This is a genomic window from Arthrobacter sp. ok909 (genome assembly GCF_900104405.1).
GTDB lineage: Bacteria > Actinomycetota > Actinomycetes > Actinomycetales > Micrococcaceae > Arthrobacter > Arthrobacter humicola.
Window position 1 is genome coordinate 1 of the sequence record NZ_FNJS01000036.1, and the last position, 46899, is coordinate 46899.

The 46899-nt window shown below is 62.2% G+C and carries 34 protein-coding genes, 2 pseudogenes and 1 riboswitch; of the genes and pseudogenes, 18 read left to right on the forward strand and 18 right to left on the reverse strand.

Annotated features, from left to right (window positions below; translation table 11 throughout):
- From BLR03_RS20375 to BLR03_RS20420, 9 genes and pseudogenes are all read left to right on the forward strand, one after another.
- Positions 1–948 (forward strand): aminomethyl transferase family protein (locus tag BLR03_RS20375; RefSeq protein WP_217639818.1); only part of this gene is annotated, 948 nt, incomplete at its 5' end.
- A complete protein-coding gene (locus BLR03_RS20380; RefSeq protein WP_091256076.1) occupies positions 941–1576 on the forward strand; it encodes a sarcosine oxidase subunit gamma in 636 nt (211 codons plus the stop codon). The genes BLR03_RS20375 and BLR03_RS20380, both read left to right, overlap by 8 nt.
- Positions 1576–2949, forward strand: coding sequence for an L-serine ammonia-lyase (locus BLR03_RS20385; protein WP_091256078.1), 1374 nt, complete (start codon positions 1576–1578; stop codon positions 2947–2949). The genes BLR03_RS20380 and BLR03_RS20385 overlap by 1 nt, the downstream gene beginning before the upstream one ends.
- A gap of 102 nt (positions 2950–3051) precedes the next feature.
- A complete protein-coding gene (gene pdxS, locus BLR03_RS20390; protein ID WP_091256080.1) occupies positions 3052–3966 on the forward strand; it encodes a pyridoxal 5'-phosphate synthase lyase subunit PdxS in 915 nt (304 codons plus the stop codon).
- A gap of 344 nt (positions 3967–4310) precedes the next feature.
- The gene (locus BLR03_RS20400; RefSeq protein ID WP_091256084.1) at positions 4311–5510 is read left to right on the forward strand and encodes a pyridoxal phosphate-dependent aminotransferase; all 1200 of its coding nucleotides are present in this window, start codon (positions 4311–4313) and stop codon (positions 5508–5510) included.
- Complete coding sequence (locus BLR03_RS20405; protein WP_091256085.1) at positions 5507–6466, forward strand: 2-hydroxyacid dehydrogenase; 960 nt, start codon at positions 5507–5509, stop codon at positions 6464–6466. Before BLR03_RS20400 ends, BLR03_RS20405 begins: the two co-directional genes overlap by 4 nt.
- A gap of 270 nt (positions 6467–6736) precedes the next feature.
- Positions 6737–8296 (forward strand): Re/Si-specific NAD(P)(+) transhydrogenase subunit alpha, encoded by a 1560-nt coding sequence (locus BLR03_RS20410; protein ID WP_091256086.1) that lies wholly within the window; start codon positions 6737–6739, stop codon positions 8294–8296.
- Between the two features lie 71 nt (positions 8297–8367).
- On the forward strand, positions 8368–9768 hold the full coding sequence (pntB, locus tag BLR03_RS20415; protein ID WP_091256122.1) for a Re/Si-specific NAD(P)(+) transhydrogenase subunit beta: 1401 nt from the start codon (positions 8368–8370) through the stop codon (positions 9766–9768).
- Positions 9769–10646: 878 nt separating this feature from the next.
- A pseudogene (locus tag BLR03_RS20420) lies at positions 10647–10988 on the forward strand (transposase); the annotation flags it as partial.
- A 283-nt stretch (positions 10989–11271) separates the two neighbouring features.
- Here BLR03_RS20420 and BLR03_RS20425 read toward each other — a convergent pair.
- The 9 genes from BLR03_RS20425 to BLR03_RS20465 form a co-directional block, all read right to left on the reverse strand.
- Positions 11272–12795, reverse strand: a complete 1524-nt coding sequence (locus BLR03_RS20425; RefSeq protein ID WP_091256089.1) for a glycoside hydrolase family 32 protein — start codon at positions 12793–12795, stop codon at positions 11272–11274.
- Positions 12796–12901: 106 nt separating this feature from the next.
- Positions 12902–13828, reverse strand: coding sequence for a carbohydrate kinase family protein (locus BLR03_RS20430; RefSeq protein WP_091256091.1), 927 nt, complete (start codon positions 13826–13828; stop codon positions 12902–12904).
- A 157-nt stretch (positions 13829–13985) separates the two neighbouring features.
- Positions 13986–15065, reverse strand: coding sequence for a LacI family DNA-binding transcriptional regulator (locus tag BLR03_RS20435; protein WP_091256093.1), 1080 nt, complete (start codon positions 15063–15065; stop codon positions 13986–13988).
- A gap of 38 nt (positions 15066–15103) precedes the next feature.
- Positions 15104–16009: a carbohydrate ABC transporter permease gene (locus BLR03_RS20440; RefSeq protein ID WP_091256094.1), complete on the reverse strand. Its 906-nt coding sequence runs from the start codon at positions 16007–16009 to the stop codon at positions 15104–15106.
- The gene (locus BLR03_RS20445; protein WP_091256096.1) at positions 16006–16887 is read right to left on the reverse strand and encodes a carbohydrate ABC transporter permease; all 882 of its coding nucleotides are present in this window, start codon (positions 16885–16887) and stop codon (positions 16006–16008) included. The genes BLR03_RS20440 and BLR03_RS20445 overlap by 4 nt, the downstream gene beginning before the upstream one ends.
- Before the next feature lie 47 nt (positions 16888–16934).
- Positions 16935–18269 carry an ABC transporter substrate-binding protein gene (locus BLR03_RS20450; protein ID WP_091256097.1) on the reverse strand — a complete coding sequence of 445 codons (1335 nt, stop codon included), beginning with the start codon at positions 18267–18269 and terminating at the stop codon, positions 16935–16937.
- Between the two features lie 48 nt (positions 18270–18317).
- A complete protein-coding gene (locus BLR03_RS20455) occupies positions 18318–19757 on the reverse strand; it encodes a glycoside hydrolase family protein (RefSeq protein WP_091256098.1) in 1440 nt (479 codons plus the stop codon).
- Between the two features lie 527 nt (positions 19758–20284).
- Positions 20285–22225, reverse strand: coding sequence for a glycoside hydrolase family 32 protein (locus tag BLR03_RS20460; protein ID WP_254788617.1), 1941 nt, complete (start codon positions 22223–22225; stop codon positions 20285–20287).
- 342 nt (positions 22226–22567) lie between these two features.
- Positions 22568–24166 (reverse strand): glycoside hydrolase family 68 protein, encoded by a 1599-nt coding sequence (locus tag BLR03_RS20465; RefSeq protein WP_091256102.1) that lies wholly within the window; start codon positions 24164–24166, stop codon positions 22568–22570.
- Positions 24167–24860: 694 nt separating this feature from the next.
- Between BLR03_RS20465 and BLR03_RS20470 the strand changes: the two genes are divergently transcribed.
- Positions 24861–25169 (forward strand): hypothetical protein, encoded by a 309-nt coding sequence (locus BLR03_RS20470; RefSeq protein WP_139184617.1) that lies wholly within the window; start codon positions 24861–24863, stop codon positions 25167–25169.
- A 986-nt stretch (positions 25170–26155) separates the two neighbouring features.
- On the opposite strand, the gene BLR03_RS20475 is transcribed toward BLR03_RS20470, so the two are convergent.
- The gene (locus tag BLR03_RS20475) at positions 26156–27718 is read right to left on the reverse strand and encodes a glycoside hydrolase family 32 protein (RefSeq protein ID WP_091256104.1); all 1563 of its coding nucleotides are present in this window, start codon (positions 27716–27718) and stop codon (positions 26156–26158) included.
- A gap of 319 nt (positions 27719–28037) precedes the next feature.
- Here BLR03_RS20475 and BLR03_RS25365 point away from each other — a divergent pair, with 319 nt between their 5' ends.
- Positions 28038–28343, forward strand: a complete 306-nt coding sequence (locus BLR03_RS25365; RefSeq protein ID WP_368086989.1) for a hypothetical protein — start codon at positions 28038–28040, stop codon at positions 28341–28343.
- Between the two features lie 150 nt (positions 28344–28493).
- Here the strand turns inward: BLR03_RS25365 and BLR03_RS25225 are convergent, their stop codons facing one another.
- The 3 genes from BLR03_RS25225 to BLR03_RS20495 form a co-directional block, all read right to left on the reverse strand.
- Positions 28494–28787 carry a type II toxin-antitoxin system RelE family toxin gene (locus BLR03_RS25225; RefSeq protein WP_302846608.1) on the reverse strand — a complete coding sequence of 98 codons (294 nt, stop codon included), beginning with the start codon at positions 28785–28787 and terminating at the stop codon, positions 28494–28496.
- On the reverse strand, positions 28784–29059 hold the full coding sequence (locus tag BLR03_RS20490; RefSeq protein ID WP_091256105.1) for a type II toxin-antitoxin system Phd/YefM family antitoxin: 276 nt from the start codon (positions 29057–29059) through the stop codon (positions 28784–28786). The genes BLR03_RS25225 and BLR03_RS20490 overlap by 4 nt, the downstream gene beginning before the upstream one ends.
- A gap of 274 nt (positions 29060–29333) precedes the next feature.
- The gene (locus BLR03_RS20495) at positions 29334–31742 is read right to left on the reverse strand and encodes an AAA family ATPase (protein ID WP_175460637.1); all 2409 of its coding nucleotides are present in this window, start codon (positions 31740–31742) and stop codon (positions 29334–29336) included.
- 402 nt (positions 31743–32144) lie between these two features.
- Between BLR03_RS20495 and BLR03_RS20500 the strand changes: the two genes are divergently transcribed.
- Positions 32145–36197 (forward strand): helix-turn-helix domain-containing protein, encoded by a 4053-nt coding sequence (locus tag BLR03_RS20500; protein ID WP_175460638.1) that lies wholly within the window; start codon positions 32145–32147, stop codon positions 36195–36197.
- A 116-nt stretch (positions 36198–36313) separates the two neighbouring features.
- Positions 36314–36895 carry a hypothetical protein gene (locus BLR03_RS20505; RefSeq protein ID WP_091256110.1) on the forward strand — a complete coding sequence of 194 codons (582 nt, stop codon included), beginning with the start codon at positions 36314–36316 and terminating at the stop codon, positions 36893–36895.
- 310 nt (positions 36896–37205) lie between these two features.
- Here BLR03_RS20505 and BLR03_RS20510 read toward each other — a convergent pair whose 3' ends face one another.
- Together BLR03_RS20510 and BLR03_RS20515 are read right to left on the reverse strand one after the other, a co-directional pair.
- Positions 37206–37910 carry an amino acid permease gene (locus tag BLR03_RS20510; protein WP_254788618.1) on the reverse strand — a complete coding sequence of 235 codons (705 nt, stop codon included), beginning with the start codon at positions 37908–37910 and terminating at the stop codon, positions 37206–37208.
- Between the two features lie 96 nt (positions 37911–38006).
- Entirely contained in the window at positions 38007–38420 is a 414-nt protein-coding gene (locus BLR03_RS20515; RefSeq protein WP_254788619.1) for a cupin domain-containing protein, read from the reverse strand.
- Between the two features lie 430 nt (positions 38421–38850).
- Between BLR03_RS20515 and BLR03_RS20520 the strand changes: the two genes are divergently transcribed.
- The 3 genes from BLR03_RS20520 to BLR03_RS20530 all read left to right on the forward strand — a co-directional run bounded on the left by BLR03_RS20520 (position 38851) and on the right by BLR03_RS20530 (position 41955).
- On the forward strand, positions 38851–39231 hold the full coding sequence (locus BLR03_RS20520) for a cupin domain-containing protein (RefSeq protein WP_217639820.1): 381 nt from the start codon (positions 38851–38853) through the stop codon (positions 39229–39231).
- 403 nt (positions 39232–39634) lie between these two features.
- The gene (locus tag BLR03_RS20525; protein WP_091256115.1) at positions 39635–41035 is read left to right on the forward strand and encodes an NAD(P)-binding domain-containing protein; all 1401 of its coding nucleotides are present in this window, start codon (positions 39635–39637) and stop codon (positions 41033–41035) included.
- Positions 41036–41367: 332 nt separating this feature from the next.
- On the forward strand, positions 41368–41955 hold the full coding sequence (locus BLR03_RS20530; RefSeq protein ID WP_091256117.1) for a TetR/AcrR family transcriptional regulator: 588 nt from the start codon (positions 41368–41370) through the stop codon (positions 41953–41955).
- 157 nt (positions 41956–42112) lie between these two features.
- On the opposite strand, the gene BLR03_RS20535 is transcribed toward BLR03_RS20530, so the two are convergent.
- The 3 genes and pseudogenes from BLR03_RS20535 to BLR03_RS25370 form a co-directional block, all read right to left on the reverse strand.
- Positions 42113–42925: a thiazole synthase gene (locus tag BLR03_RS20535; RefSeq protein WP_175460639.1), complete on the reverse strand. Its 813-nt coding sequence runs from the start codon at positions 42923–42925 to the stop codon at positions 42113–42115.
- Positions 42926–42930: 5 nt separating this feature from the next.
- Positions 42931–43167 carry a sulfur carrier protein ThiS gene (gene thiS, locus BLR03_RS24550; RefSeq protein WP_091256120.1) on the reverse strand — a complete coding sequence of 79 codons (237 nt, stop codon included), beginning with the start codon at positions 43165–43167 and terminating at the stop codon, positions 42931–42933.
- 70 nt (positions 43168–43237) lie between these two features.
- A pseudogene (locus BLR03_RS25370) lies at positions 43238–43717 on the reverse strand (hydroxyethylthiazole kinase); the annotation flags it as partial.
- Positions 43700–43796: riboswitch (TPP riboswitch) on the reverse strand. (Overlaps the previous pseudogene by 18 nt.)
- A gap of 528 nt (positions 43797–44324) precedes the next feature.
- On the opposite strand from BLR03_RS25370, the gene BLR03_RS20550 reads away from it, so the two are divergent.
- Positions 44325–45314 (forward strand): HAD-IIA family hydrolase, encoded by a 990-nt coding sequence (locus tag BLR03_RS20550; RefSeq protein WP_175460640.1) that lies wholly within the window; start codon positions 44325–44327, stop codon positions 45312–45314.
- A gap of 13 nt (positions 45315–45327) precedes the next feature.
- The gene (locus BLR03_RS24560; protein WP_175460641.1) at positions 45328–45471 is read left to right on the forward strand and encodes a hypothetical protein; all 144 of its coding nucleotides are present in this window, start codon (positions 45328–45330) and stop codon (positions 45469–45471) included.
- Positions 45472–46899 lie beyond the last annotated feature (1428 nt).

The following is a 46899-nucleotide window of genomic DNA, read 5'->3' on the forward strand; positions in this document are numbered from 1 at the left end:
CTCGCCCCGGGCTCGGCCCGCTACGGCGTCATGTGCACCCCGGACGGGATGATCTTCGACGACGGCGTCACCTTGCGCCTGGACGAGGACCGCTTCTTCATGACCACCACCACCGGCGGCGCCGCCAAGGTCCTGGACTGGCTGGAGGAATGGCTGCAGACCGAATGGCCCGAACTGGACGTGCACTGCACCTCGGTCACGGAGCAGTGGTCCACGATCGCCGTCGTCGGTCCGAAATCCCGCGCCGTCGTGGCGAAGCTGGCACCGGAACTGGCAGCCGACGGCGGCCTGGAGGCCGAGGCCTTCCCGTTCATGACCTTCAAGGAAACCACCCTCGCCTCCGGCGTCCAGGCCCGGATCTGCCGGATCTCGTTCTCCGGCGAACTGGCCTATGAAATCAACGTTCCGTCCTGGTACGGGCTGAGCACCTGGGAAGCGGTGGAAGCGGCCGGTGCGGAGTTCAACATCACCCCGTACGGCACCGAAACCATGCACGTGCTGCGCGCCGAGAAGGGCTACCCGATCGTCGGCCAGGACACCGACGGGACCGTGACCCCGCAGGACGCCGGCATGGAATGGGTGGTCTCCAAGGTCAAGGACTTCATCGGCAAACGCTCCTACACCCGCCAGGACGCCGGCCGCGCCGACCGGAAACACCTGGTCAGCGTCCTCCCCGTGGACGGCACCATCCGGCTCCCCGAAGGCACCCAGCTCGTGGAGCAGGGCATCACCGTCAACCCCGCCGACGGGCCCGTGCCCATGCAGGGGTTCGTGACCTCGAGCTACCACAGCGCCGCGCTCGGCCGATCGTTTGCCCTGGCCCTGATCAAGAACGGCCGCAACCGCATCGGCGAAACCCTGGTCGCGGCCGCCGGCGACCAGCTCGTGAACGTCGTCGTCGCAGAAACCGTACTTTTTGACCCCGAAGGGACCCGCAAAGATGGCTAACACAGCAGCACTCAATGGCATCAATGGACTCCGGGGAATCCGCCGCAGCCCCGCCTCCCACCTGGCCGCCGCACTGGAATCCGGCTCCATCCAAGGAAAAGTGGTCCTGAGCGAGGGCCCGTTCCAGACCATGGCGGGCGTCCGCGTGGACCCCCGCACCGAGGAAGGCTCACGGATCGCCGCCGTGGCCGGCAGCCTGCCGGCCCGCTGCGGTGAGGTGGGCGGCGGCAACGGCGTCAGCGTCCTCTGGTTGGGACCATCCGAGTTCCTGGTGGTCGCACCGGAAAATGCCCACGACTCCCTAGGCGGAAACCTCATCGGCTCCCTCGTGGAGGCGCTGGACAACGCCCCGGGCCAGGTGGTGGACCTGTCCGCCAACCGCACCACGTTCGAACTCACCGGCCCACGCGCCCGCGCGGTCCTGGAGAAGGGGTGTGCCCTTGACCTGCACCCCCGCAGCTTCACCCCGGGAACGGCCCTGAACACCGAGGTGGGCAACATCCCGGTGGTCCTCCAGAAGACCGGGGACGAAAGCTTCCGGCTCTTCCCCCGTGCCTCGTTCGCCGAGTTCCTGGGCCGGTGGCTTCTGGACGCAATGAGGGAGTTCGCTTCCCCTGAGGTGCCCTGATGGCCCTTAGCGTCCTGGACCTGTTCTCCGTGGGCATCGGGCCGTCCTCCTCACACACGGTGGGCCCGATGCGGGCAGCCAAACGGTTCGCCGACGGACTCAAGGGCGACGGACACCTAAGCTCCACCACACGGGTCCAGGCCGAGCTGTTCGGCTCCCTCGGCGCCACCGGCCGGGGCCACGGGTCCGACAAGGCCGTGGTCCTGGGCTTCCAAGGGCTGGATCCGGAAACCGTGGACACCTCCACGGCCGATGACCAGGTGGCCGCTGCTGCCCTCGACGCCGAACTCATGATCGGCGGGAACCACCGGGTGGACTTCAACTGGGACGAGGATGTGGTGCTGCACAGGCGCAAATCGCTCCCGGCGCACCCCAACGGCATGACCTTCCGGGCCCTGGACCATGCCGGGGCCGTCCTGAGCGAGCGGAGCTACTACTCAATCGGAGGCGGCTTCGTGGTGGACGGCGACGCCGACGCCGACGACCGCGTGGTGGCCGACACCACCGTCCTTCCTTACCCGTTCACGACCGCCGACGAGCTCCTGGCGATCTGCAAGCGCGAAGGCATGTCCATCTCCGACGTCATGCTGGCCAACGAACTCACCTGGCGCAGCGAAGCCGACCTCCGCGACAAGCTGCTGGCGCTCTGGGCAGTAATGCGCGAATGCGTGGACAATGGCTGCAGCGCCGAAGGGATCCTTCCCGGCGGACTGAACGTCAAACGCCGCGCACCGTCGTTGTTCCAGACTCTGACCGCAGACACGGGCGTCACTGACCCCCTGCGGGCGATGGAGTGGGTGAACCTCTTCGCCCTCGCGGTCAACGAGGAAAACGCCGCCGGTGGGCGCATCGTCACCGCCCCCACCAACGGCGCAGCGGGAATCGTCCCCGCCGTCCTGCACTACTACGTCAAGTTTGTGCCCGGAGCCGACGACGACGGCGTCGTCCGCTTCCTCCTGACCGCGGCCGCCGTCGGAATCCTGTTCAAGATCAACGCCTCCATCTCCGGCGCCGAAGTTGGCTGCCAGGGCGAGGTGGGCTCGGCCTGCTCGATGGCAGCCGCGGGACTCTGCGAGGTACTCGGCGGAACACCGGAACAGGTGGAAAACGCCGCCGAAGTGGGGATCGAACACAACCTGGGCCTGACCTGCGACCCCGTCGGCGGGCTGGTGCAGATCCCGTGCATCGAACGCAACGCGATCGCCAGCGTCAAAGCCATCAACGCCGCGCGGCTATCCCTGCACGGGGACGGCTCGCACAAGGTATCCCTCGACAAAGCCATCAAGACGATGAAGGAAACCGGAGCGGACATGATGACCAAGTACAAGGAAACCTCCCGCGGAGGGCTCGCCGTCAACGTGATCGAGTGCTGAGCCCTGAAGTACCGGAAGTCCCAAGTGTGAACAAGCACCCGTGCATTCGTCCCACTAGTAAATGCCTGGCTTCACAGGCATCCCGCCCCATTGGAGCAAAAAGTGTCCCCTAGACCACTCCCATACGAACACGTCATTGTCGCCGGCAGCAGCCGCGTCAAGCGCGGCATGGCGGAGATGCTCAAGGGCGGCGTCATCATGGACGTCGTCAACGCCGAGCAGGCCCGCATCGCCGAAGACGCCGGAGCCGTGGCAGTCATGGCGCTGGAACGTGTTCCCGCCGACATCCGTGCCCAGGGCGGCGTGTCCCGGATGTCCGATCCCGACATGATCGAAGCGATCATCGCGGCCGTGTCCATCCCGGTCATGGCCAAGGCCCGGATCGGCCACTTCGTCGAGGCCCAGGTCCTGCAGTCCCTCGGCGTGGACTACATCGACGAGTCCGAGGTCCTGACCCCGGCCGACTACACCAACCACATCGACAAGTGGAACTTCACCGTTCCCTTTGTCTGCGGTGCGACCAACCTGGGTGAGGCCCTGCGCCGCATCAACGAGGGCGCGGCGATGATCCGCTCCAAGGGTGAGGCCGGCACCGGGGACGTCTCCAACGCCACGACCCACATGCGCCAGATCCGCGCCGAGATCAAGAAGCTCGCCTCCATGCCCGAGGACGAGCTCTACGTCGCGGCCAAGGAACTGCAGGCCCCGTACGAACTGGTCAAGGAAGTCGCCGCGACCGGCAAGCTCCCGGTGGTCCTGTTCACCGCCGGCGGCATCGCCACCCCCGCCGACGCCGCGATGATGATGCAGCTCGGCGCCGACGGCGTGTTCGTCGGCTCCGGCATCTTCAAGTCCGGCAACCCGGCCCAGCGTGCCGCCGCCGTCGTGAGAGCAACCGCGTACTACGACGACCCGGACGAGATCGCCAAGGCCTCCCGCGGCCTGGGCGAAGCCATGGTCGGCATCAACGTCGACGAGATCCCGCAGCCGCACCGCCTCGCCGAGCGCGGCTGGTAAAGCGGATCATGGTGGCTACGAGCCCAAGCCAGACCTCCGCCGGACGTGGGCCGCGTAGCGACTGGGCCCGGCTGACGGGTCACACGGTGGAGGTGTGGCTATCGGGGGAGCACATCATGACCGGCGTGGTGGAACAAGCAGCTGACGACGACTCCGTCCTCTGGATTGCGGCCGCCGGAAACAGCACGCGAAGGCTCTTCGATAAGCCGACGGGATACCGGATCCGGGCCTAGCCGTGGGCCTCGGAACGGCACAGGTCAACCTGCCAAACCGCCGCCACGCCGCAAAAGCAGCAATTAGTAACGCAGAAGATCGATCACAATCTCGATGAGGAGTGGAACAGCATGCGGAAGCTCGCGAACCGGCTCGAACGTCTGGGCACCGAAACTGCCTTTAGCGTCGCCCAAGCCGCGGCCGCTTGGAAGGCGAAGGGGAACCCTGTGTACCCCTTCCATCTCGGCGACATCAACATCCCGACGGCCCCGCATATTGTCGAAGGAATGAACCGGGCCATCGCCGACGGCTACACGGGCTATTGCCCGGGCCCAGGCATCCCGCAGTTGCGCGAGGCCCTAGCCGAAGACATCGGGACCCGCCGGGGCATCGAGTTCTCCCCTGACAATGTCGTGGTGATGACGGGCGGCAAACCCGTTATCACGAAGTTCCTGCAGGCCGTCATGAACCCCGGCCAGGAAGTGCTCTACCCGAACCCCGGCTTCCCGATCTACGAATCGCAGATCGAGTACCTCGGTGGCACGGCCGTGCCTTACCGATACCTGCCCACGAGCCAGGGCTTCGCGATCGACCTCGACCAGGTGCGCGCGTCGATCACCCCTAATACTGTCGCAATCGTCTACAACGACCTGCAGAACCCCATCTCGGCCGAGTCGACGGCGGCCGAGCGGGAGGCAATCGCACAGCTCGCCCAAGAGCACGATCTCTGGGTACTGTCCGATGAGGCGTACTTCGAGACCCGCTATGAGGGTGTTTCGAACTCCATCGTGTCGCTTCCCGGCATGGCGGAGCGCACCGTGATCCTCTACACCTTCAGCAAGAAGTTCGCCATGACCGGATCCCGCCTGGGCTGCGCCGTCGCTCCGCTCGAGATCGCCAAAATCCTCAGCACACTTAACACCAACGATGAGTCCTGCACGACGCACTACGTGCAATGGGCCGGCGTCGAAGCGCTCCGTGGCACCCAAGAACCCGTACAGCAGATGCTCGACATCCTGCGCGGGCGCCGGGACGCCGCATGTGAACTCGTGAACGACATCTCCGGCGTGCACGTCGCCGTCCCACAGTCGACGTTCTACCTATTCCCAGACGTCACAGAGGCCATGGCGCGCATGGGTTATACGGCAGTCGGCGATTTCGCCTCCGCAGCCCTGTACGAAACCGGCGTCTCCTTCTGCACACGTGAACACTTCGGCCGCCGCCAGCCCGGCGAAGACCGCCAGTACATCCGGCTCGCCTACTCGGGTATCGACGTCGCCGATATCCGCGACGGCCTCGGCCGCCTGCGCAAATGGATCGAGACGGCATGAGCCGGGTCGTCGTCACGGGACGTATACCCGAAACCGCACTCGAAAAGCTGCGCGCGGAGCACGAAGTCGATGCCTGGGAAAGTCCGGAGTCGATCGGCCGCGAGGAGCTCCTGCGCAGGGTAGTCGGGGCCGATGCCGTGGTGAGCCTGCTCACCGAACGCGTCGATGCCGAGCTCCTCGACGCCGCCGGCCCGCAGCTCAAAGTGGTCGCGAACGTCGCCGTCGGCTATGACAACATCGATGTGCCCGCCTGCACCGAACGGGGCGTGGTCGCCACCAATACACCCGGCGTGCTCACGGAGGCCACGGCCGACATCGCGCTCGGCCTCATCCTCTCGGCGACACGCCGGCTCGGTGAAGGGGAACGGCTCATCCGCTCCGGCCATGACTGGAAGTGGGGCATGTTCTTCCTGCTCGGCAGCAGCCTGCAAGGCAAGACCCTCGGCATCGTCGGCATGGGCGGCATTGGACAGGCGACCGCACGCCGGGCCAAGGCCTTCGGCATGGACATCATCTACCAGTCACGTCGCGAAATCGATCCCGGGGTTGCCGCCGAGCTGGGCGCCCGGCGGGTCGGGCTCGACGAGTTGCTGGCCAATTCCGACATCGTTTCCCTGCACTGCCCCTACGGACCGGCCACCCACCACCTGATCGGCTCCGGGCAACTCGCGGCCATGAAGGATTCGGCATACCTCATCAATACCGCGCGGGGCCCAATCATCGACGAAACAGCCCTCGCCGCCGCGCTGCGCGAGGGGCAAATCGCGGGTGCCGGGCTCGACGTTTTTGAGAACGAGCCCAGCGTGCACCCCGGATTTCTCGAGCTCGAGAACGTGGTGCTCGTGCCGCACCTCGGTTCCGCCACAGTCGAGACCCGTTCCGCGATGGCGATGCTCGCCGCCGACAACGCCCTGGCAGTGCTCAGCGACGAACGACCGCCCGCGCCGATCAATTAGAGGCGACTGGCGCCACGAACGAGACGACAACCCGGCCGAGTACGAGCCCCGTCCCAAAGGGATGGGACCCGAGACTATTCAGCCTCCGACGTCGTCCGTCCCCGCGGCCGTGTCTCCGAGGAACATGCCCTCCGCAACAGGCACTGCGAACTACGGGGGCCAGCCCGGCGACGGAACCACCGTGGCCGCTGCTCTTCGTAGGCCGGACAGATCCCTACTGCCTCCCGGCAGCAGAATTTACCGGGCATCCCATCTTAGAGAGAGAATATAGTGACACATATTGGCATCGTGGCCGAGCTAGGTAATGAATCCCGGGTGGCAGCGACGCCCGTCACTGTGAAGCAGTTGTTGGAGTTAGGCTACGAGGTTGTGGTCGAGAAGGGCGCGGGGGAGTCCTCGTCCTTCAGAGACGACATGTATGTCGAAGCCGGTGCACTGATCGTCGGCGCCGACGAGGCGTGGGGCAGTGAGGTGGTGCTGCGGATCAACCCGCCCACCGAGGATGAGATCCGCCGTCTAGCCGACGGTGCGACGCTTATCGGGATGTTGAGCCCCGGATTGCGGCCGGAGCTGGTCGAGGCGTTGGCGACCCGTCCAATCACGGCGCTGGCGTTGGACGCCGTGCCGCGGATCTCGCGGGCGCAGTCGATGGATGTGCTCAGTTCGATGGCGAACATTGCCGGCTACCGGGCGGTCATTGAGGCCGCGCACGAGTTCGGCCGGTTCTTTACCGGTCAGGTGACTGCAGCGGGCAAGGTCCCGCCAGCGAAGGTCCTGGTCGCCGGCGCCGGTGTCGCGGGGTTGGCGGCAATCGGCGCGGCGTCCAGCCTGGGCGCGATTGTGCGGGCGACGGACCCGCGGCCCGAGGTTGCTGACCAGGTGAAGTCCATCGGCGGAACCTACCTCAAGGTCGAGGTGGAGGAGGAGATGAAGTCCTCCGACGGGTACGCGAAGGCCACGTCGGAGGCCTACAACGCCCGGGCGGCGGAGATTTACTCGGAGCAGGCAGCGGATGTGGACATCATCATCACCACGGCCCTGATCCCCGGGCGTCCGGCACCGAGGCTCCTCACCGCCGAGGACGTGGCCGCCATGAAGTCCGGCAGCGTGATCGTGGATATGGCCGCCGGTCAGGGCGGCAATGTCGAAGGCTCCGTCGCCGGTGAACGCGTCGTGACGGATAACGGTGTGGTGATCCTGGGTTACACGGATCTTCCGGCCCGGTTGCCGGCCCAGGCGTCCCAGTTGTACGGGACAAACATGGTGAACCTGCTCAAGCTCCTGACCAAGGACAAAGACGGGCAGCTGAATATCGACTTTGATGACGTGGTGCAGCGCTCCGTGACGGTGGTACGCGACGGTGAGAAGACCTGGCCCCCGCCACCGGTCCAGGTCTCAGCCGCCCCGGCTCAGACCGAAACCAAACGCGCCCAGGAGCGGGCTGCCGATAAGGCGGTGAAAAAAACAGGATTGGGCCCTGCCCGTAAGGCCGGGCTCTTTGCCGCAGGGATCGCGGTGCTGTTCGGGATCAACGCGGTCGCCCCGGCGCCGTTGCCCCAGCACTTCACGGTCCTGATGCTCTCCATCGTGGTCGGCTTCTACGTCATCGGGAAGGTCCATCACGCCCTGCATACCCCGCTGATGTCCGTCACGAACGCGATCTCGGGGATCATCGTCGTCGGGGCTCTGCTGCAGGTCACCTCCGACAACGTCGTGATGCAGGTGCTCGCCGCCGTCGCGGTCCTGCTGGCCAGCATCAACATCTTCGGCGGCTTCGCCGTCACCCGGCGCATGCTCGCCATGTTCTCGGCCGGGAAGGCACGTTCATGAGCGCCGCAGCCGAAGCAGCAGCCCGAATCGTCTCAAGGAGCTTTACCGTGTCTGACACCGTCTCCGGTCCGTTGACCGCCGACTCTATCGCTGGGGCGGCCTACATCGTCGCAGCCCTGCTGTTCATTCTCAGCCTCGCCGGGCTGAGCAAGCACGAGAAAGCCCGGTCCGGGGTCATCTACGGCATCACCGGGATGATCATCGCCCTCGTGGCGACGATCTGGCTGACCCTCCAGGACGCCTGGGGCACCGGCGCTGCCCTCCCCGGACTGGTCCTGCTCGTCGCCGCGATGATCGTGGGCGGGGCCATCGGGCTCTGGCGCGCCCGGGTCGTGGAAATGACCGGGATGCCCGAGCTGATCGCCTTGCTGCACAGCTTCGTTGGCCTCGCCGCGGTCCTCGTGGGCTGGAACGGCCATCTCGAGGCCCCGGACCTGTCACCGGACCTGACAGCCATCCACCACGCCGAGGTGTTCATCGGCGTGTTCATCGGCGCAGTGACCTTCACCGGTTCGACCGTGGCGTTCCTGAAACTCTCCGCCCGGATGAAATCCTCACCCCTGATGCTGCCGGGCAAGAACGCGATCAACCTCGGCGCCCTCGCCGCCTTCGTCGCCCTGACCGTCTGGTACGTCAACGACTCCCAGCTTTGGCTGCTGATCGTCGTCACCCTCCTCGCCCTTGGGCTGGGCTGGCACCTGGTGGCCTCCATCGGCGGCGGCGACATGCCCGTGGTCGTGTCCATGCTGAACAGTTACTCGGGCTGGGCTGCCGCGGCGGCCGGCTTCCTGCTGAACAACGACCTGCTCATCATCACCGGTGCCCTGGTTGGCTCCTCGGGCGCCTACCTGTCCTACATCATGTGCAAGGCCATGAACCGGTCCTTCATCTCCGTGATCGCCGGCGGATTCGGCATCGCCGCCCCGGCCGCAGCGGACGCCGAGTACGGTGAGCACCGCGAAATTACCGCCCAGGCCACCGCGGAAATGCTGACCAACGCCTCGTCCGTGGTCATCACCCCCGGCTACGGCATGGCAGTGGCCCAGGCCCAATACCCCGTCGCCGAACTCGCCCACCAGCTCCGCGAGAAGGGTGTGAATGTCAGGTTCGGCATCCACCCTGTCGCCGGGCGCCTGCCCGGGCACATGAACGTCCTCCTCGCCGAAGCCAAAGTCCCCTACGACATCGTCCTGGAAATGGATGAAATCAACGACGACCTCGGCGACACCTCCGTAGTACTCGTCATCGGCGCTAACGACACCGTCAATCCCTCCGCCGCCGAAGACCCCGGCAGCCCCATCGCCGGGATGCCTGTCCTGCGGGTCTGGGAAGCCGAGAACGTCATTGTGTTCAAACGCTCCATGGCCGCCGGTTACGCAGGCGTTCAAAACCCCCTGTTCTTCCGCGACAACTCCCAAATGCTTTTCGGCGACGCCAAAGCCCGCGTCGAAGACATCCTCAAAGCGTTCTGACAGAAGGCACGTCATGGGCTTCTTGCAGTTCATCATCCCCCCGCACTGGCGGCGTACGTACGATCAGCCAACCCCCGGCGGCGATGAGGACAAAACCTCGCCCCAAGATCGAGCTCCGCACAACCGCATTCGCCAAGGCGCGGTCCGATCGTCTCCGTCCGCCCCGCCACAGACATGCGAGGTTTCTGCCGCGCGGGAAATGCCCAGTATTGACGCATTCGGCGCTTCACCCTGGGCTGGCCTTCATTACCGGCACGAGTTCCTGCTCCACCACCGGCACGAACTGCTGGCGTACGAGGGGGATGCATAACCCGGCAAGCTACTTGGCGAACACACCTGTGCTGCCAGAGGGGTGTCAGCGTGTTCGGTCGCTGATCACTGCGAGATTTTCGACGGTTGCAGGCGAGCTCAGTGAAAGCAGGCGGGGCGTGCCTATGCAACCGGGGGTGACCTCACCGGCCCCCGAGAACATAGCTTTCATGGACGAATGCAAAACTTCTTCTGACCTAAAACGCCTAAGTCCCAGCAAGCGGGCGTTTTCGCAGCCACTTCTACTCCCGTGCCTTTAACGCCTGTGAGGATTGGGGTGGCTGGTCTGGGATTGGCTGGCAGAGTAGGTGCAGGCCGTTCCATCCGGCGGTTGTGACTCATTAGACGCTTGGCCCCGTCCGAGGGTGTCCTGTTATCGACTTGTCCGTCTGTTGGGTGGGCGGCCGGCACCTGCCCGGCCCACCTCGGTGACTTGATCAGAAGGTTGTCCGCTCCCACGCGGGGCGTGGCTCGTCACAGTGCTGTTCCGAAGTGACCTCTACCGGGACTGGTACCGGCCCGTAACGGCCTGACCATGTCCGCGAAATGAGGAAGGTGCCAGAACCGCTATGACTATCGTTGCGCATTCCCACCCGTTTGTCGTGGGTGTCGACACCCACGCCCGGAAGCACGTCTTCGCCATCATTGCCGCGGCGAACGGTGACCGGATCGAAAACCGGGATTTCCCAGCGACGGGGGCCGGGATCAACCGCGCCATTGCTTGGGTTGCCCGTCGCACCGAGGCCGATCTGGCCACTCTGTGGGTGATTGAGGGCGCGGCTTCTTATGGTGCCGTGTTGGCTGGTGCAGTCGCAGCTGCCGGCTACCAGGTCGCCGAAGCCACACGCATGGACGCCCTGCCGCGTCGTGGGGTTGGTAAGTCGGATCCGTTGGACGCGCACCGGATCGCTGTGCCGGTTTGCATGCTCCCGTCTGCCCGAGACCTCCAGGAAGTCTCTTGACTGGTAACGGCAAAACGGGGAACGCCACACTGCCGCCGAAACCTTGAATATGAGAATGGCCGACGCGGATGCGCGTGGGCCATTCTCATTCTCCGGATTCGAGGTGTCCTTGCCGGCGGGTAGCGAATTTGTCTTCAGTGATGTCCAAGTACTCGTTCATTTCAAGGCTCTCCCCCATGCAAAATCAGACTGGGCTGATAATGGACCTTCTGTCGTGTCGTCTTCCCTGCGATCATGTTCCGTTGGTTCCCCAGGTCGTGTCCGTGGTGATGCAGCTATCAACGGTGGCGCTTCCGTCCAGCGCGTAAAAGGTCAGGGAAGTCAGTGGGGAGTCGGGGAAGATGGCGTCCGTGAGGGTGATCTCACCATCATGAATGAAAAGTTCTATGGAGTTGTGGTCTAGATAGACTCTCATCTGGAGCCGGCCGTCCTTGGTGGGGGCCGGTGCTCGGTCGATGGATGGAAAAGTGGGGTGGAAGTTCGTGTTCCGGGCTGCAGTTCTGTCCAGGAACAAGATTCCTTCAGCAGGCCTTACTCCTATCCGAATTTCGCTTCCGGGCCCTTGAATGCGGAAACCCACTTCTCCCGAGTCCTGGATGTGCAGGACTATGTCGATGATTCCGGCCCCCTGCAACCCGGCGCGGAGCTGGCATTCACTACTGTCAAGGACAATCGGCCCCTCCTTTGCAGCGGACGGCTCGGATGCCGGGTTGAGGTCGCTCACCGCTGGTCTCTGGATCAGGTGGGGGCGGCCGTTTCGGGTGGCGAGAGTGACTTCCCTGGGGAGGGACATCTGCCCCCGCCATGGAGCAGTGGGGACGGCTTCGGCGTAGTCCCAATTGTTCATCCACGCGATCATGATTCGCCGCTTATCGGGTGCGTCATTGAACGAGACGGCGGCGTAGTAGTCTCTGCCCCAATCCAGCCAGTCATATCGCTGTAGCTGCTGCCCCGGGTCGGTTGAGTCATCTGCCTCAGTCGTTTCGGAGGTGAATGTGACTCCGTCGAAGTGGCCAACAAAGTATTGCCCCGCCGAGCCGCCGTTTGGGCCGCCTGGATTGAGGTTCACGGTGAGGACCCATTTCATCCGCCCAGGATCGCCGTCCATGGGGAGGGGGAAGAGGTCGGGGCATTCCCAGACGCCGCCCGTGGCGTTGGCCGGACCGAAGTTGCTGAGGTACTCCCAGTGTTTCAGGTCTTCGGATTTGTAGATGACGACCTCCCGCTGTTCAGCTTCGACGGCGACCATGACCCAGTAGGTGTCATCGGTGCCCGTGTAGCGGAAGACTTTGGGGTCGCGGAAGTGGGCGGAGTGCCGGGTGAGTATGGGGTTGTTCGTGTACTTTTTCCAGGTGGTGCCGTCGTCGAGGCTGTATGCGAGTGATTGTGCCTGGGTTCCGGACCGTTTGGACGAGGGTTTGTAGGCGCTTGTGTAGATGGCTATGAGGGGCTTGGCGTCGTTGTCCCCGAGTCCGCTGCTGTTTGTGTCGTCGAAGACGATGCTGCCTGAGTAGATTTCTTCTTCGTCGTCGCAGGGTATGGCTATGGGGTGTTCAGTCCAGTTGTGAAGGTCCGGTGAGGTCGCGTGTCCCCAGGACATGTTTCCCCACGTGGTCCCGTACGGATTGGCTTGGTAGAAGAGGTGGTATTGGCCGTTGTGGTGGATGAGTCCGTTTGGGTCATTGATCCACATTTTTTCTGCGGTGAAGTGCAGGGCTGGCCGGAGCGTGGAGCGCTTGTCTGTTGTGATTGTCATGGTCAGGCTCTCTGTATAGAACGCCGGGGCCGGTCAGGGTGGAGCTGAGGCCTTGGTCTGTGTGAATTGGGTGTGCGGGGGCTGCCGTGTTTTCAGTCATGACTGCTCATGCGGCGAGAAGTGCTTGCAGTTCTTCGGCAGTCGGCAAGTGGGCGCCAGGTCGGCTTACAGTGATGGCTGCCGCGGCCGATGCGACTCCGGCGACTCTTTCAAGGCTGGAGGGGCTCAGATCATGTCCTCCGGCGGTGTGCAGCCCCACAATGAGTGCCGCCATGTAGGAGTCACCGGCTCCGATGGTGTCGGCGACACTGGCCTGAACGGCGGGGACGAGGAACTCAGCCTCATGGGACAGAATAAGCGACCCGCTTGAACCCATGGTGACGACGGTCAGGTCTGCGCCCAGCCCCCGTACACGCCGCGCTGTGTCTTCAGGGGATAGTCCCGGGTAGAGCCAAGCGGCGTCTTCATCGCTGAGCTTGACGACGTTGACGAGCGGAATGAGGTCTTCGAATGCGGTCTTTGCCTGGTGATGGCTGCCGAGGAGCTGTGGACGGATGTTGGGGTCGTAGGTAATGGTGCATAGGCCAGCCACGCTTTCGAGGAGGTCACGGACTTGTCGTGCTCCGGGCTCAAGGAAGGAGGCGATGGATCCGGTATGCAGGATCCTGGGGACGTAGGTGGGAGCGACGCTACCTAGATCCCAGGCGATATCGAATTCATAAGTGGCGGATCCGTCGTCGGAGAGGATGGCTGTGGCGGTGGATGTGGAGGTGCTGGACTGCGAACCGGGCAGGAGTTGAACACCTGCGCCGGTGAGGTGGGCTACCAGAGCCGCGCCTCTGTCATCTTTGCCGATCGATGTGAGGAAGCCGGTGGGGATCCCGAGCCGGGCGAGCCCGTACGCGACGTTTGCCGGTGATCCTCCGGGATGTTCGACGGAGGATGCTTTGGTTTGCAGGACGATATCCGTGAGGGACTCGCCGACGACGATCACGTCGGGTTTTTCGAGGCGTAGGGCTGCGTGGCGGGTCATGAGGGTTCTCCTGAGTGGGCCTTACCTTGAAGGCACGGAAAAGCGCGGGTTAGGCCGTGGCGTCGGCACCAAAGCCTGACGGTACGACGAAAGTCACCTGGGTCTGCCTCCGGCGCGGCGGGGCAGGCGGATGGGCTTCGCGGGTGCCTGGGGTTGGCTAGGCGGGGGCCAGTGCCCGTACCGAGTTTCGTTCCACGGTGGGGCAGTGGATTTTTGCGGGGTCACTGGTCTGGGCTTCTTCAAGGCCGAGCAGCATCCTCACACCGGCTGCACCCAGTTCGTAGTGGGGGAGAGATACCGTGGAAAGCGGGGGCCGGAGGTGCGCGGCGATGACTTCCTGGTTGTCGAATCCCACCACGGCTATGTCGTCCGGGATGGAGAGGCCGTGTTCGCGTAGCCCGTCGTAGAGTCCCATAGCCATTCGGTCGTTGTAGCAGTACACGGCTGTAATGTCGCGTTTGAGGAGTTCCTCGGTCGCTCCGTATCCGCCTTCCTGGTCTGGGTAGGCTTCCAGGACCAGGCCCGCGTCGAATGGGATGCCTTCTGCTTCCAGCGCTTCCTTGTAGCCCTGGAGGCGTCCGTCCTTCGCCGGGGCGGGGATGGTGGCGTTGATGAAGGCGATCCGGCGGTGGCCGTGTTTCAGCAGGATTTCCGTGGCTGAGCGGCCGCCTTGTATTTCATCGGGGACGACAGCCCGGGCGCCTCGTTCCGTCGAGAAGCAGTTGACGAGGACGAAGTCCGACTCCCGAAGGGAGGCCGGTATGTCCGTGGCTCGGTGGAACCAGGTCGAGTAAAGGATTCCGCGTACTTTGTATTCGAGCATCATGGCAATCGCGTCGGTCTCAAGCTCGCGGTTGCCTTCGGTATTGGCGATCAGAAGGGCGTAGCCGTGCTTCCAGGCCTCATCCTGTGCACCGTGGATAATCTGGCCGGCGAACGGGGTCGTGGCGATGGCGTCGGCGACAAGGCCGATGAATCGGGAACTGCCGCTGACCAGGGTTTGAGCCATGGCATTTGGCCGGTAGCCAAGGTCCCGGATGGCACCCAGCACCCGTTTGCGGGTCTCGTCGGATATTCGGGCGGACTTTTTCTTGTTCACGACCAAGGAGACGGTGGCTGTGGAGACGCCCGCAGCCTCCGCGACTTGTCGGAGGGTGACGGGGTGGGCGCGCGTGGGCTGCTTCTGGGCTGCAGCCGCACCCGATGGCGTGCCCGAACTATTCTCCATTGAAATCATGTGCCCTCCTGCAGGAGTATATCCGCCTGTTGTTGCTTTCATCCCTTGGTCGCACCGCTTTCCAGGCCCTGGATCATCGCCTTGTTGAGCACGAGGAAGACCAGCAGCAGCGGGGTGATGGTGACGCAGACGGCGGCGAACGTCGCCGTCCAGTCGGTCTTCCCCATGGCCCCGATGTAGTTCTGCAGCCCCAGCGGGATCGTCTTGAGCCCCTCTGAGAGGACAAAGGTGTTGGCGAAGATGAAATCGTTCCAGATGAAGATGCTGTTGACCAGCACGACGGTTACGACGGTGTTAACCGACAGGGGCAGGGTGATGAGCCCGAAGATGCGGTACGGGCCTGCGCCGTCCAGCGAGGCCGCCTCGTACGTTTCCCGGGGGATGTAGTCAAAGAACGAGGAGAAAAGGTAGATCGACATCGGCAGGGCGAAGCCCGCCAGGGGAATGATCATCGAGGGGTAGGTGTCGAGCAGGTTCACCGTCGAGTAGTCGATGAACAGCGGGACGAGAGCGATCTGCACGGGCACGATGATGCCGATCAGGAACAGGCCGCGGACGACCTTGCTGAACCGGAAGCCGAGGACCTGGAGGGCATAGGCGGCCATCATGCCCAGCAGCACGATCAGCACGTTGGCGCCCATCGTGACGATGAAACTGTTGACGATGTTCATCGCGAGATTGCCGGTCTGGAACGCTCGGACGTAGTTGTCGAAGGTGATCGCTTTGGGCAGTGCAAACGGGTCGCCCGTCGCGAAGTCCTGTTCGGTGCGCAGGCTGGTGATGAAAAGCCAAGCGAGCGGGTAGACCTGCACGATGACGATGAGGGCGATCAGCACCTTTGACAGTGTGCTGTAGAGGGTGGGCTTGCGCCGCCTGCGCAGCGGAGGCGGACTGCCCGGCGAAGTGATGACGGGTCTGGTAATCGGAGCTGCTTGCGCGGTCATGCGTCCGCCTTTCGTTTGAGCATGAGGAGGATGAGCCCGACGGCGACCAGACACTCGACGACGATGAACACCGAGATCGTGCTGGCGTAGCCGAAGTCGGTGCTCGTGAAGGCTGTCTTGTACATATAGGTGGTCAGCAACTCCGAGGACTGTCCGGGGCCACCGTTCGTCATCAGGTAGGGGATGTCGAATCCGCGCAGGCCGTAGGTTGTCGCCATGATCGCGGTGGTGATCCAGACGGGCCGGATGTGGGGGAAGCGGATCTTGGTGAACAGTTGCCACCGCGACGCGCCGTCGAGGCGGGCGGCTTCCTCCAGTTCCAGTGGAACGGACAGTAGCGCCGCGTAGAGGATGAGCATGTACAGGCCGGTGAAGCGCCAGCCTTCCGGTACCGATACAGCGGCAAGGACGGTGTTCACGTCGGAGAGCCATGCGTGTTCAAGGGCGCCGAGGCCGATCCAGTGCAGAACCTGGTTGAGCAGGCCCACCGGGTCGATCGAGTAGATCCGCACAAAGAGGAACGCGATGGCCACGGTGGAGATCACGGCCGGCAGCAGGTAGAGAGTCTTTATGAGTTCGCGGCCGCGCCGCAGGGAGGTGAGGAGGCTGGCGACGAGCAGCGCACCGCCGAGCTGCAGGACCAGGCAGATGAACAGGTAGCCAAGTGCATTGAAGAAGGAGCGCCAGAAGACGTCGTCGCCGGTGAACATTCGTATGTAGTTGGCGAAGCCCACGAACTCCATGTCGCTGATGCCGTTCCAGGAGAAGAAGCTCAGGAACAGGGACTGGAGGATGGGGAACAGTACGGCGGCGCCGTAGAGCAGCAGGGGTGGGAGCAGGAATACCAGGACTGAAAGTCGCGACCTGTTGGGGAGCATGGCGGGGGCCTTTCGGGTGGGGGGCCGGAGCCCCCCACCGCTGCGTGTTATTTGAAGAACTTCGGTGCGTTTTGCGCGATGGTGCTGTCCATCGTGCTGGTGAACTGTTCGGGCGTGATGTTGCCCTGGACGAGGAGCACGAGCTCCTGCTTGAGCCGGGAGTCAGTCGTCGGGTCCAGCTGGGTATCCCACGGCATGGCCTGCTGATCCCCGAGGTCGCTGGCCGCCCCGAGGGCTTTCGTGTACAGCGGAGTCGCATTCGCCGGGGTGGCAGTCTTTACGTCGGTCGTCGGTGACAGCGCGCCGGTGGCCGCGTACTCCGCGGGGTACTTCGTCAGTGCGAACTTGAGAAAGTCGCTGACGAGCGGGTCGTAGGTCTTGGTGTTGACCGCCATGCCGATTCCGGACGGGGAGACGTATTCGTTGGCAGTGGTGACGGATCCCTGCGTTGTCGGCAGGGTCATGAAATCGATGTTGTCCCGAACCGCCGGGTCAAGCTTGTCTGTTGCCAGGCTGGGCAGTTCCCACGTGCCGATGTTGTACATGGCGGCCTTGCCGGAGGTGAACTGGTTCTGGGCGTCGGAGTAGCCCTGCGAGGAGAAGCCGTCCTGGAAGCACTTGGCTTTGCCGAGGGCGGCCATCCAGTCAACGGCCTTCTTCCCGGCAGGATCGGAGAACTTTGCCTCGCCCTTCTTCAGCTTCTGGAGGAAGTCGGAGCCCGCCTCCCTGAACGCCTGGTAGGCCACGTACCGTTCCAGCGGCCACTGGTCCTGCCCGTCGATGGCGATCGGTGTGGTGCCGGCGTTGCGCAGGGCCGTGCACATCGCGGGGATGTCATCCAGCGACTTTGGCACCGAGACGCCGGCCTGCTGCAGGAGAGCCTTGTTGTACCAGATGAACTCCAGTTCGAACTGGAACGGGACCATGTACAGCGACCCGTCGTCGAAGCGCTGGTAGTTCAGCGCGTTGGGGCGGTAGTTGTCGTAGACGCCCAAGTCTTTGAGGAGTTTCTCGGCGTCGACCATCTTGCCCTGCTTGGCAAGCTGCTGGGCGAACGGGGTCGCGTCCGTGTCGAACAGCTCGGGAAGCTTGTTCGCGGCGGCGAGGGTCTCAAGCTTCTGAATGTAGGAGGGCCGGTCCGGGGTGGTGATCAGGTTCAGCGAGAAGCCCGGGTGGTCCTTGGCGTAGTCGTCCGCGATCTTCTTCATGATGTTGATCACCGCCCCGTCGGCGGGCCGGGAGAGCAGCCACGAGATTTCCCGCGGTTTGATCTCGCCGGTCGGGCTCACGTTGGTGGGGCTGGCGGCTCCTCCGCCGCCGCAGGCGGCCAGTGACAGGGCAGCTATGGCCGCTACGGCAGCCGTGCGAATTAGTTTCTTCAAGGGGAACAATCTCCTTTGATTGGAAGAGAGTATGCGGTGGAGGGCTATTTAGTTGTCTGTGCGCTTACGTATCTCAAGTTCGGTGACGGTGACGGATCCTTCGCCGGCGAAAACGCCCAGCCGACCGGCGGGCAAGTCGTAGATCCTGGCGCTGAGGGCCACCTGCCGGTCCAGAACGGCCACGCACAGGTCGCCATCGAGGATGACTTCCAGGGTGTGTTCGCCGGGGGCGAGGTCGCAGGGGCGCTCCAGTTCGATGTCGAAGGGAACGTCACCGGAGACGTGCCATTGCGCGTCTCCGGTGATGGTCCTTGGCCACCGGTCGAAGACAAGACGGCCCCGCTTCGGTTCCAGTCGCAGAACGTAGGACCGGTCCCCGTCGTCACTTGAGCACAGCAGCAATCCGCACTCTGTGGTGTCAGGTTCGATCTGCAGAACCGCCCTGGCATAGAACTGCGGAGGCAGGACTTCACGGGACACGATTGCCGCATACCCATCCGGAGCGTGCAGGGCGGCAGGAAGCGCGCGGTCAAACGTTACGGGGATCTCGTCCCAGAAGCTCTCCACCAGTTCATCGGCGAAGGAGAACGCCAGGGTGCCATCGGGGTTCTGGTGTGCTTCGAGGACGGACATGGTGCCGGCCCACTGCCAGGGTCCATCGTCACGGTTGCCTTCTTTGCTGGCGATCCAGCCGAAGAAGAACCGGCGGCCGTCCCGCTCGGCGCTCTTTGAGGCGTAGAAGGCGCGCCCGTCGATGCTGTCCAGATTCGGGACCGTCCACGGGCCGTCGGGGCTCGTGGCCATCCGGTAGCGGGTCGTGAAGGACTCGGAGAACTCCGAGTAGACCATGTACCACCAGCCACCCCAGGCGAAGACGTCCGGGCATTCATGCGTGATGTACCGGCGCGGATCCCAGAAAGGTTCGGTGTGCTCCCAAGTCATCAGGTCGCTGGACACACACTGGGCGATGACGCCGCGACGGCGTTCCGGTCCGTCGGAGTGCCGTGCCGCCAGCAGCATCCGCCACTGGCCTGCGGCCTCGTCCCGGAAGACGAAGGGATCCCGCCAGTCCCCGGACTCGTAGTCGGCCGGGGCGCCGAAGGTCAGTTCCGGGTGCTTGACCCAGGTCTGCATCCCATCGGTGCTCGTCGCGTGCATGACGAGCTGCAGGGGCGCACCGTCCGGTCCGAGGTTGCGCGGGTTTTGGCCGGTGTAGAACAGGTGATGGATTCCGGTTTCATCGACGACGACGCTGCCGGTGTAGGCGTTGAAGTCCAGATCACTTTCACTTCCGTGCTGGAGGGAAACGCCCTGGTCCTCAAACTGCGTGAGGTCTTTAGTGGTGACCAGGTTCCACGAGGTTCCCGGCTTGGGGTCGGTGCGGACCTCGTGAAGGTAGAAGAGCCAGAACTCCCCGTCCTTCTCGAAGGGGATGAGATCTCCGACCCATCCATCGGTGGGCTGGAAGAATACTGGGGGGCGAGTCATCGGCGGTGATGTCCTGTCTGCTAAAACGCTTGATCATCCAAAGATACCCATCCTGCGAAGCTTGATCAAGCGTTTTAGCAAAATGGTTGCATCCTCGTTGATTGAGCTCTACACGGAAGGAATCAACGCCTCCTTCCCTCGGATCCGGCCCGACAACCGCCTCCACCGCCGCCTCATCAATCACAGCAGCCACGGCTACCTCCTAATGCTCTGGAATTACAGTCGCCGGGTTGGGCGCCAGCCTTGCCGTGGTGACCCGCGGCGAGGAGGAGTCACTGGTGGCCATTCCTGCCGCAACACCCCACATCTCGGCCGTCAGGTCCGCGGGTGGCGGATACCATCGGTGCCGGCGGGTCCCACATGGCCGCCCTGATTTACGGACTTTGGCCCAAGGTGCGGCAGGGCTGGGGCGTGACGTCCTTGGAAAGCCCCGATCGCACGGCGTCGATGACTGCGGCTATCGCCGTCCGCGGGCCGGGCGCGGCCGCCCGCGGCCGGCGAACTGACGGCCTCCCGCGAGTGACCGGTCAGTGCGTCGGGGCCAACTGCCTGTAGCTGAAGGACTTGAGCGTCAGCGCACCCCCGGCGGTGACGGCTTTGATGCTTTGCGGCCCGGCCGTGGGGAAAACGAGTGACGTCATGGTCTTTTCCCCGCCGTTGATGAAGACCTCTACCGAGCAATAGTCGACGAAGATTGTTAGCTCGACTTTCCCGTCTCGCGGCGGGCTGACTGCGCGGCGCGTTGCCGGGTAGTCCGGACTGAGTTCGGCGTTGCCTGTGGCGGCGGCATCGGCATCGCGGGAGATGAATGCCGATTCGTTCGCAAAGTCATATCCGACCGTCGCGAACGTTCCGCCGTCGCTTCCGAGTTCGATCCTGGCTTCGGATCCGTCGTCTTCCGCCGTCCGCTCGAGCGTGAGATCGAGCCGGTATGACCCGCCCTCCGGAGCCGGTAGCCGGCCTGCGCCATCAGGTGTGATTCGGCGTTCCCCGGTCGTTGCCAAGGGGCCTTCGATGGACTTCATGGCGGCGGTGGGTGTCGACACAAGGGTTGGCTTGCCGGCGATTGTTTCGAGCCGGATGTCGCGCACGATGGAGTCGGCGCCGCCGTGCCAGTCCTCGGTGGGCAGTTGCCGGGCGTAAGCCCAGTTGTTCATCCACCCGATGGCGTGCCGGGAGTACATCCGCTGGCTTTCGGTGAGTCTCGGATCATCCCACGTCACGGCGGCGTAGAAGTCGGAGCCGGCATCGAGCCACTGATGGTGCTCCTCCGATGCTGTGAAGCGGGTTCCGTCCCATGCGCCAGTCCAGTAGGCAACGCCCGTGGTGAATCCCTCCCCGCTCCCGTTGGCGCTTGCGGCCAGGACCCAGGTCCGTTTCGAGGGATCACCGTCGAGGTCCAGTTGGAAGAGTTCCGGGCATTCGAGGGTGCCCAGGCCGTTGCGTTCGACGCCGGACGCGTAGTGCCAGTCCTTCAGATCCGGCGACGTATACATGCCGATCTTGTTGCCTTCGGCGAGGGTCATCACCCATTGGCCGTGGGCGTCATCGCGGATGATTTTAGGATCCCGCCAGTTCGGTTGGCCGGGGTTTTCCATGACCGGGTTCTGCGCATACGCGGTGAAGGAGTATCCGTTGTCGGTGGAATAGAACAGGGATTGGCGCTGGATGCCCTGGTCCTGTTGCGTCATGACCGCGATGACGGCGTCTTTGCCAAAGCCGGCCGAGTTGTCGTGGTCCACGACGGCGCTTCCGGTCTCGATGTCGCCCAGCCCGTTTTTGTACTTGGCGATCGCGATCCCCTCGTCCTTCCAGTGCACCAGGTCTGTGCTTGTCAGGTGGTACCACTCGGTGCCGTTCTCCTTCGGATACCCGGCGTTGTAGAGGTAGTAGTAGTGCCACATCCCGTCAACCAGGATCGGTCGCTGCGGATCGTTCATCCAGTTCTTCCCGGGCGTGATGTGATAACTCGGCCGGAACCCCGATGCCCCCTCGGGCCGGTCGAAGGCTGACACCGCGGGCGCCGGGGTCGGCCGTGGAACGCCCAGATCCGCGAGCATGGACTGGACGGCTTCGGGAGTCATGCAGTCCGGGCGAACCACTTCACCTGATCCTGCCCGAACCACCCGGGACTCTCGACTGGACATGACGTCGACGTCATCTCCGATGCGTGCGGCTGCCAACCACCCGTTGGGGCATTCGATGCTCCGCAGGTCCGCCACGCCCTCGGTCCGGATCGGATGCGTCAGCTTCTCAAGAGTGCGGTCACCGCCGCTGAGCCAATACGAGCCGTAACGCCCCTGGGATTCCTTGGCTTCGGCCTGGGCACCGGCGATGCTCCGGAGCGCCTGCTCGGCCTGGTCGTGGGCAGCCGGACGGGATGCCGCAGCCAGGACCAACGTTCCCGCGATCAGCACGACGGCGGCCGCTGCTGCCACCACAGTCCATGCCGTTCGGGTGCTCAGCATTCCGGGAGAGAATCTCACTGCGGCAAGTTTGCGGATCATCCGGACAAAAGAGACTGCAGGCATTCTCCAACATGGCGGCTGCCGGTGTCGAAAGGGCTTCAATTTTTCAACGCCAGCGGGCGTACATAATTCTTCATTCAACTTTCCTGGTTCTGGTGGTGCCGCGAAGCCGCTCCGACCCGGCCGGCAGTGGCATGCCGGCCGTGAGAGGTGCTAGTTTCCTGGCCCCGGCGCGCGAGTCCAGTCCACCTCATCCACGGCCCATACATCCGGAGGGAGGAGGCGCCCGGAATTCCGGGCGCCTCCTCCCAACGACTGCCCTATTGCTGCCGTATTACTGCACTACTTGTAGAGGCCGGCGCCGCCGATTTTGACATTGGTGGGCAGGTATCCGAACGGGCCGAGGCCGTTCTGGCCGAAGGCGCGGTCAACTGCCGAGACGCCGTTGCGGAAGTTGATCTTCACGGTCGGTGAGAGTGAACCGCCGCGGACGCCGTTCACGTTGTCGATGAAGGACTGCACCAGGCCGCCGGGCTGCACGTAGTGCGAATAGGCCTGGAACTGGCGGCCGTTCTGGCGGGGATCCGGCCCGTCGGGCGCATTGGCCGGCATGTTCAGGTCCGTGGGGGATCCCAGGGTCAGGCCGCTGTTGTTCATCGGCTGGTAGTCGGAGCGGATGCCGTCGCCCACAAAGCCGTAGACGCCGTCCGGGCCGCGCATTCCGTCCGCGTAGGTGAACTGGTGGCTGATGGTGAACAGGTAGTACTTGTTCTTGCCGTTCTCGTTCTGGATGAAGATCTGCGGCCGCTCGGTCTGGTCATTTACACAGTTGGCGGACAGGATCGGAGGCAGGAAGTGCCACTGGGTCAGGTCCTTGTTGTCCGCGACGGCCAGGCCCACGTTGGCGGTCTGGAACCACGCACCGGTGGTGGTGTTCACAGTGTTGGTGGTTTCGGCGTGGGGATCGCCGGGCTGGTAACCGAGGTCCTGGTCCGTGCACTTGTAGTCGCCACGTTTGCCGCCGGTGTTGCCTTCGAACACCATGAAGGTCTTGCCGGGCTGCGCCGGGTCTTCGAATGTGTACGGGTCCCGGAAGGCGAAGCCCGGGTTCTGGGCTTTGTTCTGGTACATGACGCCGTCCGGCTCAAGGAGCTTGGTGTGTTCGAAGCCGTCAAAGCTCACGCCGTTCTGGTCGGCGTGGATGTTGCCCAGCGCCTTGGCGATCACGGCATCCGGGGCGATGCCCCCGCCGCCGGCGTTGCGCTCGGCAATGTCGTAGAACGTGGTGGCCGTGTAGAAGACGTTGACATGGTCCCCCTGCATGAGGCGGGTGGAACCGGACCATTCGGTGTTGCCGATGGAGGTGTTGTCCAGGAACAGGTGTCCGCCGTAGTTCCACTTGTCCTTGGCCGGGTCAGCGTTGGTCTTGCGGAAGAAATAACCGATCCGGGCGTTCCAGTGCCGCTGGTCGAAGCCGTAGCCGGCATGGCGGTCGGCAACGAGTGAGAAGATGACGTCCCAGCCCTTGTAGCTGATCTGGTTTGCGTTTTCGTCGGTCAGGGACCAAGTGTCCCAAACCCACACATCGTCGTTCATGGCGGGGAAGTCCGTGGGGATTTCCGGCATGGTGACGTTCGGGCTCATGGAGTTTTGGCCCGGGGCCACGTTTGTGCTGCTTTGGGCCATGATCTGCTTGGCGTCTGCCCGCGTCCACTTGGAGGTGAAGGCAGCGGCCGGATCGAACGACTGCTGGGTGTGTTTCGTGGGCAGGGGAAAGCCGGGCGTCGGGGCCGGCATCTGCTCGCTGCTCGGCGGATCCGAGGGCGCGCTTGCCTGTGCCGACGGAACGGCAAGGAAGGCGGAGGCCGCTACGGCCGCCGCCAGTGCTGCGGCGACAGAACGCCACCGCAGCATCCGAGGTGTATTGGGGTGCTTGTGCATGTTTGCTCTTCTCGCGGAGTGAGACCATTCGTGGAAGATGGGCGGGTGCCCTCATTTCCCGAAACTCCGGCGGTCCTCCCGACACCGCAGGTGTCATCGAGGACGCCATTGTGTCGAGGGGACGGGGCCTGGGTAGGGTCCAGTCCAGTGGCCCGGGAGCGTGTTGATCTCCGGGACGTTCAACACCGTAGACAGCGAGGGCGAAGATTCAAAAACACATTTCAGACATCAAGGAGGCTTCCAACTAGAGCTATGTAAGCGCTTGCATATTCAACGCGCGCGTGGCACACCCCCAGTGTTGAGTCAAATGTTTCATCATAAATATGATTTAATTTCCACGTGGCCGGCTGTTTTCCCGTTTGTTGTCCCGTAGTCGCTGTTCGTCCAGCCCAAGACGGCCGTTACAGGATCATCATTGAGCCAAGGGCGTGGGGTTGGGCGGGGTCTGTTGGTGACCGTTGGTTAGGGATGGCACTGCCCGGAAGAACTCCTAGTCATCTTGGTTCCTTCGATGGCTCAGGTGCTGGGCGTGTAGCCGAGAATCATAGCTGGCATCGTCAGTAAGGTAGCTGACGGCCGCCGGCGCTCAGCCGATGTGTATCTAATCCAGCTCCCGGCCCAGCACCAGCAGCTGGCTCGTGAACGCCTCACCTGGCTAGGGAAAATCCACGGGATACGCCATGTATTCCGTGGCTTGGCAGACCCCGCAGCACTGGTGTACGAAGCGATCGAATCGGCCCGCCACTCACCCACCAGCGCCGATACTATTCGCAGCACCGGAATCAGCCGTCCGGCCGTCGAAAGCGCTCTGTCCGAAATGACCGCCCTGGGAATGATTCACCGGGCCGGTCGACAAATGGCGCATCACAGCTACGGCAACCTCGGCCAACTAGCGATCCGCCTAGGTGTCATGCACGACGTCTGGGACCAGATCAGCCAGCACCCCAAGCAGCGCGCAGCATGGCACGCCTACCTTGACCGTTTCGTATGGACCCCTCCATGACTGCGACACCCACCAGAGGCGCCGCGGACGAGTACCGGGCACGGCTGGCGCCGCCCCCGGCTGATGTCGTCGTATCTACCTTTGAAAAGGCAGTGCCGACTACCGCGAGCTGCTTGCTCGCCTCGCGGCAGGCGGCACCGTCGGGTTGTGCGGGTGGCCGGCTGGCTGGCCTGCCGTCGAACGTCCCGTTACCACGCTCACAGTATTGCTGGGTGCGCTAGCCGCGGCCCAGTACATTCGGCGCGGGTACGCCGTAGACGATCCCCGCGCCCTCCGCGACAGCTCAAAGACACCCCCGCTAAGAGTTCCTCTCGGAGCGAGCTCCCGGAGTGCGCACTACCACCAACCCAGATTCGCCGGATTAGAGTTGGCGGTTTAAAGACGATAGAATACCGGTTCCTTGCGTATTCTTTTCCGTCTCGCAAACCGGACCGGCTGTCGACGCCGACGCGTCCCGGCCTTGACAGGACTACTCCCATCTCACCCAGCACCACTTGGGTCTAGACTGCCCTCACGTACGACTCCTTGCTAGGACAACTCAGGGGTCACGGCCGTTCACCGCGGCTCGATATCAAGCTATTCGTAGGCGCACCCTTGATTTCAACCACGCTGTCCCACTGAATCCCATCCCCGTAGCCCTCCGCGCCGACGACACGGATGCGATGATCCGACAGGGCTTGTCGGGCCGTCCCGGCAAGGGCCCATGACTGGCTGCACAGTAGATCCCATGAGAGTGGCAAAACGGGCCACAGCCCCATGCTCCTGGCAGGCGACAAGCCGCCAGAGTATCCGTCGTATCCGACCTTGCTCAGTCGATCGCCAGCCCGATTCAGCGGCCAGCCATCATGAACAACATAGTGCTCCAGCAGTGGCCGGGCCTTCGGTGTAACGGGGCGTCAGGGCTCGACGTGAAAAACTCCCCCTAAAGGAACTGCATTTCAGACGAGCCCTGTCCACACCGTTTGGTGGCACAGTTGGCTAGCTGGTCAGCTGGCTGCCGCGATTTCACGGATGGTGATTCCGGAGAAGTTCGCGGCGCCGCCGTCGGTGTACAACGAGATCCCGGTGTCGCCGGCTGCGAAGGGCACTTGCTGCGAGAGCACCTTGTGTCCGGCATTCACGAACACTTCGACGCTCTGCGTGTCGACGAAAATACGCAGGTGCACTGAGCGTGCGGCGGCGTCGATTGGCGCGGCAGCCCGCGTGTACGGAACGAGAGAGAAGTCGCTCTGGTCCGAAGCTGCACGGTCGACATACAGCTCGTCACCGTACTTGCCGATGTTCGTGTGGCGCGTGCCGTCGGCGGAGCGGCCGACCGACACCCCTACGTTCGTGGCAGCATCCCACGAGATATCGAGCTCGAGCTCGTAGGCGCCGGCGCTCCACGGCAGTACGGCACTGCCGTTCACGCTGCGATCGGCGAGCACAGTTGTCGAGCTGACGTGATTGGAGATGGCTTCAATAGGGGTGCTGAGTAGGCTGTACCAGCCTCCCGGCTGACGATCCAGGCGCAGCTCGCGCACGATCGAGTTCTGGCCGTTGTACCCGTCGGATGCATCGGTGGGAACATCGCGGCCGGCGTACTTCCAGTTGTTCATCCAGGCGACCGCGTACCGTCGCTCGTCTGGTGCGTCGGCCGCCGGCCAGGTCACGGCGGCGTACCAGTCCCAGCCCCAATCGAGCCACTGCGGGTTGAGATCGTCAGCGATAAATTGCTCGCCATCCCAAGTGCCCGTCCAGTATGCGTAGCTCATCGGCAGGCCGACGCTGTAGGCGTCCATGCTTGCGCCCAGCACCCAGTGCCGTGTGCCGTCATCGGCGGTCATTTGGAACAGGTCGGGGCACTCGATCCCGCCAAGCGCGTGGTTCGGGTAGTCGAAGTTGCGTTTCAACTGCCAGTCGCTCAAATTCGGCGAGGTGTAGAAGGCTGCGTATCGGGCCCGGCCGATCACGCACACCCACTCGCTGCGCACCGCATCCCAGTGGATCTTCGGGTCGCGAAACCATTCGGCGTTCTCGATCTCCGCCGGTGTCGTCGCGGTCCGGCCGTCGGCATTGACAATCACTGGATCGGGGAGGGCGGTAAAGGTGTAACCGCCGTCGGTCGACCAGTATAGGTACTGCTCCTGGTATTTGCGGATACTGTCGGTGGGCCGCGTCGCGAGCGCGAAGATCGCACCTGCGCCGAATCCTGCTGTGTTTGCGGTGTCGATGACTGCCGATCCCGACCACACGGGAACGTTCGTCTGCAGCGCCAGCGCGACGCCGTGATGGGTGAAGGACACACCATCGGTGGTTGTCGCGTGGTCCCATCCGCCTGGGGCGTTGTTCTGCCCGGAGTGCAGATAGTACAGGTGGTAGGCGCCGTTGGCATACACCGGGCGCTGCGGGTCGCACAGCCAGCCGGAAGGCGGCGTCATGTGGTAAATGGCCCGCAGTGATCCCTGGGCGTGGGCGGCCGTGACAGGCATGGCGTTGCTCATGAACAGGGCGAGTGCTCCTGCTCCTGTGCCTTGCAGGACGTGACGCCGAGAAATTTCAGGTGTCATGGGTGGTTCCTCTCCATTGAAAAACAGACATCAGGTTTCCGGCGGCGCAACAGGGCGAGGGGTACTTTACCGGGGCCAAAGAGCACCACAGACCTCGATGCAAACAGGCGAACACCGACAGAGATCAAACGCTTTAGCACCTGAACTCTAAATTCGTTTGTCAATTCGGTCAAGCGTTTAATCAGTTGGGATTTTTATAGCTTCTTGTTTGAGCCTGCCGCTATCGGGCTTCAGGAGTCGGAGCCGAGCTCATTTGTCGCTACCCATCGGGGCCTTAATTGATGTGATCTAGCTCGCACTCCTTTTAGGCGGTCTTGGGATGAACAGCGATACCGGACTCTTCAGCACAGCTCCCGCTGACACAGAAACAGCTGGCGAATGGTTGGCCGAAGGGCAGAAGTCACCCGAACTGGTCTACGGCTCGGCCGAGGCGTTTCTGCTCGAGTCCCTGGCCAGTACCGGCGCCAACGAAACCAAGATCCGCGGGTGCCTCGCCGCAGCCCGAAGCGAGGGCACCCACCCCAGTGCAGCCGTGACCAGGGGCAAGGGCGCCGCCAAGGCCAGAAAGTCCCGAACAGGGGCAGCGGTAGGATCCGAGAGGGGCAAGAACGGCCTGAGCCGCTAGCACAACCTACCTACGCAAAAGGAAGAGACGCCAACGGGCGTCTCTCCCTTTTCTGTGGGGTGAAAAAACAAAACATCCAAACGTTGAGCGGCCCAACCATCAAGTGCCTGCAGGGCGACCCGTGCTGCGCGGAAGGTTCGGGCATGCCCGCTAGCGAGGCTTGTAGACGTCGGACCGGTGTTCGATGCGGTGGACGTACAGGGTGTGCTCTTCGATGTCCAGGGTGAACAGCACCCTATAGTCGCCGCGCCGGGCCGTGCGGAGTCCGAGCAGTTCGTTCGTGAGGGGCTTGCTCAACCGGTGGGGATTGTCGGCCAGTGGGCCGGTGACGAATTCGACGATCGCTGCCGCTGCTTTCTCCGGCAGCCGCCGGAAACCCTTCATTGCCGGGCTGGTGACCTCAACGTTCCACGGTGCGGGCCCGGTGGATTCCGTGTCGGTCACCGCGGCGGCAGACCGAATTCACGGCGGAGGTCTCCACCGCTGGTCGTGTTGCCGTCGACGATGTCGCGCCGCGCCTGGTCCAGGTCTTCACGGATGCCCGGCTGTGACAGCCAGTGGATGGTTTCCTGCAGGGATTCCAGATCGTCGGCGGACATCAGCACCGCTGATGGGTGCCCATGCCGGGTGATCTGGATGATCTCGTGCGTCGTGTCTGCTTCCTCCACGAGGGCAGACAGCTTGTCCTTGGCTTCGCTGAGCGGTACCGTTCTCATGCTTGGAATTATAGCCTGACATCAGGCTAGTCACTAGCCTGACTTTTAGCCGATAACCGTGATTCCGTCAAGCTGGCCCGAGCTTTCCAATCATGGCGAACACCTGATGGTCGGGGAGGGCCTCAGGTCAGCCGGCATGACGCAAAGACTGAATAAACCGGCTGATGCCGTAATAGCGGGCAAGGACGGACTCCGGGTTAGCTCGCGGCTCGCTGGACAGCTCGGCTGCCCGTTCCGGCCTGGTTCTTCTTGCGCGGAGCACACCCGGACAGCTTCAAGCTATTGCAGCCTCAAGTTCGCTTGTAGGGTTGGGCGCTCGATTTGCCAGAAGCACTGGATCCAGCTCTAACGCAGTACACATGTCCATAAAGTGCTCGGCATCTTGGTTTCGCATGAGTTCAAAGACGGCATGAAGAACGGGCACGGCCTCGGGGCGATTTACTCCCCGAGTGGTCTCCACACGTTCCTGGTGCGAGTACTGATGCAGGTAGGTGACAAGCCGCTGGCGAGTAAGGCCATCATTGACCTGGTCGATTGCTGCCTGCATCTGAAGCCTGAAGTCACCCATCAACGCGGGGAATTTGAAGCTGAGGAATCCCTCCAACATGCGACGGCAAATATTGGGAAGGATGATCGCCGCGTCCATTTCATGCTCGATTGTGGGGTCGCCTTGGCACGAGATCAGCGTTGAGGCCGCCCTCCAAAAGAGATAGTGGTATTCCGATCTCAGTCGAGTCCGAAGAGCCTTGTGCTCCTTGTTTTGGTCAGACCCCCAATCGCGCCAAATGGGCACCCGACGTGCTACCCCAACCTCCACTCTCTTGCCTTGTGCCTGTAGCTCGAGAATCTTGAAGCGACGCCCTTGCTTCATAACGCCGCTTTGGAGGCGGTCGAGTTGGTTGGACCAAATCCGAAAAAGTTCGAAATTGTGGGTCATCAGGAAGAGCTGGCCACAGTCGCGCGTAGGCTTTTGACCGCATGGGCAATCCAGTGGTGCCCCGCATGAGCAAACGGATGGCTGGACCAATTCCGACCACAGGAGACTGGATGCACCAACTGTAAAGTTCTCGTCCAAGCTGGACACGGGATCATCAATAACGATGATCTGGTTACGGCGACTCCGGCCGCCGGTGTTGAGGCTTCGCACGAAGTACAGCAACGCCAGAGCTGTACATTCGCCCTCACTCAGGTGCAGCGCCGGTTCGCCGTGCCTATATATCGCATATCGGTTGCCTTCGACAGGCTCCACGCTGATGTCGGACCTGCCCAGCAGGGTGTGCAGACGCTGGTTCAGCCATTCCGCCGGGGGCGCCGGGTCCAGCTCGGCATTCTCTAGTTCAGTGATAACACGTCGAGTCTCTTTGATCGCCTTGGCATTGTTTTCAACAGCCAGTGTGGCTTGGTGCGCTTCACTCAAGGCCTCCGTATAGGCCTCGTGTTGCTCACCGATCCAGAAGGCTTCCAATTTCTGGCAAGCCGACTTCCGAACAGCTTCAAACCGCGTACTTCTGTCATTGTGGTCAGCCAGGAGCTTTCTGAGCCGGCCGACGTCCGGGGTAGCAAACGACTTGTTCAACCAGGATTCCGGCAGAGTAGCCGCAGCGTGGAGGTCCTGCTGCTTACGTTCGAGGAACTCCCGCAGCATCTCAAGTTCAGTTACGTCTTTCTGGATTTGGATCTTCAATCCGTCGCGAAGTAGGTCGTATTCCGCCCGAAATTCGGGGTAGAGCAGACCTGACTCAGGAAAAAGTGCGTGCAACTTCCCTAATGAGATGACAAGGGCCCCAAGCTGCTTGAGGAGGAACCGCAGATCATCTTGGAGCTCTCGCGTACTGGAATCGAAGTGCCGGTTTAGAGCGTCTAGGCGCTCTTGTGACAACTCCCCGGAACAGAAGAGGCAGTTATGCTCATGTAGGTGGAGCTCCACACCTTGTTGTACCCAAGCGGCCCGTTCCGGCCGTGTTGCTAGAGTCTCAATAACTCGTGCTGTTGGGACCCTCTCCAAAACTGCACTGACGGTCGAAGATGACAGAGGCTCTGTAGCGGAAATCAGAGGAACGTCGACTTCTTGCATGAAAGTGCTCTGAGCTTTGGCTATCTCTTCTTCAGCCTTAAAACCACTCTGTTTTTCAAGCGGCATCGCGAAGGGTAGTCGTTTCCCGACAGCGCGAGCGTCGTAGCCTCGACCATAGCCGTCCACGCCGCCAAGGGTGGACGTAACGAGTGTCCCGATGCTTTTGAGGATAGTGTTAGGAACCGCCTGCTTGTGCTTGGCTTCCTTCACCAAAGAATCCGTGAGACGCGATAAATCGTCCAAGCGCGTACGTGCGGTTCGCAGCTCTTTCTCACGGTTGGCGTTTACCTTGCCGATGGCTAACAGTGCCTTGGCCTCACCTACCGAAAAGTCGAAGCAATCGGCCACGTAGTCCTTGTTGAAGACCGACATCCGGTCCCAGAAGGCGTCCTGGGACGATTCAACTGTTCTGGGCTCTGTGGTTCCCGTCTCGGACACTTCTACAGAGACGCCAGCTTTCCATGCATCGGGCGACTGTGCTGGAGAAAGCAGTGACGCCAGGGTGGACTTGCCACTGCCGTTATTGGCATAGATGAGATTGATGTCGCTGAAGCCTGCGAAATCTGGGCTGGGGGACCAGTTCTGAAATATGCGGTAATTCTTGATCAACTGGATGTTCTCTATGCGCAATTTTCCCCCGATTTTTATTTGCTCGAATCACCCTAATTTATGCTGCTGCTGTATCCATGACGACACGGCGGGCAGCGGGCCGACCGAAAGTCACCTCAACGATGGTGCGTAGGGAGACCAGCCGAGCCGGACGTTGGCTTTGCGAAAGACGATTCGATGCTGCGCAGGAAAGCGGCAGCCGAGAACGGGCACGAGGTCAATAGGAAGCAACCCATACCGAAGCCACCCGACGACCGGCGCCGTGCCCACAGAAGTCCGCTTGCCTGTTGCCGAGTCGCGCGCAAGTAGGGCGTGACTGTCGAACACTCTCACGTAAGGAAGTCCTACGCATTTTCAGCGTGGTTCTAGATGTACGCATTAAATACGTGTATCGTTCGTGCTATGGCAAGGTACCAAGTCCTCGGCGCATTAATCAAAGCTGCACGTACTGCGGCAGGTCTCGATCAGCAGGAGCTCGCAAGAGGCATGGGTGTGGGCCAGCAGGCTGTCAGTGGGTGGGAAAGGGGCATGTCCCGTCCCCGCCAGTCCCAACTGCCAGCCCTGTGTTCCCTGCTGCTGCTTGACGTAGCCGACGCGACGCGGGCGGGCGAGTACGAGGCCGATGTGACGATTTCGACTCACCGGATGCTAACGCTGCCCTTTGAGAATCTTCCTGACGATGCCTTCGAGGCGTTCTGCCGGGACCTCATCAGTTTTAGGAATCCAGATCGAACCGCCACACGCAACGGTTCCACCGGACAGAAGCAGTACGGGGTTGATGTCTTTGTCGATGGTGCAGGGGAGCGCATTGGCGTGCAGTGCAAGCGACACAAGAGCTTCGGCCCAGCGGACATACGCGCCGCTGTGGGTGAAGTTCTTCCAGAGGCTGGCATCACCTCCGGTGTCATAGCACTAAGCCGTCGGACTGCATCCGCTTCGGCGCGTCTCGAAATGGCTAAGTACCCCGGCTGGACCCTCTGGGACGGAGAGGATTTGTCGCGCTTTGTCCGTGAGATCCCGGTCGATCAGGCGCTAATTCTCGTCGACACGTACTTCAACGGACTTCGGGAGGGCTTCCTCGGTATCCGTCTGCCCAGCCCATGGCTGACCCCGAACGAGTACGACAGTGCCCTGCCTGGTCGCCTCGGGATCGAACGAGGCTTTGAACTGGTTGGACGAGCGGAAAGCCTGGACAGACTGACGGAACTTGCCCTAAACCATGAACGGCTGGTTCTCGTCGTCGGTCGCGGCGGAATCGGCAAGACGCGATTCCTTCGCGAATTCGCGCTCTCTGAGCTTGGGCGACCGATATGTTTTGCCGCCCGCGGACCCATAGCACCGGAGACATACGCTCTCCTTCCGCAAGGCGCACCTGTCGTGGTCATCGATGACGCAATGGATTCTGACTTTGACGTTGCGTCGTTGACACAAGGAGTGCTTCGGGCACGTCCTGATGCAACTATCGTTTTTTCTGCGCGACCCCGTTTGGTATCACAACTGCGCGAGCAGCTCGGCATGGCGGAAGCGTCGACAAATGACATCACCGTCGAACTCGACGATCTAACCATCAGTGACGCTGAGGCACTGGCCCGCGAGGCGCTTGGAGACCAGGCGACCGACGCGCGGGCTGAATCACTGGCGCGCATTGGCTATGACTGCCCCTTCCTGATCGTCCTCGGTGCGCACCTTGTTCGCAGTGGCAAGCTTTCGGACAGTGACTTGCAGTCCCAAGGCCAGTTGCGTCGCGAGATCCTGACACGCTTCGCAGACATAGTTGTCCGGGGTTCCAGCGCGGACGCCCGCACGGCCGTTCTCGGCGCGGTCGCAGCAGTGCAGCCGGCACCCCTCGACGAGTACGGCGTTGTCGACGGCCTCGCTGCCGTCAGCGGGCAAGAGCCTGATCGAGTCCTGGAGATTATCGAAGAACTCGAGGATCTCGGACTCATCCTTCGTCGGAAACACACTGTACGCGTCGTACCCGATCTTCTGGGTGACGCGATCCTCGAGCGCGCCCTCGTATCCGATTCGGGCATAGAGAAGCGGTTCGCCAAGCGCCTCGCCGATCACGCGACAGGTCGAGCCCTCACCCACGCCATCAAAAATGTGAGCATCATTGACTGGCATCGTCGCTCGGAGGGGCCTTCGCAGCTCGCCGACGTGCTCTGGTCCACGCTCAACCAGCATGCCCTGGCACTGTCAAACTCCAAACGCACCGAGTTAAGCAAGCGCATCGCCCCAGTAGCCGTTATCTACCCCGAGCAAGCGCTCGACCTAGTTGAGAGCTTGCTCGGGAATCCAGCTCCGGACGAAGAGGATCCATTCAGCGGTATCTGGGGCAAGCCTCGTCAGATCACCAACGACGACCTCGCTCGGTCGCTCGCGCCACTGGTCGCTAACGCAGGCCACAGCACTGACCATCTCGAACGCTCAATGCGGTTGCTGTTTAGCATCGGACGTACTGATGAACGACAAGAGCACCAAAATCCTGACCACGCTCTGCGTCTTCTTCGCGAGCTCGGCGAATTTCACCCCAATCGTTCCGTGCGCTTCAACGAGCGCTTCGTCGAGGTGATAGGCAAAATGCTGAAGGAGGACAGACACGCAACAGACCGTGCCCTGCTTATCGCCATGCTGAAGCCAGCCCTGGCCAGCGACCTAACAGTTACCGAGTGGAAGAGCGCTGCGTCTCTCTCAATGAGACACCTCACTATCAACCTTGAAACGGTAGCAGGGGTCCGCATGAGGGCTATAGCTCTGGCCTCTGACTGCCTTACCACCAACGACATTGAGTCCGCCTTAGCCGCCATCGATGTCCTCGAGGAGTCGCTGAGGTCGCATGATCGCGCTGATGATGTCACCCATGAATTCGCGCAGGTCGCAGAAACCCTCCGCCGCCTGATTTCGGACGAAGCACGCCCCGCAGGCATCCGGCTGGCCGCATATCGTGCACTCGGCTGGCATGCCACCTACGGCGAGGGGGAACGACGGAGGCTTGCGCGGCAGATCCGCAAGCAGCTGGTTCAGGACGACGATTTCCTACTCGCCCGGATTCTACGACCGGGATGGGACATCGACGAGGATGAGGATGAAGGCGACCTCGACGATGATTCCAACTTTGCCTCGCGCTACCAACGGTCGGCCGAGGCCATCGATCTTGCCATCCAAGGATTGGTCTCGCGGTGGACGGCGAGGGGCGAAAGCAAGGCTCTTTTGGGCCACGTACGTACGGCCATGAACGAAGAGAAGAGGGCGACTGGACGCTTTTCCTCTCCAGATCTACTGCTCCGGCGCCTCTTCGCTGCTGAGCCGGAGGTCGCCCGTGATGTCCTTGGCGACCACGGGAAACAGGATCCCGTCGAAGATGCCCTTACCCGCGCGGCTCTTTCGAGCCTCCTCGAACTGGAGGGGACCAGCGCGGCGGCCGCCGCGGCAAGGCTCATTGCAGCGAGCCCAACCCACGCAGCACTCGTTGCATCGGCAGTAGTGGACCAGGGTGCTCCTCTCAATGGACTACGCGAGAATATCGTCCGGAAGCTCGTTCAAACCGACTTTCCCGAGGTTCACCTTCTGCTCTTGTCGGCAGCCCGATGGCTGGGTGCAGAAGAGAGAGGAATCGTTCTTGAGATGCTGCAGGCGGCCCCGATCGAGTCTGATGCACAAGTTGCGGACGCCGCCGCGGGAGTGCTTGCCGGCGGTTCCGTGGTGCCTTGGGCATCCCTGATGCCGGATGAGCGGAAGGCCATCCTGGATCGCTTGGCCGCATCACCCACTCTGCGCCCCGACAACCTCGGAAGGCTCCTTAACGCGGAGATCAAAATTGATCCGATAAGCGCTCTCCGCTTCCTTCAGAAGCGGATCGACAGGGGCGGGCGACCGCGAGATGGGTTTGACCCACCGCCACATGTGCCCTCACTGCACATTAATTTCCAGTCGAGCCCCCAGCTGACGGAACTGATTGACGCGACCGTTGAATGGATTCTCGAAAAAGACTCATGGGAACGTCGGTTTTACGGCAAACAGCTTTTGGAACCTATGCTTTCGGGTTACAGGGACGAGGCCAAGGCACTTCTGCGCCGGCTCATAACTTCCCGTGATGAGCAGCGCGTCAACCTAGCCAACAGCCTCCTCGACGGGGCGCCGCACAACTTCGTCATCCGAGAGACTCAGTTCGTCGAGGAGCTACTTGAGGAGGCACATCAGATGCCGGAGTCTCTGGGTAGACACGTCATTGCCGGCCTCCATGGCTCTGCAGAATTTGGAATGCGCTCTCGTTCGGTTGGCGTAGATGACCCCGAAGAAGTGGCCCTACGCGACGAGGCAACAGCTACCGCGCAGCGATACCCAGAAGGCTCTCCGATTCGACTGTTCTACGAGGACGTAGCCCAGTACGCTTCCCACCGCCTTCACGCAGAACGGCTAGACGATCGTAGCCTGGAAGACCCGCGCACATGGTGACCAGACATCGCACTCCCGTTGTCGCCGCTGCAATCATCGAGGCATCACTCAATAGATGGAACCGGTGCGCCCGAGCGGAAGGAGAGCAGGGGGCCTAGCGGGTCCGCTCAACATGTATGGCGTCCAATCCGTCACAGGGACTTCAGCCAGCCGATTCCCTAATTCCCTTCGGCGCTCACGCGTTCGTCGACGAACCGAAATCGAAGGCTTACTACATCGCTGCGTCCGTGATCGCACCCACCGATGTCGCCAGTGCAAGACGTGCCATCAGCGCTCTGCGTAGGACTGGCCAGCGGCGTGTCCACTTCAAGAGTGAAAGCGATGGATCGCGAAAAGCCTTCCTGAACGGCGCCATCGACGCCGGCCTCACGACGAGACTCTACGTTGCCCGCAATATGCCGGACAAGGCTGCCAGACCCTTGTGTCTGGAACGCTTGGTCCAAGATTTGGTAGCTGCGGGTGCAACAAGACTTGTGCTCGAAAGCGATGAGTCGCTGGAACAAGCAGATCGCCGGATAATAGCAAAGCGTCTGAAGAGCCTCGGCGCGGACGACGGCTTGCGCTACATGCACTGTAAACCTCACGAAGAGCCACTGCTATGGGTGGGTGACGCCGTGGCATGGTGCTATCAGAAGGGCGGAGATTGGGTTCGCAAAGCTTCCCCATTGGTCCAGGAAATCATCGTCTGCCGCTCTTAAATAACGCGGGTCCGGCTCGTCATACCATCCGGAAGACTGCCAGACCCACTTCTCAGGGCTAGTGCCCCTTGCAGAGTTGATATTACCTATGTTTGAACGGCTCGAACAAGTCTCACTTGCATCGGGAGGATCGTCTGGTCGCGCCAAGAAGGGACCTCGCAGAAAAGTCTGACTAGCTGCGCTAACGAACTTCCAATTGCCGCTCATGCTTATGAAGTGGCCACTGGGCTGTGATCTGCTTGCGGAACCAGCCCGAAAGACAACGATGAGATATGATCTAAGTGTTTGCACATCGCAACTATCAGCCTACTTACTTGACGTAACGTCCGTTATCGGTAGTTAAATAACGGGAGTAGAGCCAGATGGGGATGTGGAGTGCCAGTACGGTGAAGCCCAGCCAGGTGGATGTCCAGCCGATCTCCATGCTGTTCAGGTAGACCACACCGACCAAGCACAGGGGCAGGTTGAACAGGCCAAAGAGCATGGCGACATGCTTCCAGCCCTTGGGTGCTTTGAAGGGTCGTTCCAGGTTGGCAAAGGCCGGGTGTTTTCTGGCTCTGACATAGGCGAGGCTGATGCCGTTGGCGCAGGTGTCACCAATCGCCGCGGCCGCAAGAATTGCCGCGAAGGATCCCATCGAAATCAGGACCACGTTGAATGCTGCGGTGACGTGCAAGGCAATGGACGGGGTGCCATGGCGGTTCGTTTTGCCGAAGACCCTAGGGAGGTTGTCTTCCGTCGCCCTGGAGTGCATGGCGCGGGAAGAACCCAGATAGGCCGTTTGGATGATCAGGATCATGGCCGCGGTCAACAAGATGATGGTGATTATGGAGCCGGCTTCGCCAAAAGCAGCCCGGGCGACCGGAATCAGCGGCGATACGGGTTCGGCCCGTACACCGTCAACACCACGCACTGCGGTGTGGACCAGTACATATGAGAAAAAGCAGATGATGCCGCAGGCAAACAGCGCCTTGGGGACATCTTTGGCCGGGTTCTTGGGCTCTCCGCGGTTCATGGGGAAATTGATTCCCATGAACCGCGGAGAGCCGGTAACTCCTGGGCGTCAGCTTAAGGAGAGCGTGCAGGCGTCCTCTAACCGGCTGTGACCGGCTCAGATTTCGAAGTACCGGAAGGAGTGTGACTCCAGACCTTCCGGGTTGGGGCCGTAGACGGTGACCATGCGTGCGTAGACCGGGGCCCAGTATCGGCCGAGTTGTCCGGGGTTTACGCGCGCTGAATCGCCTGACCTCAGGATGACAGTCTTGCCTTCGCTCTCGACGTGGAGCTCGCCTTCCAGTACGAAGTTCGTCTCGGTATGGGGGTGGAAGTCTTCCCACCCGCAGGACGTCAGTTCCCATTCCGACAGGATGAAATCATCCCAGCTGCCTACAGGATCAGCGTTGATGAACCTGCAGTGCAGTCGTTGCCATTCATCCTTCATAGGCTTCATGGCCTTCATTGGCCAGAAGTCGATCTTTTCCCCTGTCTTAGGTGTCAGGGGCTGAGGGGTGGTGGTAGTGGCCATTGTTTTAAAACCCTTCTTAAGCGCGCCATCTGCTGGGGGGATGCTTCGGTGAATCCGGGTTAGATCGCGCCATCGTGATGTGGGTCACGGCGCTGTCCACTGTGACATGGACGCTCGTTCAAGTCAATGGTTCACCAACAAGATGGGCCCTATTACCCCCCCGACACCCGATGCAGGGAAAAGTTTTCATGAACGGTTGACTTGTACGCATGTTCATGTCACCTTTTTTGTAGCGAGCAAACGTGACTGGCATCACAGCACGAGGGCTCGGGCCGGCGCCTGACAGACCTTCTCGAAACTAAAGAATGTCGGCTTTACGACGTTCCCCGGAGCCCCTACAGGGGTATCGATTTGATTTTTAGGGCAATTCTGCCAGGCATCACAGACCACCAGTTCTGACTATCTTTCCCCCATTTTCAAAGGAGAAATCATGGAAACCACCCTCGTAGGAGCGCTCAGCAAGGCCGGATCCATCCACAAGGTGGAAGGCGGTTACGTCGGTCTGCCGCCGATGAACGAGCCCGGGACGGACGCTGCCATCGGTGACTCCCTCCACAATCCGCAGGGCTCGGTCATGTGTGCCGGGTTTTTCGAGCTCAAAGCGTCGGAGCCGCTGGTGTACACGTACACCTACGACGAGATGAAGGTCGTCATCAAGGGTGAGTTCATCCTCACTGACGAGGCGACCGGGGAAGTCACGCACGCGAAGGAGCGTGACGTGCTGTTCTTCCCGAAGGGAACGACGGTCAAGTTCGAGACCCCTGAGCATGCTCTGGGGTTCTTCGTTGGCGACCGCACTTTCGCACCCTAGATCAGCTACGCGGTCCGGTTCCATGCCTCGGCAGCAGGCGCCGGCATGGAACCGGCCGGCAGACCTGCGGCATTGATGTCGTTGGCGTAGGCAACCCGAAGACCTTTTTCGGACCTGGGGTCCGTGCATGGAGGTCCGCGCGTCTGCTCCGTCTCGTGCTTTCGGGGTTCTCTCCGGACAGGCTGTCAGGGACAGCGTCACCACCCCGCGTTCTCTAACCACTCTCTGGACGTATCGGCCTGGGCTTTGCACTGGCCGGACTCCGGAATGGCGTGGCCGAGCGCAAAGGCATCGCCGCGCCATCACAAACCGGTATCTGTCTGGTTACCGGCAGGACACGTAGCGCAACATATACCGCCGCACATCGGCGACCCCAAAAGATCTAATGGAACAGGAGAACACCATGGCATTGCGAGTCGGAATCATTGGTGCCGGGCCCAGCGGCCTGGCACAACTGCGGGCGTTTGAATCAGCACGCCAAAAAGGCGCCGCCATCCCCGAAATCATGTGCTTTGAGAAAGGGGACGACTGGGGCGGGCAGTGGAACAACAGCTGGAGGATCGGCCTGGATGCTCACGGCGAGCCGGTGCACTCCAGCATGTACCGCCACCTATGGTCCAATGGGCCCAAGGAGTGCCTGGAGTTCTCGGACTACTCCTTTGACGAGCACTTCGGTCGTCCGATTTCCTCCTTCCCGCCCCGCGAGGTTCTGTTCGACTACATCAAGGGCCGCGTGGAAAAGTCCGACGTCCGCAAGTACGTCCGGTTCAACAGCGTTGCACGCCACACCAGCTATAACGAGGCCACGCAGGAATTCACGCTTACGGTTGAGGACCTCAAAACCAACCTCACCGAGACGCACGTGTTCGACAAGCTCGTGGTCGCCACCGGCCACTTCTCCGTCCCCGCCGTCCCGGAATTCAAGGGCATCAAAACCTTCCCGGGGGAGGTCCTGCACGCCCACGATTTCCGCGGAGCCGAGCGGTTTTACGGCAAGAAGCTGCTCATGATCGGCAGCAGCTATTCCGCCGAGGACATCGGCATGCAGTCCCACAAGATGGGCGCCGCGTCCATCACCCTGAGCTACCGCACGGCCCCGATGGGCTATCACTGGCCGGAGAACACAGTGGAACGCCCACTCGTCACTCACTTCGAGGGCCGCACCGCGCACTTCAGCGACGGCACCCAGGATGACTTCGACGCCGTCGTGCTTTGCACCGGATACCAGCACAAGTACCCGTTCCTGCCCAGCGGGCTGTCGCTGAAGTCACCGAACGTGCTGTACCCTGGCAACCTTTACAAGGGCGTGGTATGGCAGCAGAACACCAACCTGTTCTATCTGGGTGCCCAGGACCAGTACTACACGTTCAACATGTTCGACGCGCAGGCCTGGTTTGCCCGCGACGTCATGACTGGAGCGATTGACCTGCCGTCCCTTGTTGAGCGCGAGGTGGACATCCAGCTCTGGCTCGAGCGCCACGCCGCGCTGCCGGATCACGATGCAGAAGCCGATTTCCAAACGGACTACCTACGGGAACTCATCGAAGCCACCGACTACCCGCCCTTCGACCTGGACGCTGTCTGCCAGTTGTTCAAGGACTGGATGCACCACAAGCACGACGACATCCTCGGCTACCGCGACATGCTCCACCGCTCCGTGGTCACCGGCACCATGGCGACCAAACATCACACCCGCTGGCTCAACGCCATGGATGACTCCATGGAACGGTACCTGCACGGCCCCACCCAGGATCTGGACAACGTGACACCTGACGATCTCACCGAGACCGTGGCCGCCAGGTAGCCCAGGGCACGTGGCTGTTCGGGCACCCCCAAGACAAGGGGAAAGCAGGTGATTGTGGAGGGCCGCCTCCTGATCCCCGCTCGTAGCACCGCACACCGTAGATCCCGTCCAATAGCGAGGGTGTGGGCCGGCCGCTTCCCTCCGGACCTCCCGCACGCAACAGGGGTCCCGCTCATGACAGGCCGCCGTCCGGGCATACCAGGCGGCGGCCTGCCACGCATACAGAGGTTCAGGTCAGTCGTTCAAGACAGAGGTGGAACATTTCTCTGTCCAAGCAATAGTCTTATGACGTGTCCCAGCCGGGCCGAAATCGGGAGACTGGAGAGTGCGCTATGCGGGTATCCACAAAAGATCGAAAAGAACAGCTGATTTCAGCAACCGTGGAACTAATGAGGCGTAAGGGTGTTCAGTCCGTGACCATGCGGGCTATCGCTAAAGAGGCTAATGCCCCCTTAGCCACCGCCCATTATTGCTTCAGCGATAAAGACGAGCTCATGGAGGCGGCCGCCGAGGCCTGGCTGAAGAACCTAAGCAGTTATTCCGGCGACGTCCCGGTCCACCTGGGTCTTCGTAAGGCGGTGGAACAAGTAGCCGAAGGCTACTGGCGAGCACTAGAAGAAGAGCCGGCCAGCCTCCTTGCTGAGATCGAACTCATTCTGTGGGCAACACGCAATGCCCCCGGCAGCCCGCTGGCCGCGAAGATTTATCCTGCCTACGAAGTGGAGCTGGGAAATATATTCTCCTCCGCGGCCCAAAACAATGGTGACCAGTGCCGTATTGGCGTCCCTGCGCTCGTAAGGTCTTTCCTGATGATCTACGATGGAGCGGCCCTTCAATACATGACCGACCCGAAGGCGACCGACCACCGCGCCTTGTTCTTCATGACGCTTGACGCACTGCTGACTAAAGCCGGCGTCTAAGACTCCCCTGCCGCCAACCGTGGCAACGCGGAGAGGTCAACAACCGAAAGGATCTCCTCCTTGCTCTCCTGCCAGGATGAGGAACCCCTCGTCTTGCGCTGGCTGCGCGAGACGTGCCAGCACCGCTGCTTCCGACAGTGAAGCGGAGTTCATATCCCTAGAGGAACTCGGCCCGGCCCTCCATCGCCGAGGACGCCAGCGCGTGCTCGCGCCGCGGGATCCTGCCTGCCGCTTTCGCCAGCCTCCCGGCGATGACGGCATGCTTAAAGGCCTCCCCCATGAGCGCGGGATTCTGGGCACGGGTCACGGCCGTGGCCAGCAACACGGCGTCGCAGCCAAGTTCCATCGCCAGAGCCGCGTCCGAGGCCGTGCCGATTCCGGCATCGAGCACCACGGGCACGGACGCCCGCGAGACGATCAGCTCGATGTTGTGCGGATTAAGGATGCCCAGGCCGGTGCCGATCGGGGCGCCCAGCGGCATCACCGCCGTCGCCCCGAGGTTTTCGAGCCGCAGGGCCAGCACGGGGTCATCGTTGGTGTAGGCGAAGACCTTGAAGCCGCGGGCCACGAGCTGCTCAGTTGCGTCCACGAGCTCGACCGCGTCCGGCAGCAGGGTGTGCTCGTCGGCAATGACTTCGAGCTTGACCCAGTCCGTCTCCAGCGCCTCGCGGGCCAGTTCGGCCGTGAGTACGGCATCCTTAGCGGTGAAGCAACCGGCAGTGTTCGGCAGTACGCGGATGTTGTGGTCCACGAGCAGCTGGAACAGCGATCCCGTTTCCGCCGGTGAATAGCGGCGCATCGCCACGGTGGTCAGTTCCGTCCCGGAGGCCAAAAGCGCCGAGCCCAGCCCGTCCAGGCTCGGCGCACCGCCGGTGCCCATGATGAGCCGGGATCCGAGCGTCACGCCGTCGATGACCAAGCGGTCGGTACCTGTTCCTAGCCCGGTTGGAAGCGCAGTCGTCTCAGTCATCATCCTCATCCTCCCTGAATTGCCGTAACGAGTTCGATGTCATCGCCCTCGGCAAGCGCCGTGCTGTGCCACTGGCTGCGGGGCACCACCTCGGAGTTGCGCGCTACTGCCACACCCAGCCTTTGGCCGTCCCCGGCCTGCCCGTTGGCGGCAAGTTCCCGCCCTGTGACCTGGCTGACGAGCGTTGCAAGGGAGGCTTTTGCCCCAACGGCGTGGGTTTTGCCGTTCAATGTGATGTTCATGCTGATTCCTTGTTCTGGTCAGATGTGACTGGGTTTGCAGTGGCTGAGCCTGATTCGACACGGACCCGTGCCTGCTGGCCAGGCTCCTAGCAGTGTCCAGAGCGCTTTCGGGCGCATCAACGGCTTCGACTCGCGACCGCCTTGCCTCAGGCCGGCCAGTGCAATGACCCTCCGAAGCGTTGCCGCACACCGCTGTGGGCCGGTGATCCAGCAGCTCGGAGGCCGGCGCCGAACGGACCGGCAAAACGCCTAGAGCCGCCGGGTCAAGAATCCAGGGCGCACTTGATCCGCGGGCTGCTTCGCGCCTGCCGGCCCGCTGGTCTTCGTGCGGGCCGCCGACGTTTACCGGCGCTCCCGACGCCACCCACGCGAACGGCCTCGCCTCGCCAGGAACTTCGGCCATCCCCGGCGCCGCGCCGTCGGAAAGCAGCACATTGGCGGTGAAGTTTTTCAGCACGGTGTTGGTCAGGCACTGGATATGGGGCATGTCTCCCGGGGCCGTTCGGGCATGGCCCAGAACCATGGTCAGGCGAATAGTCATCCGCAACATCTCTTCGCTAGTACGAACTAGATCAGGTGCAACGGGTGTTCTCTCAGCCCCGGCCAGCAGGTCACCCCGTGTCACTAGAACAAACCCTACCCGGACGATTCACACAGGGACCTATCAGAACGGGTAGTCTGAACCATTCCGAATTAGCGTTTCCCCTACCCACAAATGACAGGACGATGGGATGCAAGGCTCACCTCTGAAAGAGGAGACCCTTTTGGAAAGGAAGTCCGATGCTACAAACCTCCAATTCGTGTGTTGATACGTGGATGGGCCGGGAGGCCCTCCATGGTTCCGGTGATCGCCCGGCTGTACCGCGAAACAACGTGGTGACCTGCATCCATGGCCAGGGCCTGATCAAGCAGTCCATCAGGAACATCTTTAACCAGAACACGGCGCCGCCGTCATGGCCCGGATGTTCGACACTAGGTCGGCATGAACGAAATGCTCTTGCGCATGACGTGACCCTCGGCCTGCTAATAGCACGTGTTCGTATTATGAACGCGGCATTCAAATTGAATGATCCGCTCAGCACTAGACACCCAGAGGGAAAGCTTGAGAGAGGAAGCCATCATGTCCGAGGCGAAGGCGAATCTGGAGGACGTCGTCGATGACTGAGCGGTTGATCGACGGATATGATGGCGTGCTCGCGGACCTCGACGGAGTCGTTTACACCGGACCGCGGGCAATCGACGGGGCAACAAAGGCCCTGGAGAGGCTCGCGGGGGAAGGCAAGAGCCTCGCCTACGTGACGAACAACGCGTCCCGCTCGTCCGAGCAGGTGGCGGCCCATCTCCGGGAGCTAGGGGCTCCAGCCAGCGCGGAGCAGGTCTTCGGTTCGGCCTTGGCCGGCGCGGAACTGCTGGCCGGACAGATTGCTGCCGGGTCGGCAGTCCTCGTCATCGGGAGCGAGACCCTCGCGGACGCCGTCAGGGCACAGGGGCTCGTCGTCGTTGGCACGGCCGATGACCGACCGGATGCCGTCATCCAGGGGTTCTCGCCGGGGCTGGGATGGAAGGACCTGGCGGAGGCTGCCTACGCCGTGGCCGCGGGTGCGGTCTGGGTGGCCACGAACACCGATATGTCCCTTCCGCAGGAGCGCGGGATCGCGCCGGGGAACGGTGCCCTCGTGGCGGCGGTTGCCGCTGCTACCGCGAAGTCGCCCTTGGTCGCAGGAAAGCCTGGGGCCGCCCTCTTCGAGACCGCGGCCCGCCACTCCGGCGTCGACCGTGCCATCGTGGTGGGGGACCGGCTCGACACCGACATCCTCGGTGGAAACCGCGCGGGGATGGCCACGGCGCTCGTCCTCACGGGCGTGGACTCGGTCGGCACAGCCTTGGCAGCACACGTGGACGAGCGCCCGGACTATCTGATTGGCTCCCTCGGGGAGCTTTACGAGGAGTACCCGGCGGTAATATTCGACGGCGTCTCGTACTCCTGCGGAGGAGCAGTTGCCTCTGCGACCGACTCGACGGTGACCATCAGCGGACGCGAGGACGACCTCGACAGCTGGCGCGCCGCATGCGCGGCATGGTGGGCAGTCCACCCCGAGGTGACCCCGGCCGCCGCGCCAGAGGTCAGCTTCACAACCGCTAGTTAGGCTCGAAGCAGGAATGACAGCTCAGCGGAGCGCAGGAAGGATGACGGACGGTGCGCTACGTCCGCTGAACGGGGACACGCACGTCGACCAGAACACGGCCGTTCTCGACGGGCTGGATGACTTGACCGTTGAGGAGCACGCCGACATTTACCTCTAGGTCCATGCCCGGGTTGAGCGACGAGCTGAACCAGGCACAGAAAAACGTCGCCACGCGGGAGCCCGTGGCGAAGTTGATCTCGGCGGGGCCAGGTCCTGAAGGAGGTCGCCGTGGCCCAGAAGGCCTCCGCCCCGATCCTCCCAGCACAACCGTCTCGACGTCGAGGAACGCGGCGAGGAGCACGTTAGTCGGGCCCAAGCTGAACTGCGCCCTGCCTGCCTTCCCGGTTGTGGACCCGACTGGCAAGCGATACCTCGACGGTGATGCTTCAACTGGAGGCTTCACGGATGTTGCCGTCGACATGGGTGCGACAGGTGACGTTGAAACATGGACGCATCCGATGAGCCTGCTCCCAACTTTGCCTGGGCAGATTTGAGCCTTAATGGTGGAGTGCTGCGCCCTATGCGAGTACTGCCGAACCAAGTTACAAAGTTACTGCCGAACCAAGTTACAAAGTGTCGCATGACAGGCTAGCCGACTCGGGCGGCCCTTCGGTGAGTATGTCAAGCGTCATCGCCCCAACCGGACAGTTGAATCTGGCCCTACGTCGCTGATTTCCAGATGCCAATGTGGGGTTTGTCGGTTGTCTCAGCGGCCTGTGGCGGCTCGCTGATTCTTTGTGGACTTGCCGTGATCTTCGGCACCGATGAGCATGGGGTTCTACTAATGCCCTGGCCACAACATCGCTTAAGGAGGCCCGGCCCGTCGCATCGTCAAGGGAGGGAGACCCGGAAGCTGCCAGGACCGTTCCCTGGATGGTCGAATGCAGGTCCACAAGTTCGCTTGTAACCCGGAGCCGTTCCGCCGAGGCCGCCCGGGATTCCAGCAGGCAAGAGAGTGCGGCGTCGCTGACCTTTTCCTGGATGAGGCAGGCTGCGAGCCCCAGATAGCGCATCTCGTTGAGGGCTTCATTCACCAGGCTTCCGGGCCTATCCGCGTAGCTGATGACGAGCAGTGCATTGCTTGCCGCATATGTGAGCACCAGAACCTGCAGGATACTGCCCGCAATGCGTGGCCCGGGAGAGCGACGCATCCCCGCTACGGGCAATGGAACGAAGGAGTGGCCACGGCAGCCCGGGCTCGGTCACCTTATGCAGGGGAACGGATGCCGTGGGCTCATTCATCCGGCGTACGGGACGATCCACGCAGCGACCTGCCCAAACGGGTAGTTTAAACCATCCCGAATTAGCGTTTCCCCTCCCCGTAAATGACAGGACGATGGATGTCAGGCCCACCTCTGGAGGAGGAGAAGTGAATTTGACCATGATGACCGGACCCGCCTCGGACGTATCCGGGGAAGCCTTCACCGGCAGCGTCTCCCTTGTCAGGGACGAGATCGCGGACACGGCGGCCAAGATCGAGGGGCAGCAGGTGGCCGACCTGGCCCGTCATCTCACCCAGCCGGGCCGGGTGTTCGTCGCCGGCGCG

Excerpts from the sequence above, each read along its gene's own strand:
- BLR03_RS20380 (WP_091256076.1), top strand. The coding sequence starts at position 941 with ATGGCTAACACAGCAGCACTCAATGGCATCAATGGACTCCGGGGAATC.
- BLR03_RS20385 (WP_091256078.1), top strand. The coding sequence starts at position 1,576 with ATGGCCCTTAGCGTCCTGGACCTGTTCTCCGTGGGCATCGGGCCGTCC.
- BLR03_RS20400 (WP_091256084.1), top strand. The coding sequence starts at position 4,311 with ATGCGGAAGCTCGCGAACCGGCTCGAACGTCTGGGCACCGAAACTGCC.
- BLR03_RS20405 (WP_091256085.1), top strand. The coding sequence starts at position 5,507 with ATGAGCCGGGTCGTCGTCACGGGACGTATACCCGAAACCGCACTCGAA.
- BLR03_RS20425 (WP_091256089.1), bottom strand. The coding sequence starts at position 12,795 with ATGACAATCACAACAGACAAGCGCTCCACGCTCCGGCCAGCCCTGCAC.
- BLR03_RS20430 (WP_091256091.1), bottom strand. The coding sequence starts at position 13,828 with ATGACCCGCCACGCAGCCCTACGCCTCGAAAAACCCGACGTGATCGTC.
- BLR03_RS20435 (WP_091256093.1), bottom strand. The coding sequence starts at position 15,065 with ATGATTTCAATGGAGAATAGTTCGGGCACGCCATCGGGTGCGGCTGCA.
- BLR03_RS20440 (WP_091256094.1), bottom strand. The coding sequence starts at position 16,009 with ATGACCGCGCAAGCAGCTCCGATTACCAGACCCGTCATCACTTCGCCG.
- BLR03_RS20445 (WP_091256096.1), bottom strand. The coding sequence starts at position 16,887 with ATGCTCCCCAACAGGTCGCGACTTTCAGTCCTGGTATTCCTGCTCCCA.
- BLR03_RS20455 (WP_091256098.1), bottom strand. The coding sequence starts at position 19,757 with ATGACTCGCCCCCCAGTATTCTTCCAGCCCACCGATGGATGGGTCGGA.
- BLR03_RS20460 (WP_254788617.1), bottom strand. The coding sequence starts at position 22,225 with ATGCTGAGCACCCGAACGGCATGGACTGTGGTGGCAGCAGCGGCCGCC.
- BLR03_RS20465 (WP_091256102.1), bottom strand. The coding sequence starts at position 24,166 with ATGCACAAGCACCCCAATACACCTCGGATGCTGCGGTGGCGTTCTGTC.
- BLR03_RS20475 (WP_091256104.1), bottom strand. The coding sequence starts at position 27,718 with ATGACACCTGAAATTTCTCGGCGTCACGTCCTGCAAGGCACAGGAGCA.
- BLR03_RS25365 (WP_368086989.1), top strand. The coding sequence starts at position 28,038 with ATGAACAGCGATACCGGACTCTTCAGCACAGCTCCCGCTGACACAGAA.
- BLR03_RS20490 (WP_091256105.1), bottom strand. The coding sequence starts at position 29,059 with ATGAGAACGGTACCGCTCAGCGAAGCCAAGGACAAGCTGTCTGCCCTC.
- BLR03_RS20500 (WP_175460638.1), top strand. The coding sequence starts at position 32,145 with ATGGCAAGGTACCAAGTCCTCGGCGCATTAATCAAAGCTGCACGTACT.
- BLR03_RS20505 (WP_091256110.1), top strand. The coding sequence starts at position 36,314 with ATGGCGTCCAATCCGTCACAGGGACTTCAGCCAGCCGATTCCCTAATT.
- BLR03_RS20510 (WP_254788618.1), bottom strand. The coding sequence starts at position 37,910 with ATGAACCGCGGAGAGCCCAAGAACCCGGCCAAAGATGTCCCCAAGGCG.
- BLR03_RS20515 (WP_254788619.1), bottom strand. The coding sequence starts at position 38,420 with ATGGCCACTACCACCACCCCTCAGCCCCTGACACCTAAGACAGGGGAA.
- BLR03_RS20520 (WP_217639820.1), top strand. The coding sequence starts at position 38,851 with ATGGAAACCACCCTCGTAGGAGCGCTCAGCAAGGCCGGATCCATCCAC.
- BLR03_RS20525 (WP_091256115.1), top strand. The coding sequence starts at position 39,635 with ATGGCATTGCGAGTCGGAATCATTGGTGCCGGGCCCAGCGGCCTGGCA.
- BLR03_RS20530 (WP_091256117.1), top strand. The coding sequence starts at position 41,368 with ATGCGGGTATCCACAAAAGATCGAAAAGAACAGCTGATTTCAGCAACC.
- BLR03_RS20535 (WP_175460639.1), bottom strand. The coding sequence starts at position 42,925 with ATGACTGAGACGACTGCGCTTCCAACCGGGCTAGGAACAGGTACCGAC.
- thiS (WP_091256120.1), bottom strand. The coding sequence starts at position 43,167 with ATGAACATCACATTGAACGGCAAAACCCACGCCGTTGGGGCAAAAGCC.
- BLR03_RS20550 (WP_175460640.1), top strand. The coding sequence starts at position 44,325 with ATGACTGAGCGGTTGATCGACGGATATGATGGCGTGCTCGCGGACCTC.
- BLR03_RS24560 (WP_175460641.1), top strand. The coding sequence starts at position 45,328 with ATGACAGCTCAGCGGAGCGCAGGAAGGATGACGGACGGTGCGCTACGT.